Below are 56,740 nucleotides of genomic sequence, written 5' to 3' on the forward strand. Positions count from 1 at the left end.
TGCGGCACCACGAAGGCGCCGCCCTTGTCGACATAGGCCGCGCCTACGTGCAGCGGCTGCACCACGTCGCCCGCCAGGTGCGTGAGGATCAGCAGCGCCTGGCGCGGCGTGAAGTTGTGCGGGTTGTTGATCTTGTCGCCCCGGCCCTGCAAGGTGGCGATGCACTGCTTGAGCGTCTGCACGATATCGTCGTCGGCGGTGCCGGCATCGTGGTCGTGGTAGCGCGCGTTCTGGAACGGCACGTCGGTGTAGTGATAGATGCTGTGCTGCGGGTTGGCGGCGACGTAGGCCGTCATCTCTTCGCTCAGCGGGCCGCAATACGTGCCCTTGACGCAGTCTGCCCAAGTGGAGATTTTTTCCAGGCTCTCGCCAGGCAGCAGCAAAGCCTTCACACGCTGCTCGGCATTGCTGCCCTGGATCAGCTGGTCGGCGATGGCGCCGACGGCACGGTGGCCGTCATTGCCCCATGCGTGGGCGTTGAACGAGACGAAGGCGCCGCTCAGCGCCATGGTTAAAACGAGCTTCTTCATTCCGGGCTGCCTTTGGCGGGTTTGGCGTACTTTTTATTGATGTCCAGCGGCTGCGCATACGGCGAGCTCCAGGTCTGCTCGTGCAACGCGGCCAGGCGCTGCGCCATTTTCTCGTTGCGCATCACCACCTCCAGATTGCGCGACAGGTCCATGTAGCCGCCGCTCCAGTTGCTGGTGCCTACCCACGCCACCTGGTTGTCGATCACCATGGTCTTGCTGTGGATGACGCGCGCGAACGGAATGAAGCCGCTGCTGGCCACCGGCAGCGTGACCACGCGGATCTCCACGTTGGGCAGCACGGCCAGGCTTTTCAGATAGACCAGCGGCAGTTCCTCCAGGTTCCAGTTCGAGACCATCAGCTTGATCTTCACGCCGCGGTTGGCGGCGGCGCGCACCGCGTTGTCGATGACGGCGTAGTAAGGCCGCGTGCCTTTCGGGCCGTAGCTCAGCGGCGCATAGTCCAGCAGTTGCACGCGCACTTCGGTCTTGGCTTCCGCCAGCAGCGCCGGCAGGCCCGCTTCGGAATCGCCGACGCCGGCCGGATTGAACTGGTTGGGACTGGACAGCAGGAAGGTGCTCTGATGGATATCCGGCGTGCTCGCCTTGACGTTCAGCGCCGGCGCCACCTGGCCCTGTGCGGTGATCGCCTGCGCGCGCCAGTCCTGGTTAAACACCGCCTGCACCTGGCCGACGATCTTCGCATCGGTGATGCGCAGGCCCGTCTCGTGGATATGCTCGAACGAGCGCCAGTCGAAGTTCTGGCTGCCGATATAGGCGGCCGCGCCGTCGACCACCATGTACTTGGCGTGCAGGATGCCGTTGCCGGTCAACTTGTTGAAATCGATGATGCGCAGTTCCAGGTTAGGTATCGCCTTGAGCTGCTCGATGGTGCCCTTGTCCGACAGGCCGACGCCCTTCTGGTCCAGCAGGAAGCGGATCTTGACGCCACGCTTGCCCGCCGCCGCCAGATGCTCCACCACTTTGTTGAAGACGCTGCCCTCATGGCCCACCACGTAGAACTGGCCGATCGCGATCTCGCTTTTGGCGCCGTCGAACAATTCGCTCCACACGGTGGCCGGGTCGCGCAGGTCTGTGCTGTGCAGCGGGGTTTCCACCGGCGCGGTCTGCACCAGTTCAAAGCCGGGGATCGAAAACTCGGCGCGCGCAGGCAGGGCCGACGCCAGCAGCGCTGGCAGCAAAACGGAAAGTAAAACGCGACGCATGGTGACTCCTAAGGTTGTTGCAGGCGCTTGATGCGGCCCTGGGTTTCGCTGCGGCCGGCCGGCTTGCCGTACTGTTCGCGCTGCGTCAGATAATCGGTCAGGGCGTCGATGTCGCGGATGTTGGTCATCGCGCGGTTGCTGCCCTGCGTGAAGGCTGGGAAGGCGTCGCCGCCTTCGGCCAGGAAGTTGTTGACCACCACGCGGTAGACGGTGCCGTTCTCGATCGGCACGCCGTTCAGCGTCAAGCTGTCGGCCACCACTTTGCTGCCTTCGCCGCGCCTTGGGTCCCAGCTGTATTTGAAGCCGTCCGACACTTGCAGCAGACCGCGCGTGATATCGCGGCCGCCGCTCCATTGCTGCTCCAGCAGCTCGCGGATCTGCGCGCCGCGCAGGTTCATCACCACCAGAGAATTCGTGTACGGCAGCGCCGCCAGCAGCTGGCCGACGTTGACGCGGTTGCCGGCGCTGGTGTCGAGGTCATGCCGCAACGAGCCGTTGTTGACGAAGGCGATCTGCGCGCCGTATGGGCGGCCCGCCGCCAGCGTGGCGTCGGTGACCAGGTCGCCCAGCGCAGATTCGCCGTCGTCCTGCTTTTCGCGCGGCACGCTCGGCACGGCCAGCGCCGCCACCGGACGCGCCAGCGCGGCGGCGCTGCGGTCGCGGACTTTTTTCATGTACGCGTCCAGCGCCGGATCGGCGGGCCACGTACCGGGGATCATCACCTCCTGTTTGGCGCTGACGTCGCGCAGCGTGTTGGCGGCGGTATCGACGGTGAGCGTGATGCGCGACATGACATGGCCGCCCATGTCCGACTGCGTGACCAGGCGCCCGTCCACGCGGCACAGGTAGCCGCGGTGCGAGTGGCCGCTGATCACCAGCCGGATCGCCGGATCGAGGCGCTTGACCACGTCGACTATCGGGCCGCCCAGATGGCTGCATTCCTGCTGGTCGAATTTGTCGGTGGTGCGGCCGCCCTGGTGGATCAGCACCACGAACACGCCCACGCCCTGCTTGCGCAGTTCAGGCAATTGGCGGTTGATGGCGTCCGCCTCGTCGACGAAATCCAGGCCGGCGATGCCGGAGGCCGGCGCCTTCTCGGTGGCCTCGCGCAGCACCGCGCCGATGAAGCCGATCTTGACGCCGTGCGCCTGTTCGATCTTGTAGGCCGGCAGCAGCGGCTTCTTGGTCACCATGTCGATGACGTTGGCGGCCAGGTACTGGAACTTGGCGCCGCTGTAGGGGTTCTCGAATTTGCAGGCCTTGTCGGCGCGCGGTGACTTGCAGCCGCCTTTTTGCTGGCGCAGCAGCTCCACCCGGCCAGCGTCGAATTCATGGTTGCCGACCGAGCTGGCGCGCAGGCCCAGCAGGTCCATCGCGCCTATGGTCGGCTCGTCGGCCCACATCGAGGAGATCGCGGGACTGGCGCCGATCAAGTCGCCGGCGCCCACCAGCAGCAGCTCGGGATCGGCCTTGCGCCACGCTTGCAGCGCCGCGCCCAGCGTGTCGATGCCGCCGGCGACGACGGTGCGTTCGCCGGAGGCGTAGGCGCTGTCGAGCACATATTTGCTCGCTTCGAGATTGCCGTGGAAATCGTTCAGCGTGACCAGTTCGACTTGCGCCACGCCGGGCGGCAGCGCCGGCTTGAACCACGCGCAGGAAGACAGGAACAGCGCCACGCCGCACGTCAGCGCGGGCCGCAGCGCGCGCGCCGGCAGGGAAAACTTGATCATCAAAGGTCACTCCGAATTCGGCGGCCGCCCTGATGGCGGCGGCCATATGCGAACGTCGCGCGCGGCGCTCGCATATGGCCGGATCAACAACAACCCGGCCCGAAAACGACGACAGGCCCGAAGGCCTGTCCGATTCCGATCATTGCGAATCCGGTGGAGGCCTTGCGGGCAGCCACCGGATACGAAACAATTAGAAGTCTACACGCAGCGTAGCCGACATCATACGCGGTGCGCCCAGGTAGTAGAACACATTGCCCGGTTTGATGGCGCCGTAAGCCAGGGCGTTGGATGCCAGGCCGGTAGGATTGCGGAACTGACGGTTGGTCAGGTTCGACACGTTCAGGCTCAGCTTAGGAGTCTTGAACGCGCCCCAGCTTGGGAACTGGTAAGCAGCGTCCAGGCCCACCAGGGTGTAGCCTGGGACTTCTTCGTCGTTCATCAGCGTGGCTTGTTGACGGGCGGTGTATTTGCCGGTCATGCGAACGTACCATGCATCGGTCTCATACGAAGCGCTCAGGCCAGCTTTCCACTTTGGAGCAAGCGGGAATTCCTTGCCGGTGGTCGGCAGGTAAATGATGGACTTGCTCGCATTGTCAAAACCGGCGGCCAGGTTGTTCTGGATTTCGGTTTTCAGATAACCCAGCGAGCCATAAACGGAGAAGCCGTTGATCGGGGTGTTACCCAGTTCAAGCTCGAAACCCTTGTTTTTGACATTGCCGACGTTGGTGTACGTGCTGGTCTGGGTGTTCGGATCGGTTGCATTGGCCTGACGGTTTTTGTAATCGATGTAGAACACGGTAGCCGACGTGGTAATCGCGGAGGTCTGGTGACGGTAGCCGACATCCAGGTTCCACGACGTTTCAGGCTTCACCGCGCTGGCCAGGAAGGCCTGGCCGGCTGGGCTGATTACCACGTTGTTGCCGGTGGTCGCGAACACGAAGTTAGGCGGCGCGCGGAAGTTCTTCGCATAGCTGGCGAAGATCTGGTCGTCGTTGGTGATGCGGTAGCGCACGCCGAACTGCGGCAGGTAAGCTTTGTAGGTCGGGTTCAGCGTATAGGCGGTCGACGAGTTGAAGCCTTCGTTAGGGTAGTTGGTAAAGTCGCGCTTGACGTGCGGGGTGCGTACGCCAACGTTGACCAGTACCTTGTCGCCCAGCGAGATCGTGTCCTGCGCGAAGGCCTGGTACGCGGTGCTGATGGTTTTCCAATCGCGCGATTCGTACGGCGAACCGTCTGGGCGGTTGATCAGGTCATCACGCAACCAAGCGTCGCCTGGATTGCCGTTGGCGTCGATCTTGGTCATCGGGCCGGTCTGACGGTGGTTGGCGCGCTCGTACCAGAAGCCAGCCAGAAGCTGGTGGTCGCCAAGGTTTTCGATCACGGTCGTGGTGATACCTGGGCGCTTGGTGCGGGTGATGCTGCCGCTGTACATCAGCACTTTATCCAGGGTGTCGCCGTCGCCGTTCAGGTCGACGCCGGCATTCAGCTTGCCGGTGGCAGGATTCAGGAAGCCCGATTCGCTGATCAGCTTTTCCTGCACGCCGCCGGTGCCGTAGCCGTACCAGAAGTAAGGCACGACCTTGATGTCGGTGCTGTCGTTCAGACGGAACTTGCCGGTTGCCGATGCAATCACGTTCTCGAACGGATTCAGCGCCAGTTTGTAGTACGAGTCAGCATTCGCTGGCAGGGTGTCGTTGCCGGCCTTGCCTGGGCTTGGCGCCGCGCGGCCGGTGAAGGTCGTCGCGTAGTCGTAGTAGTAGCCGTTCTTTTTCAGGTCAGCCAGGTTGAAGGTGCTGATGTTGTTGTTGATCGCGCGGTTGTACAGAACCGTACCGTGGATATAGTTGAAGCGGTCCCAGTCGTAGTTGAAGCCGACGTCGACGTGGTCACGCAGCGCCTTGCCCAAACCCTTCCATTTTTTGGCCTCGGCATGCGACACGGAGACAAAGACCTTGGCCTTGTCGTTGGCAAATTTACCGGAGTCGAAACGCACATACGATTTCCACATGCTCAGCTGGCCGCCGGTCTGCATGATGCGGAAGCGCTGCTTGTCTTCAGGATCGCAGGTGGTGATGCCGAAGTTACCGCCGGTGGCGCCAACTTGCGGGGAGTCGACGTCGGTCGAACCCTGGGTCACGAAGGTGGTGCAGGTGTTTTCCTGGTCGACGAATTCCTGTGGGAACACGGCGAAGTTACCCGAATCGTTCACTGGAACGCCGTTAATGGTCGCACCGATCTGATCGCTATTGAAGCCGCGCAGGGTCAGGCCGCCGCCGAACAGGCCGGTACCGTCGTAGCTGTAGGTGTTCACAGCAGGCATCAGCGCCAGGGCGTCGTAGGCGTTGCCGGTCGGACGCTGCTTCGCCAGTTCCTCGGCGGTAACGGTCGAGCGTGCTTTTGGCACGTCTTCCTGCACCATCAGGCCCATACCGACTTTACGGCCGGTGATGGTCACGGTTTCGGTGGCTGGCTTGGCGGCAGGGGCGGCGTCGGACTGCGCGTACGCGGCACCCATGCAGACCATCTGGCAGGCCAGAGCGACCAGGCTCAGACGCAGCGTCGGATTGTGTTTAACGGCGGATTGCATTAAGGGAACTCCCAGTTTATGTAAAAAAATTTATTGTGTTCTAAGATGCCTTGGACCGGGCGGGCTTATGACCCGCGGTCACATTCTTGACACAAAGTGCCCATGACATCACAAAATTGTAACCAGTAAATATTTCATCAACATGACAAGAAGTCAGTTGATCAGACCGTCACAGACTTGCCTGACTGACATTTGCATGCAACACCCTCGAAACGCCAACAAAGTTGGCAGTTTGGAAGCATCTCAAACAACTATGCATCAGCAAAAAATGCGTGACAAATACGATTTACTTTAGGGATTTATACGAAAGCGATATAAATGGGGCGCTGAACCGCGCAGGTTTCGCTCTGTAAGCGAGGCGCATCTTTAAGGGGAGCATTATAGTAGACCGCGCGCCACTTGAATAAATTTCATTCAGAAAACGCACTGTCCTGGTGCGGGCAAGCCTGCATATGTCGCAATGTTGCCACACTTCAGTGGAAATATGACAAAGATGACAAGCCGCGCGGAAGGCGGCTTGAGGGGAATTAGACCTGTAACACTAATCCGTCCGTCGCGGCAGCGCAACATTCGGGGCCGGCGGCGCCGCCCCCGAAGCAAACTCAGCGGCGCTTGGCGGCCGGCGCGCCGGCGATGGCGGCCTCGAATTTGGCGAACTTGCCGTCCAATGCCTTCAGTAAGCGTTGTTTATCGGCGTCAGCCAGGAAGGAATAGCGGATGCTGTCGTAGGACAGTTTCTTGATCTCGGCGTAGTCCGGCTTGTAGCGGGCCGCGTACAACACGTATTCGCCGGACAGGTTGTTGCGCGAGACGCCGGCATCGTCGGTCGACAGCACGAACGGCACGCCGTATTTACGGTACAGGGTGACGGGATGGGCCTCGCCCTTCACACCCAGGATGAACTGGTTGCTGGTCAGGTTGACCTCCACCGGGACCTGCTGGTCGCGCATTTTTTTCATGATCGCCAGCGCGTCGGTCTCATGCGCGATGTCGATGCCGTGGCCGATGCGGCTGGCGCCGGCGACGTCGATGGCGTCCTTGATGTGGAAGGTCAGGCCTTCCGGCGGCACCACGCCCAGCGCCAATTCGCCCGCATGCAGCGCCAGTTTCACGCCCGGCTGCCTGGTTTTCAGGAATTTGAACATCCGCATGTGCAGCGCGTAGTCGTGCATCGAGACGTTGACGCTCTCCTGGCCGACAATGTTGACGCCGACGATTTTCGGGTTGGAGGTGGCCAGCTTGAAGCTCGACACCATCTGCGAAAACACCTGCGACGGCGTCAGGAAACGCAGCGCAAACGGCTGGTAGCGCAGCGTGAAGTTGGCGTCGTCGATGCCGGCGCCGGCGGTGTCCACGTTTTTCAGGTAGGAGGCGATCCAGCCCTGGAAGTCGCCATTGGTCTCCAGCTTGGCGGCGTAGGCGGCCAGGTCGGCGTCGGTGATGCCGCCGGCGGCGGCCTTGCGGTCGAAATCGGCGTCCTGCGCCATCGGCGCGATCTCGTAGATGGTTTCGATGTAGCCCAGGTTTTCCTGGATGGCGCGCTGCTTCAGGCGTTGCAGGCCGTCGGCCGCGTTGGTCGAGGAGACCGGGCCAAAGAAGCCGAAGGTGTCGAAGAACTGGCGATCCGGCGGCGATTGCAGCGCGCCGTGGTTGTAGAAGTCCTTGTCCGCCCAGCGCTGCAGCAGGTTGGCCAGCACGGTGTTATTGTTCATCACGTCCTGGCCGGACAGGCAGACGCGGTCGGCCGCAGGCTTGGCCTGTTCGGCGGCGGTATCGGCCTTGTTGGTGTCGATCAGGTAGGTGTTCTTGTTGACGCAGTAGCCTTCCTTGTCCACCCACTCCAGATACTGCTCGGCGTAGATCGCGCCCGAGTAGTGGTGATGCAGGTCGCCGCCCTTGGGCATCATGGTCAGGAACATCGTCAGCTCGGCCGTCTTGGGCTCCGGGCCCGCGACCAGCGCCGCGAACTGGCGCTTGGTGATCTCCTCGTTGCTGGCCGCTTGCGCGCCGTGCGGCAAGGCGCAGAACAGGGCGGCGGCGATGGCGGCGGCCTTCAGGCTGGCGATATTTTTTTGCATGAGTCTTCCAATGTGGTTTAAGTCATTACGCGGGCGTGCACCTGGCGGCCGGCCGAATAGGTGGCCGCCACGGCACGGTCGTCGCCCTGCAGGGCCAGCGCGAACAGCAGTTCTTCCAGGCTCTCGCCGCGCGCGGTACGGCGCTGCAGCAGCGGCGTGGCTTGCGGATCGAGTACGATGAAATCCGCCTCGGCGCCGGCGGCGAAATTGCCGATCGTGCCTTCCAGCTGCATGCTGCGCGCCGCGCCCAGCGTGGCCAGGTAAAACATCCGCAGGGCCGGCAGGTAACTACCCTTCAGTCGCGCTACTTTATAGGCTTCATTCATCGTTTGCAACATCGAGAACGACGTGCCGCCGCCCACATCGGTCGCCAGCGACAGCAGCACGCCTGCCTGGTCGGCGCGCTCGAAGTCGAACAGGCCGCTGCCGAGGAACAGGTTGGAGGTCGGGCAGATGGCGGCGGCCGACTGCGTTTGCGCCATCCGCACGCGGTCCTGTTCATTGAGCCAGATGCAGTGGCCGTACATGGCGCGCGGCCGCAGCATGCCGTAGCTGTCGTAGACGTCGATGTAGCTGCGCGAGTTGGGGAACAGCTCGCGCACCCACGCGCATTCGGCTTCGTTTTCGGAGACGTGGGTCTGGATGTAGGTATCCGGATAGGAGCACGCCAGTTCGCCCGCCAGCTGCAGCTGCGCTTCCGTGGACGTGGGCGCGAAGCGCGGCGTGATCGCATACAGCGCGCGGCCGCGCTTGTGCCAGCGCTGGATCAGCGCCTCGGTGTCGCGGGCGCTGGATTCGGCGGTGTCGCGCAGGAAGTCGGGGCAGTTCCGGTCCATCATCACCTTCCCCGCCACCATGCGCAGGCCGCGCTGTTCGCTGGCCGCGAAGAAGGCGTCCACCGATTGCGGATGCACGGTGCAGTAGACCATGGCGGTGGTGGTGCCGCAGCGTAGCAGCTCGTCGAGGAAGAAGTCGGCCACGCCGGCGGCGTGGGACGGGTCTTCGAACTGGCGCTCGGTCGGGAAGGTGTAGGTCTCCAGCCAGGGCAGCAGCCCTTCCGACGGCGAGGCGATCATGTCGGTCTGCGGATAGTGGACGTGGGTGTCGATGAAGCCGGGCATCAGCAGCTTGCCGCTGTAGTCGTGCAGCTCGGCGCCGGGCGGCAGCGTGGCATGCAGTGTGGCGTAGTCGCCGGCCGCCTGCACTTTTCCGTCGGCGACGATCAGCAGGCCGTCTTCATGCCATGCGTGCGACTGCGCGCTGAACGCAGGATCGGCGACGAAATGCAGCAAGCTGCCGCGGTAGGCTTGCAAGTTGTTAGGCATGGCGATGTCCCGAAGAGGAATGCTGATTCTAGCGCGATGCGGCCAGGCGCACCGGTGCGGCCTGCGTTTCGAGTGCGGCGGTTTGCTGCGCTTCCCACACCGTCAGCAACTGCGCGCAGACGGAGGCGGCGATTGCGGCCGGCAGTTTGTTGGTGATGCCGGCGATGCCGATCGGGCAGACCATGGCGGCGATGCGCTCTTCCGGCAGGCCGCGCGCGGCCATGCGGCGTTCGAATTGCACCCGCTTGGTCTTGGAGCCGATCAGGCCGAACCAACCGACGTCGGGACGGGCAAGGATCGCTTCGCTGAGGCGCTGATCCAGCGCGTGGCTGTGGGTCATCACCAGATAGCTTGCGCCGGCGGGGGCGCTGTCCACCAGGGATTCCGGCGCGGCGGTGGCTTCGACGGTGACGTTGGCCGGTATCGTAGGCGGGAACATGTCCTCGCGTTCGTCGATCCAGGTGACAGTGCAAGGCAGCTCGCCCAGCATGCGGACGATGGCCGCGCCCACGTGGCCGGCACCGAACAGCAGCAAGTGCGCACGCGGAGCCAGGCAGGGATCGGCAAGCCAGCGGCGGCCGGCTGTGTCGCGCAGGATGTGGGTGCCGCGCTGATGGTCGATACTGGGGAATGCGGATTCGCCTGGCGTGCCGGCGACGACCGCGCTTTCGGCATCCAGCAGCAGGGAGACTGGCGCGCCGTCGATGGCGCTGAGGCGCCAGCTGTCCTCGCGCCAGCGTTTGCGCAGACTGGCCATCACCTCGGCCATCGACGCATCGATCAATTCAAACGCAAGATGGACCACGCCGCCGCAGCACTGGCCCAGCGTCGGCCCGAGGGCATAACGCTCAAGTCGCGCCGGCACGCCCTCGCCGGTCCTGGCAGCGTTCTTCAACATGCTGCGGCCGACATCGACCGCGCACATCTCCAGATGGCCGCCGCCGATGGTGTCCACCTGGCCGTCCGCCGTGACCAGCATGCGGGCGCCGGGTTCGCGCGGGCCGGAGCCCTCCACGATCGCCACCGTCACCAGCACCGCCGGTTCCGCCATCACAGTTGTCAGCCACTCGTTCATGCCGATATCCTCAAGCCGACATTTCCACGATGGCCACGGCGCGCAGGATTTCCTCGCTGGTCGCCGGAGCGTTCAGCGGCGGATTCACGCGGTGCCCGCCGACGGCGGAAATCGCATCGCGGATCGCGAAGAACACCGAGAACGGCAGCAGCAACGGCGGCTCGCCCACGGCCTTGGAGCGGTGGATGCTGTCCTCGACGTTGCCGTTGTCGAACAGCCGCACGCGGAAGTCCTCCGGGCAGTCGGACACGCCGGGAATCTTGTACGTCGACGGAGCATGCGTCATCAGCTTGCCGGCCGGGTTCCACCACAGCTGCTCGGTGGTCAGCCAGCCCATGCCCTGTATGAACGCGCCCTCCACCTGCCCCAGGTCGATGGCCGGGTTGAGCGAGCGGCCCGCATCGTACAGCGCGTCCGCGCGCAGCAGCTTCCATTCCCCGGTCAGCGTATCGACCACCACTTCGGAGACCGCCGCGCCGTAGGCGTAGTACGAGAACGGATGGCCGTTCATCGTCTTCGGATCCCAGTGCAGGCCGGGCGTGGCGTAGAAGCCGTCGGACCACAGCTGCACGCGGGCCAGGTAGGCGCGCTGCACCAGCTCCGCGAACGGCACCACATGGCCGTTCACGTGTATGGCGTTGTTGAAGAACTGAACCGGCACGCCATCCTCGTCGCCATACAGCTTGACGGCGAAGGCGGCCAGGCGTTCGCGGATCTGGCGCGCCGCGTCCTGCGCGGCCTTGCCGTTCAAATCCGCGCCGGTGGAGGCGGCCGTGGCCGAGGTGTTGGCGACCTTGCTGGTGTCGGTGGCCGTAGCGCGCACGTGATCCAGGTCGAGGCCCAGTTCATGCGCCACCACCTGCATCACCTTGGTGTTGATGCCCTGCCCCATCTCCGTGCCGCCGTGATTGACCAGCACCGACCCGTCCACATACACATGCACCAGCGCGCCCGCCTGGTTCAGGTGCGTGACGTTGAAGGCGATGCCGAATTTCAGCGGCGTCATCGCCAGACCCTTTTTCAGCACGGGACTGGTGGTGTTGTAGGCCTCGATGGCGGCGCGGCGTGCGCGGTATTCGCTGGTCTGTTCCAGCTCCGCCGTCAACGCTTCGATCACGTTGTCGACAATCTCCTGGCCGTACGGCGTGACGTTGCGTTCGATCTTGCCGTAGAAGTTGAGGCGGCGGATATCCAGCGCGTCGCGCCCCAGGTTGCGGGCGATTTCGTCGACGATGTACTCGATGGCGATCGCGCCCTGCGGGCCGCCGAAGCCGCGGAAGGCGGTATTCGATTGGGTGTTGGTCTTGCCGCAGCCGGCGCGGATATCCACGTCCGACAGGTAGTAGGTGTTATCGAAGTGGCAGACCGCGCGCGTGGCCACAGGGCCGGACAAATCCGCCGAGAAGCCGGCGCGCAAGGTCATGTCGACCTTGGCGGCGAGGATCTTGCCGCTGTCGTCGTAGCCGACTTCGTATTCGTAGAAGAAGCAATGGCGCTTGCCGGTAACGAGCATGTCGTCGTCACGGTCGGCGCGCAGCTTGACCGGGCGGCGCAGCTTGGCCGCCGCGATGCTGGCCGAAGCCGCCCACAGCGCCGATTGCGATTCCTTGCCGCCGAAGCCACCGCCCATGCGGCGGCACTCCACCTGCACCTTATGCGAATGCACGCCCAGCGCGTGCGCCACCACGTGCTGCATCTCGCTCGGGTGCTGCGTCGAGCATTGCACCAGCATGCCGTGGTCTTCCTTCGGAATTGCGTAGGCGATCTGGCCTTCCAGGTAAAACTGCTCCTGGCCGCCAACAAACAACTGGCCCTTGACCACATTGGGCGCCTGCTCGAACGCGGCCTGGAAATCGCCGCGCTTGAGATGCATCGGCGGCAGCACGTAGGACTGCGCGGCCTTGGCTTCCTGCGGCGTGAAGATGGCCGGCAGCTCATCGTAGCCGATCACGGCGCGGCGCGCGGCCCGGCGGGCGTTGTCGTGCGTGTCGGCGATGACGATGAAGATCGGCTGGCCGACATACATCACCTCACCGGCGCTGAGGATAGGATCGTCGTGGATGATCGGGCCGCAGTCGTTGGTGCCGACTATATCCTCGGCGGTGTAGACCGCCACCACGCCGGGCGAACTGCGCACCGGCGACAGGTCCATCGCGTTGATGCGCGCGCGCGCCTTGGACGACAGACCCAGCGCCGCATGCAGCGTGCCTTGCAGCTCAGGGATGTCGTCGGTGTAGGTGGCCTGGCCAAGCACGTGCAGCTCGGCCGATTCGTGCGGACGGGCGACGCCGACCGCCTTCCACGCCTGCGCGGCAAGCAGCGAGGGAGCAACTGGTTGATTCATGATGGCTCCTTTCAAGCGCGGCAGGCGAAGGCGTTGACGGCATCGGCCGCCAGCGGCGCGTCGGCGCGGGTTTCGAACCAGAAGCGGCGCAGCAGATTCTGCGCCGTCTGCATGCGGTAGGTGCTGGAGGCGCGCATGTCCGACAGTGGCGCAAAGTCCTGCGCCAGCATGTCCATCGCAACGCGCAGATTGGCTTCGTTCCAGCGCAAGCCGTTCAGCGAGGCCTCGGCGCGGGCGGCGCGGCGCGGGGTGGCGGCCATGCCGCCGAAAGCGATGCGGGCGTCGACGATCTGATCGCCATCGAGCTTGAACGCGAACGCGGCGCAGACGGCCGAGATATCCTGGTCGAAGCGCTTGGCCAGCTTGTAGGTGCGGAACTGCACACCCTCGCGCGGCAGCGGCACGCGCACGGCGGCCACGAATTCGTCGGGCCGCATGTCCTTTTTCTGATAGTCGAGATAGAAGGCTTCCAGCGGCATCACGCGCTCGCCGGCCGGGCCGCGCAGCACCACCTCGCTGCCGACGGCTATCATCCAAGGCATCGAATCGCCGATCGGCGAGCCGTTGGCTACGTTGCCGCCCAGAGTGCCGGCGTTACGGATCGGCAGCGACGCGAAGCGCTGCCACATCTCGCCCAGCTGCGACGGATACAGGCGGCACAAGGCCTCGTACGCGTCGTTGAGCGATACGCCGGCGCCGATGTGCAGCATGCCATCCGCCTCGCCGACGGTTTGCAGCGCGCTGACATGGCCGAGATAAATGATGTCGCCAAGTTCGCGCATCTGCTTGGTGACCCACAGGCCGACGTCGGTGGAACCCGACAGCAGCGTGGCTTTCGGATGCGCGGCGCGCAGCGCCACCAGTTCGTCCAAAGTGCGCGGCGCGTGGAAGGTCTGGCCGTGCGCGCTGTAGCTGGCACCGGCGTCGCGCTGCAGGGCACGCAGTTGTTCGGCCAGCGCGGCGCGGTCGAAGCCGACCTTCGGCAACTCGGTCATGCGGTGCGCGGCGTCGATGATGGGACGGTAGCCGGTGCAGCGGCACAGGTTACCGGACAGGCAGTCGTCGATTTCCTTGCGCTGCGCGGGCTGGTCGTCCTTGTCGAGGTACATCCCCCACAGGGACATGACGAAGCCCGGCGTGCAGAAGCCGCACTGCGAGCCGTGGCATTCCACCATCGCCTGCTGCACCGGATGCAGCGCGCCGTCCGGCTGCTGCAGGTCTTCGACGGTGAACAGCGCCTTGCCGTCGAGCGTGGGCGCGAACTGGATGCAGGAGTTCACGGCCTTCATCTCCAGCTGGCCGGCGGCGTTCAGGCTGCCCACCACCACGGTGCAGGCGCCGCAATCGCCTTCGGCGCAGCCTTCCTTGGTGCCGGTGCAATGCAGATCCTCACGCAGGTGCTGCAGCACGGTGCGGGTGGGCGCGGCGCCGGAGATTTCCTGCACTGCGCCACGGTAGTAAAAACGAATCGGTTCGGACATCTTGACCTCAACCTGCGAAGGGATGGGTTTTGCGCCAGTGCTCGGCGATATCGATACGGCGGGTGATCCACACCTTATCGTGCTTTTGCACGTAGTCGAGGAAGCGCGCCAGCGCCGCCGCGCGCGCCGGCCGGCCCACGATGCGGCAGTGCAGGCCGATCGACAGCATCTTCGGCTGGTTCAGGCCTGCCGGGTCGCCTTCCGCGTACAGCACATCGAAGGCGTCCTTCAGGTAGTCGAAGAACTGCGTGCCGGAGTTGAAGCCCTGCGCGGCAGCGAAGCGCATGTCGTTGGTGTCGAGCGTGTACGGCACGATCAGCTGCGGCGCCACAGCGGCCTTGCCCTCTGCATCAGTGTAGTCCACCTTTTGCCAGAATGGCAGGTCGTCGCTGTAGTTGTCGGCGTCGTAGCGGAAGCCGCCGTGCTCCACCACCAGGCGCTTGGTCTGCGGCGAATCGCGGCCGGTGTACCAGCCCTGCGGCGCGCTGCCGGTCAGCTCGCGGATGATCTGCACCGCTTCCTTCATGTGGGCGCGCTCGGTGGCTTCGTCCATATTCTGGTAGGTGATCCAGCGCAGGCCGTGGCAGGCGATTTCGTGGCCCAGCTCCTGGAACGCGGCCACCGCCTCCGGATTGCGCTTGAGCGCCATCGAGACGCCGAAGATCGTCAGCGGCAGCTTGCGCTCCTCGAACATGCGCAGCAGCCGCCACAAGCCGGCGCGCGAGCCGTACTCGTAGATCGATTCCATGCTCATGTGGCGGTTGCTGAACGAGGCCGCGCCGATGATCTCGGACAGGAAGGTCTCGGAGCCGGCGTCGCCGTGCAGCACGTTGTTCTCGCCGCCCTCTTCGTAATTGAGGACGAATTGCAGGGCCACGCGGGCCCGGTCGGGCCACTGGGCGTGCGGCGGCTTCGGGCCGTAGCCGATCAAGTCGCGCGGATAGTTGTCGTAGTTGGTCATGGCGCTGGCTAGTCTATGAGGAATATATCTGCAATCATATATGCGTAGAACGGCATCGGTATATGATTTGTCCAATAGATACTCATCACCTACCGATATAGGACTTACCATGGGCAAGCTTAGTACACACGTTCTCGATATCACCGTCGGCAAGCCGGGCGCCGGCGTCAAGGTGGCCTTGTACGCCGTCACGGCGCAGGGCCGCGAGTTGATCAAGACCGACGTCACCAACGCCGACGGCCGCTGCGCCGTGCCGCTGCTGGAGGGCGCGACCATGAAGCCGGGCAAGTATGAGCTGGTGTTCGGCGCCGGCGCCTACTTCGCCGCGCAGGGCGTGGACCTGCCGGAGCCGCGCTTCATCGACGAGGTGACGCTGGCCTTCGGCATCGCCAGCGCCGACCAGAATTACCACGTGCCGCTGGTCGTCTCGCCGTGGGCGTATTCGACCTATCGCGGCAGCTGATTACTTGGCTTTGCCGAGGTATTTGCCGAAGAAGTTCTCCATCCGCTGATAGACCTCGGTCTTGTTGGCGGTGTCGTAGAAGCCGTGGCCTTCGTAATCGACGTAGTACCATTCAGGCGGGTGCCCGGCCTTTTCCAGCGCCTCCTTCATCCGGAAGGCGTTTTCCTTCAGCGCGCGCTCGTCCTTGCCGCCGTGGATCAGCAGCACCCCGGCCTTGATGCTGGCTGCCTGCCGCGCCGGCGAGATGCGCGCCAGCTCGGCGGGATCGTCGCCGACATAGCGTTTATACGCATTGCTCACCCGCGCCTCGGTGATCGACACATCGCGCTTGTAAAGCAGGGGCAGGTCGTAGACGCCTGCGTAGCCGACCGCGCACTTGAACAGGTCCGGCTCGCGCGCGGCCAGCATCATCGCCGCGTAGCCGCCAAAGCTGGCGCCGTAGACGCACATGCGCGTGCCATCCACCTTGCCTTGCGCGACCGCCCACTGCACGCCATCGACCAGGTCGTCCAAGATCTTGCCGCCCCACTGGCGATGGCCGGCGTATTCGAAGCCTTTGCCGCGCCCGCCCGAGCCGCGATAGTTCACCTGCAGCACCGCGTAGCCGCGGCTGGCCAGGAACTGCGCGTCGGTATCGAAGTACCAGGTATCGAAGGGGCCATGCGGGCCGCCGTGCGGAATCAGGATCAGCGGCGGCTTGCCCTCGCCTTTGGCCAGCGGCATCGTCAGATAGCCGTCGATGCGCAGGCCGTCGCGTGCCGTGTAGCTGATCGGCTGGCGCGGCGCCATCGCGTCCGGATCGATCGCGGCCATGTAGGTCAGCAGCAGGTCGGCCTTGTTGGTCTTGCGGTCGTACAGATAGACCACGCCGGGATCGCGATCGCTGTTCACCAGCGCCAGCACGGTGTTGCCGTCGGCGGTGGCGCTGTGCAGCGTGACGCTGGCGTCCGGGAACTGCGCGCTCAAGTCGCGGTGCAGGACCGCGTCGGGATGCGATGGATCAATGTAGATCGCGCGCGGGCGGCCCGAATTGGTGAACGCGCCGATCGGTTGGGTGCCGGTGGTGGCGTACATCAGATTGCCCATGCCGCCATGCGCGTCTTCGGCGACGGTCTTGCGCTGGCCGGTGGCGATGTTCTGCCGTATCAGCTTGCTCGGGCCGCCGTTCTCCGCATGCCAGGCGAACAATTCCTTCTCGTCGGCGCTGAAGGCGACGGGCACCAGCTGGCTGCCCTTGGGCTGCTCCTCGATGCTCCATTTTTCGCTCGCCTGGTCAAAGCGCCACAGCTGGTAAAAGCCCTGCTTGTCGGTGGATGAGGCGTAGCCGGGCTTGTCGTTGTGGCGCAGGATGAAATGCGCGTTCGGCGCCGGCAGCTCGGTCATCAGTTTGCGTATCGCGTTACGGCTGTCGAAGTCGTAGAGCGCGCTGTACTCGTGCTCCCACGGGTAGCTGGCGAGATAGACATGGCTGTTGCGCACCTCGGGCAGGTCGACCACCGTGGCATAGGCATAGTCGTTGCCATACCGCGCATTCTGCTTGGACAGCATCAGCATCTGGTAGCCGTGCATATAGACTTGATGCGTGCCGTCGTAGTCCATCGCCACCACCTCGCCGGTGCGCTGCGGCGCCTCGCGCGAACCGACCTCTTTGGCCTGCTCGACGACCACGCGGGTGTTGCTGGTCCAATCGTAGCTGGCGGGGACGGTGAACAAAGGCATGCGCACTGTGCTTTCCAGCTTCATGTCGGGCAGGCTGAAGAAGGACAACATCGGCACCGTGCGCGCGCCTTGCGGAACGCGCACGGTCACGGCCAGGTGTTTACCGTCGGGCGATATCTGCGGGTTGCTGTACTGGTCTTCCTCGACGAAGGCCTGGATCGGTATCGGCGCGGGCTGCGCGCCCTGGGCCAACAACGGCAATACGGCGCATAGCGCGCTGGACAGCATTTTTTTCATTTATAGCCCCAATTACTTTTTGATTTTCAAAAATACTACCATGCTTAACAAGCTTATCAAAAGATACAAACGGAGAGATTTCAGCCGCGCCGGTCGGGCTTCGGCTAAGATGCGCACACTATGAACGGAACCCATTCGGCGCTGATCGCGTCCTTTCTGCAACAAGCCGTCGAACTGCACCAGCAGGGGCGGCTGGAACCGGCGCAGGCACTGTACCGCCAGGCGCTGGAGCTCGACCCGCGCCAGTTCGACGCGCTGCATCTGCTGGGCGTGATCGCGCGCCAGCAGGGCGATGCGCAGACGGCCATCGCGTTGATCTCGCAAGCGATCGCGGTCGATGGCGCGCAGGCCAAGGCCCACTGCAATCTCGGCGTGGCGCTGCTCGACGCCGGCCGCGCCGACGAGGCGCTGGCCAGCCACGAGCGCGCCCTCGCCCTGCTGCCCGACTACGCCATGGCCTGGAGCAATCGCGGCAACGCCTTGCGCCGGCTGGCTCGGCTCGACGAGGCGCTGCTCAGTTATCAGCGCGCGCTGGCGATCCAGCCTTCGTACGCCGAGGCGCACTGCAACCGTGCCATCGTGCTGCAGGACCAGGGCCGCTACCTCGATGCGCTGGGCGCGGCGGAGGAAGCGCTCAAGCTGCAGAGCCGCAACGCCGACGCCTGGTTCGCGCGCGGCAACGCGCTGCACTGCCTGCGCATGCTGCCGGAAGCGGTGGAGAGCTTCGACCGCGCCATCCATCTGCGTCCGCGCTGGGCGGAGGCCTACAATGGCCAGGGCGCGGCCATGCGGCGGCTGGGCATCTTCGACGCCGCGCTGGACAGCTACGACCAGGCGCTGGCGCTCAAGCCGGACTATGCGCTGGCCCACTACGCGCGCGGCAACACGCTGCGTTCGATGGGGCGCAACGACGAGGCCATCGCCGCCTACCGCGCCGCGCTGGCGCATGGCGACAATCCCGAAACCATCGCCTTCGCGCTGGCCTCGGTGGGCGCGGGCGAGACGCCGGCCGTGCTGCCGGCCGAGTACGTCCGCTCGCTGTTCGACCAATACGCCAACCACTTCGACCAGCATCTGGTGGAGGTGTTGGACTACCGGACGCCGGCCTATCTGGACGGGCTGATCCGCCGCACCCTCGGCCCCGGCGCGTACGACACGCTGGACCTGGGCTGCGGCACCGGCCTGTGCGGCCCCTACCTCAAGGCCTACGCGGGCAGGCTGGCGGGCGTGGACCTGTCGCAGCAGATGCTGGACAAGGCGGCCGAGCGCGGGCTGTACGACACCCTCGCCTGCGGCGACCTGACCACCTATCTGGACGGGCAACAAGGCGCCTGGGATCTGGCGGTGGCGGCCGACGTCTTCGTCTACATCGGCGACCTGGCGCCGGTCTTCGCCGGCGTGCACCGCGCGCTGCGTGCCGGCGGCCATTTCTGCTTCACGGTCGAAGCGGGCGAAGGCGCCGACTACGCGCTGCGGCCATCGAACCGCTACGCCCACACGCTGGCCTACATCGAACGCCTGGCCGCCGCGACCGGCTTCCACATCAAGGCCGCCGAAGCGCTGACCGCCCGCCAGGAAAACGGCGCCCCCACCGCCGCGCTGGCTTTAATGCTGGCCAAACACGGGGGTCAAGTCTGACATTCGGACACGAGCTCTACTGTAGCGGGGCGCTACAGTAGAGCTCGTGTCCGAATGTCAGACTTGACCCCAACTTGCATGGAAGCCAAGCTTGCCTTAGAATTCGAAGCTCTTGGCCGCGGTGCGGGGCCATGCCGTCTGGGCCGGCGCAGTGATCAGGCCGACCAGTTTCCCACGCAAGATTCTTTACGGTGACCCTTGGATACCGTGCCGTTTTGGGCGCAACTTCTGGCGCTCGCCCTCCTGATACTGTGCTCGGCCTTCTTCGCCATGGCCGAAACCGCCCTGATGGCGGCCAACCGCTATCGCCTGCGCCATATGGCCAAACGCGGCAGCCGCCGCGCCATCACCACCCTCTGGCTGCTCGACCGCACCGATAAGCTGCTGTCGCTGGTGCTGATCGCCAATACGCTGATCAACGCCATGGCCACCGCCCTGGTCACCGCCATCGCCATCGAATCCTTCGGCCACGACGACAACGTCATCACCATCTCCACCGGCGTGGTGGCCTTCCTGCTGATCGTGTTCGCGGAAATCTCGCCCAAGGTGATCGGCGCCACCTTCCCGGAACGCATCGCCCTGCCCACCAGCATGGTGCTGCGCCCGCTGATGACGCTGGCCAAGCCGGTGATCTGGTTCGTCAACCTGTTCGTCACGGTGGTGCTCAAGCTGTTCCGCATCAAGGCCGGCGCCCACGCCCACGAGGCCCGCCTGTCGCCCGAGGAGCTGCGTTCGATCGTGCTGGAGGGCGGCAACTTCATTCCGCAAAAGCACAAGAGCATCCTGCTCAACCTGTTCGACCTGGAGACCATCTCGGTCGAGGACATCATGACGCCCCGCTCGCAGATCGAGGCGCTGAACCTGGAGCTGACGGTCGACGAGATCAAGCGCGAGCTGACCACCTGTTACCACAACAAGCTGCCCGTCTACGAAGGCGAGATCAACCGCATCATCGGCATCCTGCACGTGCGCAAGGCGGTGGCGCTGCTGAACCAGGAGGACGAGCTGACCGTCGAGCATTTCCGCGAGCTGCTGACCACGCCCTACTTCATCCCGCAGGACACCGGCGTCTTCACCCAGCTGCAGTACTTCCAGGAGAACAAGGAGCGCCTGGGCATCATCGTCGACGAGTACGGCGAGGTGCAGGGCCTGGTCACCCTGGACGATATCATCGAGGAAATGATCGGTGAGTTTACGACATCGATGCCGGGCGCGGCCCGCGCCGACAGCTTCGGCTGGACCGAGCAGGGCGAGTGCCTGCTGGAGGGCTCGACCGCGCTGCGCGACATCAACAAGCGCCTCGGCCTGGGCTTCCCGCTGGACGGCCCCAAGACCCTGAACGGCTTGCTGCTGGAACTGTTGCAAGAAATTCCAGACGCGCCCATCAGCATCAAGGTCGCCAACTGCATCATCGAGGTGGTGCAAGTGCACGACCAGGCGATCAAAGTCGTCAAATTGATACGCCCGGGCAGTCGCCGTACGCACTAATCCGGCTGGATATACAACATTGGGGAGTACAATCGTTTCCGAGGAACGACAAACGGCTTTACAAATATGATGCTCTAGAGCATCATTTTACGACGCCCCCCATCCAGCAGACGCATCTATGGCAGCAGTCCTACCGAACGCCGCGCCAGGCGCCCCGATGCCGGGGCTGGCACGGGCATTGATGCAAGCCGGCCGCCTTTCCGCGGCCCAGGCCGACATGCTGCAAAAAAAATCCGTGGCCGACAAGCTGGCCTTCATCGACGTGCTGCTGGCCAGCGGCGCCATCGACGCCCGCGCGCTGGCCATGTTCTGCGCCGAAACCTTCGCCTATCCGCTGATGGATGTGCAGGCGCTCAACGTCGAGGCGCTGCCGGCCAAGATCATCGACAACAAGCTGATGCAGGCGCAGCGGGTCATCGCGCTGGCCAAGCGCGGCAACAAGATGTCGGTGGCCATTTCCGATCCGACCAACATCCAGGCGCTGGACCAGATCAAGTTCCAGACCGAATCGACGGTCGAGCCGGTCATCGTGGCCCACGACGCGCTGCTGCAATTGCTGGCGCGCCTGAACAAAAGCAGCGAGCAAGCCCTCAGCGACCTGGGCGGCGACGAGTCGGACATCCAGTTCGCCGAGGAGGAGGACGCCTCGGCCGCCGCCAACGCCGCGGCCGCCGAGGCCGGCGCCAACGAGGTCGAGGACGCCCCGGTGGTGCGCTTCCTCAACAAGATGCTGATGGACGCGGTCAACATGGGCGCCTCGGACTTGCACTTCGAACCGTTCGAAAAATTCTACCGCGTGCGCTTCCGCGTCGACGGCGTGCTGATGGAACACGCCCAGCCGCCGATCTCGATCAAGGAGAAGCTGGTCTCGCGCATCAAGGTGCTGGCCAAGCTGGACATCTCGGAAAAGCGCATCCCGCAGGACGGCCGCATGCGCCTGATCGTCTCGCCCACCAAGACCATCGACCTGCGCATCTCCACCCTGCCGACCCTGTTCGGCGAGAAGACCGTGATGCGCATCCTCGACGCCACCCAGGCGCAGATGGGCATCGACGCGCTCGGCTACGACCCGGACCAGAAGGCGCTGCTGCTCGACGCCATCCAGCGCCCCTACGGCATGGTGCTGGTGACCGGGCCGACCGGCTCGGGCAAGACGGTGTCGCTGTACACCTGCCTGAACGTGATCAACAAGCCCGGCATCAACATCTCCACCGCCGAGGACCCGGCCGAGATCAACCTGCCGGGCGTGAACCAGGTCAACGTCAACGACAAGGCCGGCCTGACCTTCCCGGTGGCGCTCAAGTCCTTCCTGCGCCAGGACCCGGACATCATCATGGTCGGCGAGATCCGCGACCTGGAGACGGCCGACATCGCCATCAAGGCGGCGCAGACCGGCCACATGGTGTTCTCCACGCTGCACACCAACGATGCGCCGTCCACGCTGACGCGCCTGATGAACATGGGCGTGGCGCCGTTCAACATCGCCTCGTCGGTGATCCTGATCACCGCGCAGCGGCTGGCGCGCCGGCTGTGCACCTGCAAGCAGCCGGTGGAGATCTCGCACGAGCTGCTGCTCAAGGCCGGCTTCAAGGAGCATGAGCTGGACGGCAGCTGGAAGCCCTACGGCCCGGTCGGCTGCGAGCGCTGCAACGGCGGCGGCTACAAGGGCCGGGTCGGCATCTACCAGATCATGCCGATCTCGCCCGCCATCGAAAGCATCATCCTGGCGCACGGCAATTCCATGGAAATCGCCGCCAAGTCGGAAGAGGAAGGCGTGAAGTCGCTGCGCCAGTCCGGGCTGGTGAAGGTCAGGAACGGCCTGACCAGTCTTGAAGAAGTGCTCGGCTGTACCAACGAATAGGAAGCAACTCCATGGCGACTACGGGCAACGCGGGCAACCAGGTCAAGGAATCGATCTTCGCCTGGGAAGGCAAGGACAAGAGCGGCAAGACGGTGCGCGGCGAGCTGCGCGCCGGCGGCGAGGCCGTGGTCAACGTCACCCTGCGCCGCCAGGGCATCATGGTCACCAAGGTCAAGAAGAAGGCCTACCGCAGCGGCAAGAAGATCACCGACAAGGATATCTCGCTGTTCACCCGCCAGCTGGCCACCATGATGAAGGCCGGCGTGCCGCTGCTGCAATCGTTCGACATCGTCGGCAAGGGCCACGCCAATCCGTCGGTGTCCAAGCTGGTGATGGACCTGCGCGCCGATATCGAGACCGGCACCAGCCTGAACCAGGCGTTCCGCAAGTTCCCGCTGTACTTCGATCCGCTGTTCTGCAACCTGGTGGGCGCCGGCGAGCAGGCCGGCATCCTGGAGGACCTGCTGACCCGGCTGGCGATCTACAAGGAAAAGACGCTGGCCATGAAGGCCAAGATCAAGTCCGCGCTGATGTATCCGGTGTCGATCCTGGCGGTGGCCTTCATCGTCACGGCGGTGATCATGATCTGGGTGGTGCCGGCGTTCAAGGAAGTGTTCAAGAGCTTCGGCGCCAACCTGCCGGCGCCCACGCTGTTCGTGATGGCGCTGTCGGAATTCTTCGTGGCCTGGTGGTACCTGATCTTCGGCGGCCTGTTCGCCGCGATCTACTTCTTCTTCCGCGCCTGGCAGCGCTCCTTGCAGATGCAGCGCTTCATGGACCGGTTGCTGCTGCGCCTGCCGGTGTTCGGCGACGTGATCCGCAAGGCCACCATCGCCCGCTGGACCCGCACCTTGGCCACCATGTTCGCGGCCGGCGTGCCGCTGGTGGAGTCGCTCGATTCGGTGGGCGGCGCGGCCGGCAACGCGGTCTACCTGGACGCCACCCGCAAGATCCAGAACGAGGTCAGCACCGGCACCAGCCTGACCGTGGCGATGCAGAACGCCGACGTGTTCCCCAATATGGTGACGCAGATGGTGGCCATCGGCGAGGAGTCCGGTTCGCTCGACGCCATGCTGGGCAAGGTGGCCGACTTCTACGAGGAAGAGGTGGACGAGGCCGTGGCCTCGCTGTCGAGCCTGATGGAGCCGGCCATCATGGTCATCCTGGGCGTGCTGATCGGCGGCCTGGTGGTGGCCATGTACCTGCCGATCTTCAAGCTCGGCTCGGTGGTCTAGGGCGAGCGGCCGTCGTCCGCGGCGCGCAGCGCCTGCATGCGCTCGCGCGCCTCGGCCAGCACCTCGTCGGCCTGGTCGAGGATGGCTTCGATGGTGGCGCGCTCGGCGCTGTCGGCCGGCAGGCGGTGGCTCACGCCCTGGAAGCGCAGGATCAGGCCCTGCACGTTTTGCAGCAGCGTGTCCTGCATGGCCAGCGCGGCGCGTTCGCGCTCGGCCCGCCGCGCCAGTTGCCGGCGGCGGCGGCCGACCCGGCGCAGGCAGGCCAACAGGTGCAGCAATACGGTCTTGGCTAGGGAGGACAAAAATGGACTCCGCGACACGGGTGGCAGGTTCTCCACCTTGCCAGAAATCCAACTTCGTTCCCATATCCCCAAGGAGGGACTCGATGCCGGCGACGCCGTCTGAAAAACCATCCCGCAATGTTGCTGTAATGCTTTAATATGGGCCTCTGTGACTATCTATGCGGCCCGACCTCCCATGCCTGAACCGACCCTGTTGTTTGCGCCCGCCGGCCAACTCGCCGTCAGCCTGATCGCCGGCCTGTTCGGCCTGCTGTTCGGCAGCTTCCTGAACGTGGTGATCCACCGCCTGCCGAAGATGATGCAGCGCGAATCGGACAATTATTGCGCCGTCGAAGCCGGCAAGGATGAGCCGCACACCGACCGCTACAACCTGATGGTGCCGCGCTCGGCCTGCCCGCACTGCCAGCACCAGATCACCGCGCTGGAGAACATCCCGGTGCTCAGCTACCTGGTCCTGCGCGGCAAATGCAGCAACTGCAAGGCGCCGATCTCGGCCCGCTACCCGGCCATCGAAGTGCTGGCCGGCGCGCTGTCGGCGGTGGTGGTGTGGCACTTCGGCAGCGGCTGGGCCGGGCTGTCCGGCCTGCTGTTCCTGTACCTGCTGATCGCCATGACCTTCATCGACTTCGACACCCAGATGCTGCCGGACGATCTGACCTACCCGCTGATCTGGGCCGGCCTGCTCATGAACATCGACGCCACCTTCGCCCCGCTGCGCGACGCCGTCATCGGCGCGGCGGCCGGCTACCTGGCGCTGTGGTCCGTCAACTGGGCGTATAAACTGGTACGCCACCGCGACGGCATGGGCTACGGCGACTTCAAGCTGCTGGCCGCGCTGGGCGCCTGGATGGGCTGGGCGATGTTGCCGGCCATCGTGCTGATGTCCTCGCTGGTGGGCTCGGTGATCGGCATCGCGCTGATGATCGCCAACCGCCGCGGCTTCGACTACCAGATCCCGTTCGGCCCCTACCTGGCGGCGGCCGGCCTGATCGTCTTCCTGTACCGCGACCCGATCATGGCCTTCACCCGCAACTTCTACCCCTACCTGTAAGCACCGATGAGCACACTGCCCTTCTCCATCGGCCTGACCGGCGGCATCGGCAGCGGCAAGAGCACGGTGGCCGAGCTGTTCGCCGCGCGCGGCGCCAGCATCGTCGACACCGACCAGATCGCCCACAGCCTGACGGCGCCCGGCGGCGCCGCGATGCCGGCCATCGTCGCCGGGTTCGGCCCCGAGTTCGCCGACGCCGCCGGCGCGCTCGACCGCGCCCGCATGCGCGCCCTGGTGTTCGCCGACGCCGGCGCCAAGGCCCGCCTCGAAGCCATCCTGCACCCGCGCATCCGCGACGCCGCGCTGGCCGCCGCCGCCGCGGCCACCGGCAGCTACGTCATCTTCGCCGTGCCGCTGCTGGTGGAATCGGGCACTTGGCGTGCGCGGGTCACACGCGTACTCGCGGTAGACTGCCCGGAAGAAGTGCAAATCGCCCGCGTCATGGCGCGTAACAATCTGCCGGAAAGCCAGGTCCGCGCCATCATGGCGGCGCAGGCCAGCCGCCAGCAGCGCCTGGACGCGGCGGACGACATTATCGAAAACGGCAACGGAATCGAGGCTTTGGCGCCCCAAATCGACCGTCTGCACGATTTATATCTGGCATTTTCGAAAAGAACGGCAACAATACCTTCGCAACGTTTGTAATTTTGCTTGGCTTGCTTCAAAATCACGGGAATTAATCGCAAGTCCACCTACAGAGGGATGTTATTTTGATTGTCTACGAATATCCTTTCAACGAGCGCATACGCACGTTGTTGCGATTAGAGGATCTGTACGAGAAATTCAAGTTCTTTGTGCACCAAGAACATCCTATGCAGCACCACGTCGCGTTGGCGACCATCTTTGACATGCTGGAGGTGGCCGGCCGCGCCGACCTGAAATCCGACCTGTTGCAGGAACTGGAGCGCCAGCGCCAATCGCTGCTGGGCTACCGCATGAATCCCAACGTCCAGGCGGAAACGCTGGACGCCATCCTGTCCGAGCTCGACGGCGTGAGCAGCGCGCTGGTCGCGGCCCAGGGCAAGACCGGCCAGAACGTGCGCGACAACGAATGGCTGATGAGCATACGCGGCCGCACCATCATCCCCGGCGGCGCCTGCGAATTCGACCTGCCGTCCTACTACGCATGGCAGAAGCGTCCGGCCGAGCAGCGTTTCAACGACATCGCCGCCTGGTTCGCGCCGCTGGCGCCGCTGTTCGACGCGCTGGGCCTGGTGCTGCGCCTGCTGCGCGACTCCGGCGGCCCGGTCAAGATGATCGCCGTGGCCGGCAGCTACCAGCAGATGTTGCAGGGCAAGGTCTACCAGATGCTGCGGCTGACGCTGGACGAATCGCTGGGTGCGATCCCGGAAATCTCGGCCAACAAGTACATGCTGTGGGTGCGCTTCACCTCGCAGGGCGGCGACTTGAAACCCAAACCGCTGGAAGATGATGTACCATTCGAGCTCACCCTCTGTAACTTTTAAAGATAGCTCATGGCCACCGTAGTTGACTGCCCTACCTGCTCCGCCAAAGTGGAGTGGAAGGAAGAGAATAAGTATCGCCCGTTCTGCTCGGAACGCTGCAAACAAATCGATCTCGGCGCCTGGGCCGAGGAAAAGTACGCCATTCCCGCCGCCCCGCCCAAAGATCCGCTCGACGAAGAGTAAGCGCCGCCTGGCTCACAGGCTGATGAAGAAAGCGATCGTGGCAAACGCATAGAGAGACTTCAATTCCAGATACACCAGCCCGGCCCAGCGGACCATCAGCACAGGCCAACTGCCGCCATACATGCGGCGCAGCGCGAGAAACGAATACAGCGCCAACACGAGCAGGCTCACCGTAGCCATGTGGGGAACCACCGGCTCAAGCTGTATCCAGGCCTGGAATAACAGCAGCAAAAAAGCGTGCAGGTGGATCGAAAATACCAGGTGTTCGCCGTAGCGCCAGCCAGTCCCCGCATTGAGCAACTTAAGGAACAGCGCGACCAGCGGTATCAGGCACAATATCATCGTCGACCCGAACTTCTGCGCGTCTTTCCAGAAAACTTCTGCTCTTTGGGCAGGAGGCAGCGCATCAAACGCGGCGAGTTTTTCCTTGAACGTTGGGCTGGCCCACTCAAATGCGCCGGCTATCATTTGCGTCATCCGTGACCGGGCCTGGCGCGCCTCCGCTTGTGGCGCGCTGATACTGGCTGGCTCTTTCGCGGTGCTTTCCATGACAAAGGTCTGCAACTTCAACATCGCGAACACCAGCACCGACATTGTCAACAACAGACGCAGCGGATCGATGTGGCGGGTGCGGCGGCCGCGTATGAAATCGACCGTCAATTGCCCGGGACGCAGCAACAGGTCGCCCAATGTGCGCCACAGCTTGCTCTCCGCCGCGATAAAGTGACCGATGAAGTGATGAATGAATTCGCCGGCCGAGGCCACGTGCACGTGGCTGCTCTGGCCACATTCGCTGCAATACTTGCCGCTGACTGGCGCGGCGCAATCGTGGCAGGAACCGCTAGACTTGGGGCGCACATCGTGAGCCCGTGGGCCGAGGCTGACAAATTTCATGGGCAAGGAAAATCCGGGAAACGGGCAGCCATCATATGCAGAGTTGAAAACTTAGTCAAACAGCAATGACCCTGGATGCAACACTCCTGCGCTCAACGCGGCTTGACCGCCTGTCCGCTATACAGTACCGGCCCGGTCGGCGTGGCCGAGCCGCTCTGCGGTTCCAGCGTAATCTCGAATACTGGCTCCGCCTGCAGCGGCGGCAGCTGATCCAATGGCAGCTTCAGCTGGCGGTCCTGCTCCAGCAAACCCAGCGACACCGGCGCGGCCCAGCCCGGTGCGGATATCCATAATTGCAACGCCTTGCGGTTGGCGACGACGGTATCGTGCAGCGGCGTCAGCGTCAGTTGGCGGTCCACGCTCACCAGCGCCACCCAGGCTGCGCTATTGTCCTGCGGCGCGGACAACACCGCGACCCAGGCCGGCCCCGGCGGTTCGGGGCGCAGCACCAGCAGCGCGCCCAACGCCACGCAAGCCGCCAGCGCGGCGCCTGCCAGCCCACGCCACACGCCCAGCTGGTTCCACCAGCGCGTCATCGGTCGCCGTAGCGAACCATGTCCAGCCACTCCAGCAGCGGAATGGTGGCCGGCAGCAACGGCTCGACGCCCACCGCGCCCTGCCAGGCGAAGGCCTGGCCTTCCAGCCCTTGCGGCTCGCCGCTCCAGTCGCGGCTGATGAAGAAGTGCAGCCGCACGTGCGCGTGCTCGTACACGTGCTCGATGCCGCACCATTCCTCGGCGCTGTTGATGACCAGGCCCAGCTCCTCGACAAACTCGCGCTTCAACGCTTGCAGCACGGTCTCGCCCGGATCGACTTTACCGCCGGGGAATTCCCAATACCCTTCGTACGGCTTGCCGGCCGGACGCTGGCCCAGCAGCACGTCGCCGTTGGGCTTCATCAGGATGCCGACCGCCACGTCCACAGGCCGGGCGCCGCTCATGCCTGCTTCCCTGCGAAATCCTTGGCGAACTGCCAGGCCACGCGGCCCGAGCGCGAACCGCGCTGCAAGGCCCAGCGCAGAGCGTCGGCGCGCGAGGCTTCGATCTGCGCCTCGCTGCAGCCCAGCGACGACAGCCAGTGGCCGACGATGGCCAGGTAGTCGTCCTGCTTGAACGGATAGAACGTCAGCCACAGGCCGAAGCGTTCGGACAGCGAGATCTTCTCCTCCACCGTCTCGCCCGGATGCAGGTCGCCGTCCTCGTCGTGCGTGTAGCTCATGTTGTCGGACATACGCTCCGGCATCAGGTGGCGGCGATTGGACGTCGCGTAGATCAGCACATTGTCCGACTGCGCCGAGATGCTGCCGTCCAGCGCCACCTTCAGCGCCTTGTAGCCGCTCTCGCCCTCCTCGAACGACAGGTCGTCGCAGAAGATGATGAAGCGCTCCGGCCGCCCCGCCACGATGTCGACGATGTCGGGCAGCTCGGCCAGGTCGGCCTTGTCCACCTCGATCAGGCGCAGGCCGTCCTTGCCGAACTGGTTCAAGCAAGCCTTGATCAGCGAGGACTTGCCGGTGCCGCGCGCGCCGGTCAGCAGCACGTTGTTGGCCGGCCGGCCCTGCACGAACTGGCGCGTGTTCTGCTCGATCTGCTCTTTCTGTGGGCCGATGTGCTGCAGGTCGTCCAGCGCGATCGGCGACACGTGGGCCACCGCCTGCAGATAGCTGGCGCCGCCGCCGTTGCGCTTGCGCCAGCGGAAAGCGAAGCCCAGCTTCCAGTCCGGCTCGCGCGGCGCCTGCGGCAGCACCGCCTCCACGCGCGCCAGCAAGGCCTCGGCGCGCACCAGGAATTGTTCGAGAGGCGTCGCCATCTTAGGAACGGTAGTCGGCGTTGATGCTCACGTAGTCGTGCGACAGGTCGCAGGTGTAGACCGTGGCCGCAGCCGTGCCGCGCGCCAGCTTGACGCGCACCAGAATCTCGCTCTGCTTCATCACGCGCTGGCCATCTTCCTCCTTGTAGTCCGGATTGCGGCCGCCGTTCTTGGCCACCCACACGTCGTCCAGGTACAGATTGAGCTGGCTGACATCGAGGTCGTCGACGCCAGCGTAGCCGATGGCGGCCAGGATGCGGCCCAGGTTGGGATCGGACGCGAAGAACGCGGTCTTGACCAGCGGCGAGTGGCCGATCGAGTAGGCGATCTTGCGGCACTCCTCGACGCTGGCGCCGTCTTCCACGGTGATGGTGATGAACTTGGTCGCGCCCTCGCCGTCGCGCACGATGGCCTGCGCCAGGAACAGCGATAGCTCGGTCACGGCGGCGGCCAGCTCGGCGTATTCCGGCGAGTCCACCGAGTTGATTTCCAGCGCGCCGGCGCCGGTGGCGATCAGCATGAAGGAATCATTGGTCGAGGTGTCGCCGTCGATGGTGATGCAGTTGAACGACTGGTCGGCCACTTGCTTGACCAGCACGTCCAGCACCGGCTGCGCGACCTTGGCGTCGAACGCCAGGTAGCCCAGCATGGTGGCCATGTTCGGCTTGATCATGCCGGCGCCCTTGCTGATGCCGCTCATGGTGACGGTGTGGCCGCCGATGGTGACGGTGCGCGAGCCGGCCTTCGGCTGCGTGTCGGTGGTCATGATGGCTTCGGCCGCGTTGTACCAGTTGTCGGCCTTCAGGCCGGCCACCGCCTGCGGCAGGCCGGCAATCACCTTGGCGGCCGGCAGCGGCTCCAGGATCACGCCGGTGGAAAACGGCAGGATCTGCGACGCCTCGCAACCGAGCTGCGCGGCCAGCGCGGCGCAGGTCTCGTTGGCCAGCGACAGGCCCAGCTCGCCGGTGCCGGCGTTGGCGTTGCCGGTGTTGATCAGCAGCGCGGCAATCGGCTTGCCGCTTTCCTTGGCGGCCGCCAGGTGGGCCTTGGCGATCTGCACCGGCGCGGCGCAGAAGCGGTTCAGCGTGAACACGCCCGACACGGTGGCGGTCGGCGCCACCTTCATCACCAGCACGTCCTTGCGGTTCGGCTTCTTGATGCCGGCTTCGGCAAAGCCGATTTCGATGCCGGCTACAGGCTTCAGTGCGGAGGCGACGGGCAGAGGGGAATTGACGGCCATATGAGTGTTCTCGTGAGTGGAAAGTGGGAGCCGCTATTGTAATACCTGACGGCTGAATTGGCGCATCGCATCAATGTGACTAACGGTCACCATCCAGGCGCATTTCCACAAAGCATGTTTTATCCGCAAATTTGCTGAAAAAGCACTAGAGAGATATCGTACAACCCCATGAATTCATTGAGGAAAACGTTATCTTGAACTGAAAAGCCACAAGATTTTAGTACGTACGTTCTAATTTTGAAAAAACCATTTCATGCCGTACGGAAATTAGTTTAGGGTGAAGCCCGAATGCCCCACCCCCGCATGTCACGAGACAAACAAGGCGACATGATCGCCGAATGCAGTAAACAACTGACAACAAATCATAGGATATCGACCACATGAAAAAGCAACTTTTAGTAGCTGCCGTCTTTGCCGCCACCGCCGCCATGCAAGCGCAGGCCGCCACGCTGGGCGACGAGAACCTGAGCATCAGCGGCTTCGGCACGCTCGGCGTCGCCAAGAGCAATACCGACCAGGCGCAGTTTGCCCGCTACAACCAGGCCGAAGGCGTGGGCGACAAGGCCAAGATCGGCCTCGACACCAACCTGGGCCTGCAGGCGACCTACAAGATCAACGACTGGCTGTCCGGCACCGCGCAGATCCTGACCCGCAAGAACACCAGCCCGACCTTCACCACCGACCTGACCTGGGCCTTCCTGAAAGCCCGCGTCAACGACGAGGTGAGCGTGCGCGTCGGCCGCGTCGTGCTGCCGACCTTCCTGATCTCGGACTACCAGAACGTCGGCTACGCCAACACCATGATGCGTCCGCCGATTGAAATGTACGGCCAGGCGCCGATCGAGAACGTGGACGGCGTGGACGTTAACTTCCAGCGCGCCTTCGGCGACTTCAACTTCACCACCCAGGCCTTCGTCGGCGTCAGCCGCGGCAAGCTGTTCGTGCCGACCGGCGACGGCTCGGTGGCCACCTACCGCGCGCCGGCCGCCGGCATCAGCTTCACCGGCGAATACGGCCCCTTCCTGGTGCGCGTCGGCCACGCCCGCGCCGACCTGAAGATCAACGACCTGGCCCCGATCAACCTTCTGACCGCGTCGCTGAGCCAGTTCGGCTTCAAGCAGCTGGCCAACGACCTCGGCCTGAGCGACGGCAAGAAGATCGCCTTCACCTCGATCGGCGCCACCATGGACTGGCACAACATCGTGGTCCAGACCGAATACGCGCAGCGCCGCGCCAAGGAAGCGGTCTACATCCCCGACACCAACGCCTGGTACACCATGGTCGGCTACCGCGTCGGCAAGGTGCTGCCTTACTACGCGCACGCTTCCTACCGCGACGCCGGCAGCTCGGTGACCCCGCCTGCCAACCTGCCGAAGACCCATCCGCTGGGCGCGGCCGTGTACGGCCTGCTGCCGTCGCCGGAACAGACGTCCGACCTGATCGGCGTGCGCTGGGACTTCGCCAAGTCGGTGGCGCTGAAGGTTCAGGTCGACCGCGTCAAGCCTAAGACCAAGTCCGGTTCTCTGATCTTCGTCAAGCCTGGCTTCAGCGGCAACGTCACCGTCGTCGCCGCGGCGCTCGATTTCGTCTTCTAATCAGGAGTCCACAACATGAAAAAAATGATCATCGCCGCGCTGTTGTCGTCGCTGGCCGCGGCCGGCGCCTCGGCCGAAACCGTCGTCATCGTCAGCCAGAAGAATCCGGCCACCCGCATGTTCTCGGAACAGGCGTCGCAATTCTTCCTCGGTAAATCCAACCTGTTCACGCCGGTCGACCAGGCCGAAGGCTCGCACATCCGTGCCGAGTTTTACCAGAAGGTGGCGGACAAGGACCCTGCTCAGGTCAAGGCCCTGTGGTCCAAGCTGGTCTTCACCGGCAAGGCCACGCCGCCGAAGGAGTACCCGAACAACGCCGAGGTGAAGAAAGCAGTTGCTGCCGATCCCAAGGCGATCGGTTATATTGACAAGTCGGCAGTGGACGACACCGTCAAAGTGATCCTGACCCTGCCTTAACCTCCAGGTAGCCCTGCCCCCTGCCGTCCCGCGTGGACGGCAGGCGCGTGCGCTCCTGGCATCGCCACAAGGAGTGTACGTTTTGAGTCTATCGCTGCGCGCGAAATTTCTGCTGCTGAGCGCCGTCATCCAGGCGCTGGTGGTTGGCCTGCTGATCTGGAACAGCCTGCGCCTGATGAACCACGCCGTCAGCACCAACGCCGAACGCGTCGCCCAGGAATACGCGGTCACGCTCAACCTCTCCCTCAGCCCCTACGCCACGCGCGGCCGCCTGCCCGAACTGACCAACTATCTGGCCGAAATGCTGTCCGATCCCGACGACAGTTTTCTGCGCTACCTCGTCATCCTCGACGAAAGCGACCGCGCCATCCTCGAAGTGGGCAAGCGCAAGATGCCGCTACCGGCGATCCTGCGACAAGGCGGCGGCACCAGTTTCAAAGGCGTGCGCACCCTACTCGACGACACCATGCTGCACGCGCGCTCGCCGCTGCTGCTGCGCGACGGCCGCATCGGCTCCATCAATTTCGGCCTCACCACCAAGGACCTGAAGCAGGCGCGCGACGAGGTGCTGCTGCAAGGCGGCGTGATCTCGCTGGCCGGATTCGCCACCGGCCTGCTGCTGTTCTACGCCTTCACCCACGGCATCGGGCGCCGCCTGAACGCGCTCACCGGCCAGTCGAAGCAGATGGCGCTGGGCGACTACAGCAAGGCGCTGCCGGTCGAAGGCGGCGACGAGATCGCCGTCTTCACGCGCGCCATGAACGCCATGAGCGCGGCGCTGCGCGAACGCATCGCGCAGCTGGAACAATCGCAGCAACGGCTGTCGGAGTCGGAGGCGCGCTTCAAGACGCTGTTCGACATGGCGCCGCTGCCGCTCACCGTGTCGGATCGCGACGGCCGCATCGTCGCCGCCAACCGCGCGGTCACCCACACCTTCGGCGCGGGAGCGGCTAAGCTGATCGGCAAGCGCAGCGACGAGGTGCCGTTCTGGGCCAGCACGCTGGAACGCGACCGCATCTGGAACATCTACAAGACCGAAGGCGCGGTGCACGGCGCCATCGCCGGCGTGCTGCTGCCCGACGGCAGCGTGGGCAGCGTGGCGATCTGGTCGTCCTCGCTGACCCTGGACGGCAACGACTCCATCATCTGGGCGCTGCTGGACCTGACCGAGGAGCTGAACGCCAAGCGCGAACTGAAGGACCTGAACGTCTCGCTGGAGACGCGCGTGCGCGACCGCTCGGCGGCGCTGGAGCGCGCCAACGCGGACCTGAGCGCGGCGCTGGAGACCTTGCAGCACACGCAGCACGAACTGCTGGCGGCCGAGAAGATGGCGTCGCTCGGATCGCTGGTGGCGGGCATCGCGCACGAACTCAATACGCCGATCGGCAACAGCCTGCTGGCATCGACCGCGCTGCGCGACCGCGTGACGGAGTTCGACCGCCACGTGGCGGCCGGCGCGCTGCGGCGTTCGGAACTGACCGCGCATCTGGAGGAAGTGCGGCTGGCCAGCCAGCTGATATCCGGTTCGCTGCACAAGGCGGCGGAGCTGATCTCCTCGTTCAAGCAGATCGCCGTGGACCAGACCAACGACCAGCGGCGCCGCTTCGACCTGCTGTCGGCGGTGCACGATACCATGGCCACCTATATGCCGCGCCTGCGCCGCGCCGGCTGCGAGGTGGTGATGCAGATCCCGGAAGGACTGACCTTCGACTCCTATCCCGGCGCCTTGTACCAGGTCTTGAACAATCTGGTGAACAACGCGCTCATTCACGCCTTCGAACAAGGCAAGGGCGGCACCATCACCGTGCGCGCGGAAGCGGTGGACGACGACACCGTGGAACTGATGTTCAGCGACGACGGCGCCGGCATGCCCGAAGACGTGCTGCGGCGCGTGTTCGATCCCTTCTTCACCACCAAGATGGGCCAGGGCGGGACCGGGCTGGGAATGAACATCGTCTACAACATCGTGACCGGAGTGCTGGGCGGGCGCATCACCATCGACTCGGCGCCCGGCGTCGGCACGGCGGTGCGCATGCTGCTGCCCTACTCCGCGCCGCAGCGCGATGCCGCCCGCTAGTCTTCCCGCTAAGCCGCCGCGAGACGGGCGCGCGCGGCTTCCACATATCGCTCGCTGACGGCGACCGTGCCGCCGCGGCGCAGGGTAAGCAGGTAGCTGCCGTCGCCGATCACGGCCAGCGCCGCGAACTGCCCCGCGCCGACGATGGCGCGGCGGTGCACGCGGACGAAACGCGCCGGGTCCAGGTGCTCCTCCAGCCGGCTGAGCGGCATGCGATACAGCACGCAGCGTTTTTCCAGGTGCAGCTTGACGTAGTTGCCGTCCGCCTCCAGCCAGTGGACATCCTCCAGCCGTATGCACTCGATGCGACCGACCGAGCGCACGCTGACCTGCTGCCAGTAGCCCGCCGGCGCGCTCTCCGGCTGCGCGGCGACGTAGGCGCGCAGAGCCGGCGCGAAGCCGGCCAGCTGGCGCTGCGCCAGCATCGCGGCGGCGCGTTCAAGCGTTTGCGCCAGGCGCGCGTCGTCGAAGGGCTTGAGCAGGTAGTCCAGCGCATGCACCTCGAAGGCCTCGATCGCGTAGGCGTTGAACGCGGTGACGAACACGATCAGCGGCGGCTCCGCCATCGCGCTCAGGCCACGCGCCAGGTCGATGCCGGACTCCTTCGGCATCCGCACGTCCAGGAACACCAGGTCCACCTCCTGCCGCGCCAACAGCTCGCGCGCGGCGGCGGCGCTGGCGCACTCGCCCACCACCCGCCACTGCGGATGCCGCGCCAGCGCGTAGCGCAGGTTGATGCGCCCAGGCTCTTCATCGTCGACCAGCAAGACACGCATCGCCGTCACTCCTGTGCATGCAAAGGCATGAGTATCTCCGCCTCGAAGCGGCCGTCGCGCAACGCGCTGTCCAGCGACGCCGCGCCGCGATAGGCCAGTTGCAGGCGCGCCCGCGTGTTGGCCAGTCCGAGCCCCAGGCCGGGATTCGGCGAAGCGTCCGCCACCACGGGATTGCTGATACGGATACGCAGCCGCCCGCCTTCGCGCCGCATGACGATGCGGATATCGCTCTGCCCTTCGTGGCAATCCAGATCGTGGCGCAAGGCGTTTTCGATCAGCGGTTGCAGCAGCAGCGGCGGACACTCGCCGCCGTGGACGTCCCCGATGTCCATTTGCACCTGCAAGCGCGCCCGGTAACGCAGGCGCTGCAAGGCCAGATAGTCGCCGACGAAGGCCAGCTCCTCGCCGACGCTGACCCAATCGCGGCCGCTGGCCGTCAGCGCATAGCGCAGCAGATCGCTCAGTCGATTGATGCCGTTCAGCGCCAGGTCGCCGTCGCTGGTGCGCACCAGCGCGCTGATCGCGTTCAGGGCGTTGAAGATGAAGTGCGGCTCCAGCTGCGCGCGCAGGGCCAGCATGCGCTGGCGTTCCAGTTCCAGGTTGAGGTGCAGGTTGTCGGTCAAGGCCCGCTGCCACGCCTTGTCCCGCGCCTGGCTGCCGCGCCAGATGCAGATCGCGGTGACCGCCGTGAACGTGCCGGTCGACCAGGCGAATTCGAGGAACACGTTAAAGCCATGCGGCGACAGGAACTGGCTCCATACGTGCGCCACGTCGAGCATGCCGTCGATGCGCGCCGCATCCAACCCCGCCATGTAAAGCAACTGCAGCGGCAGGAAGATGAACACCACCATCGCGTAGCACCGCCCGATGGCGCGGGCGCTGGCGACCAGCTCCGGCCAGCGGCGAAAGGCCAGGTACAGGCCGAAGCTGAGGGACATCATCAGCGCGTGGTTCAGATCCCAGTTCAGCATCACGCGGCCATAACTGCGGCCGGCGCCTCCTTCGCGCAGCACGTCGCTGTAGACGCTGGCCGCGCCGACCGCGCACAGCAAGCCCCACACCAGCAGATTGACCAGCAGGGTATTGCGCACTTCGCGCCATGTGAGGGAGGGATGATCCATGACGACGAGTATATCAGCCGCATGCGCGGCCAAAATGCGCGACGGGCGGGCGTCGTCACCGCAATCCGGGCGCTCGTCACAAAGGAGTCCCGCGGCGGCCGATCGGGCGCGATACTCTGCGCCGACCTAACTCTTACATCGCCATGAAACCTCTCTTACTACTCTGCCTCGCAGCGAGCGCACACGCACAGGAATCCGCCGACATGCAGCGCGTCGAAATCAGCGGCTCTGCCACGCAGGCCCTGCGCCGCAACGACACGGCGGCAAAAATCGTCGTCGGTCGCGCGGACATCGAACAGTATGGCGACACCACCCTCTCCGCGCTGCTCAAGCGCCAGCCCGGCATCTCCGTGGCCGGCGGCGAGGTGCGCATGCGCGGGCTGGGCGCCGGCTACACGCAGCTGCTGATCAACGGCGAACCCGCGCCCCAGGGCATGTCCATCGACGTCATCTCGCCCGAGCTGATCGAGCGCATCGAGATACTGCGCACCGCATCGGCCGAATACAGCGCGCAGGCCATGGCGGGCAGCATCAACGTCATCCTGCGCAAAGGCAGCCGTGCGCAGCGCGACGTCAAACTGGCGGTCGAGAACCTGCAAGGCGTGACCGGGCCGTCCGCCACGATGCAGATCGCCGACCGCGACGGCGCACTGTCCTACGGCCTGGCCGGCACGCTGAGCGACACAGGCTTCCGCAACCCTTCGACGACCACCGAACGCCTGGAAGGCCCGGCGACGCTGCGCACCTTCGCGGACCTGAACACATCGCACCAGGCCAAGCTGAATCTGGCCCCGCGCCTGAACTGGACGCTGGCAAACGGCGACACGCTGGCATGGCAAAACCTGCTGGACCTGTACCGCACCAATGGCCATGGAGACTCGCATGAGACCAGCATCTACGGCGCATCGACCACCTACCCTGTCAACGACTGGCGCGCGCAGTCGCATACGGCCTTCCTGCGCAGCGGCGTGACGTGGACACACGCGGTCGGCGCCGACGGCAAGTTGAGCGTCAAGCTGGGCTACGACTACAACCACCGCAACACCGACTATGCCTTCCATGGCGCCGGCGCGGACGGCACGGCGCAGTTCACGCGCGCGGTCACGTCCAGCGCCGACGACGACAGCATCACCACCAGCGGCAAGTACCTGACCCGCCTGCACGAAGCCCACAACCTCGCCATCGGCTGGGACGGCGCCGACACGCGCCGCGGCGAGATGCGCCGCCAGGACGACAGCTCGGCCAGCGGTGCGGCGCTGGACCAGCTGCTGCAGGAGTATGAGGCGCGCGTGCGCCGCATCGCCCTGTTCGCGCAGGACGAGTGGGATGTGACGCCGCGCCTGCAAGCCTATCTCGGCCTGCGCTGGGAAGGCCTGGACACCCGCACCGACGGCGCGATGCTGGCGGCGGTGAGAAACCGCTCCGGCGTTTTCAGTCCGGTGATGCAGATGATGTGGCGGCTGCCGAACCAGGAGCGCGACCAGGTGCGCCTGGCCCTTGCTCGCACCTACAAAGCCCCGCCGACACGCGACCTGCTGCCGCGCCGCTACACCATCAACAACGACAACGGCCCGACCAATCCGGACGTGCAGGGCAATCCCGATCTGAGGCCGGAACTGGCGTGGGGATTGGATGCGGCGTACGAATCGTACTTCGGCAAGGAAGGCTCGATGAGCGTCTCCGCCTACGCGCGGCGCATCCGCGACGTGACGGTGCAGCACTTGTTCGAGCAAAATGGATCGTGGGTGACGACGCCCTTCAACGGCGGCAAGGCCAAGGTGGCCGGCATCGAATTCGACGCCAGATTCCCGCTGCGCGCATGGCCTGTCGACGTACGAACCAACGCCGCGCGCAACTGGTCGCGGCTGGACGCTGTGCCCGGCCCCGACAACCGCCTTGGCGCGCAGATCCCCTTCAGCGTCAACGTGGGACTGGACTACCGCCACTCCGGCGCGCTGACGCTGGGCATCAACGCCGGCATGCAGACCGGCGGCATGGTCAGGATCAGCGGCAACCTGGCCGGCTACACCGGCGTCACGCGCACGCTGGACGGCTACGCGCTATGGAAGTTCGACGGCAAATCGCGGCTGCGCGTGTCGGTGCTGAACGTCCTGCACCAGGACCAACTGCAGGGCAGCTTCTACGCCGACGACCGCTCCAGCACCACGCGCACAGTCAACACGCCCACCCGCGCCGGCATCCGCGCCATCTACGAGCAGCAGCTTTGAGTGCGCTGTCTGTCCGTCCCCACAATTGACAAGTTAGCTAATCCGGTTAAGCATCGATATACCACGCATCCCTTGTAGCGTCATTAAGTTGGCTAGTACTAGGGTTACTTGATCCGCATTTATAGGGACGCTGTGAGGGGCAATGTGATCGTATGATTTTGATGTCGAATGATAAGCGCGCGGGCAATCAAATTGATACCGTCAACATAAAAAAACCGGAGACCAGCTCCGGTTTTTTGTTTATGCCAGCTTGCCGTGGCAAGCCTTGTACTTCTTGCCGCTGCCGCATGGGCATGGGTCGTTGCGTCCGACCTTCAGGCCCATCTCCATCAGCTGCTCGCCGCTCAGGCCTTTCAGCTCCGGTGGCAGGCCGCCGAGCGCCGTTGGCGCCAGCAGTTCTTCCGGCGCCGCGTTCGGGTTGAAGTCGGCGTGCTGGTAGCTCACGTTCTCAACGTGCGACTGCTGCATCGCCGCTTCGGCCGCGTCGATCTCTTCGCGCGACTGGATGCGAACGGTCATGATCAGCTTGACCACTTCGTTCTTGATCATGTCCAGCATCTGGCCAAACAGCTCGAACGCTTCGCGCTTGTATTCCTGCTTCGGGTTCTTCTGCGCATAGCCGCGCAGGTGGATACCCTGGCGCAGGTGATCCAGCGCCGCCAGGTGTTCGCGCCAGTGGCTGTCCACGCTCTGCAGCATCACGTTGCGTTCGAAACCGCCGAACGATTCCTTGCCGACGATGTCGATCTTCGACTGGTACAGCGCATCGGCCGCGGCCAGCACGCGTTCCAGGATGTCGTCGTCGTTCAGGTTCTGTTCTTTTTCCAGCATGGCGCGCAGCGGCAGGTCGATCTGCCATTCGCCCGCCAATGCCGCTTCCAGGCCCTTGATGTTCCACTGCTCTTCCACCGACTCCGCCGGCACGTATTCGCGCACCAGGTCGGTGAAGGCGCCGTGGCGCAGGGACTCGATCAGCTCCGAGATATCGGTCGCTTCCAGCAGCTCGTTGCGCTGCTGGTAGATTACCTTGCGCTGGTCGTTGGCGACGTCGTCGTATTCCAGCAACTGCTTACGGATATCGAAGTTGCGTGCCTCGACCTTGCGCTGCGCCGACTCGATCGAACGCGAGACGATGCCCGCTTCGATAGGTTCGCCTTCCGGCATCTTCAGGCGGTCCATGATGGCGCGCACGCGGTCGCCCGCGAAGATGCGCAGCAGCTGGTCGTCCAGCGACAGGAAGAAGCGCGACATGCCAGGGTCACCCTGGCGCGCGGCGCGGCCGCGCAGCTGGTTGTCCACGCGGCGCGATTCATGACGCTCGGTGCCGACGATATGCAGGCCGCCGGCGGCAACCACCTGCTCGTGCAAGGCTTGCCAACCATCGCGCAGCGCCTTCGATTGCGCGGCCTTGTCGGCGTCGCTCAGGTCGGGATTGGCTTCGATGAACTGGATCTGCTTCTCGACGTTGCCGCCCAGGACGATGTCGGTACCACGGCCGGCCATGTTGGTGGCGATGGTGATCGCTTTCGGGCTGCCCGCCTGGGCGATGATTTCCGCTTCACGGGCGTGCTGTTTCGCGTTCAGGACGTTGTGCGGCAGGCCGCCTTTGGTCAGGATGCCCGACAGCAGTTCCGAGTTTTCGATCGAGGTGGTACCCACCAGCACCGGTTGGCCGCGGTCGTAGCATTCGCGGATCTCCAGCATCATGGCGTTGTACTTCTCGGCCGACGATTTGTAGACCTGGTCCTGACGGTCCTTGCGCTGCGAAGGACGGTTAGGCGGAATCACCACGGTTTCGAGGCCGTAGATTTCCTGGAATTCGTATGCTTCGGTATCGGCGGTACCGGTCATGCCGGCCAGCTTCGAATACATGCGGAAGTAGTTCTGGAAGGTGATCGAGGCCAGGGTCTGGTTCTCGTTCTGGATCTTCACGCCCTCTTTCGCTTCGACCGCCTGGTGCAGGCCGTCGGACCAGCGGCGGCCGGTCATCAGGCGGCCGGTGAATTCGTCGACGATCACCACTTCATTGTTCTGCACCACGTAGTGCTGATCCTTGAAGTACAGCGCGTGCGCGCGCAGCGCGGCGTACAGGTGGTGCACCAGCGTGATGTTGGCCGAGTCGTACAGCGAGGCGCCTTCCGGCAGCAGACCCATCTTGGTGAGGATCGCCTCGGCCTTTTCGTGGCCGGCTTCGGTCAGCAGCACCTGGTGGGCTTTTTCGTCCTTGGTGTAGTCGCCCGGGACTTCAACCTTGCCCTTGCCGTCCGGGGTTTCCTCGCCGATCTGCATGGTCAGCAGGCGCGGCACTTCGTTGATCTTGTAGTACAGGTCGGTGTGGTTCTCGGCCTGGCCGGAGATGATCAGCGGGGTGCGGGCTTCGTCGATCAGGATCGAGTCGACTTCATCGACGATGCCGAAGTTGAGCACGCGCTGCACGCGGTCGCGGGCTTCGAACACCATGTTGTCGCGCAGGTAGTCGAAACCGAACTCGTTGTTGGTGCCGTAGGTGATGTCGGACGCGTAGGCCGCCTGCTTGGTGGCGTGCTCCATCTGCGACAGGTTGATGCCGGTCGACAGGCCCAGCCAGCCGTACAGCTTGGCCATGGTTTCCGCGTCGCGCTGCGCCAGGTAATCGTTGACGGTGACGATGTGCACGCCCTTGCCCGACAGCGCGTTCAGATAGGCCGGCAGGGTCGCGGTCAGGGTCTTGCCCTCGCCGGTGCCCATTTCGGCGATCTTGCCGTAGTGCAGAACCATGCCGCCGATCAGCTGCACATCGAAATGGCGCATCTTGAAGACGCGCTTGCTCGCTTCGCGGCAGACGGCAAACGCCTCGGGCAGGATCGCGTCCAGCGATTCGCCATTGGCGATGCGTTCCTTGAATGCAGGCGTCTTCGCTTGCAACTCGGCGTCGGACAGTTTTTCCATCGCCGGCTCGAGCGCATTGATCTCGCGTACCGTTTTTTGGTATTGCTTGAGCAGCCGCTGGTTGCGGCTACCGAAAATCTGGGTCAGTAATGACATGCTTGAATTCTTGAAAAAACGCCGTTAAAAAAAGCTCTGTAGGGGAAAAACGCCTTACCGCACGGAGTTCGACTATGGCAAAAGACGGTGATTTTATCATGCGTCCGCGCCTACATTGGGTTATTGACCTGTTTAACAATAGCCCAAGAGTGAACAATGACACAAAATTAAGCTATTTTAACCGGTGGTGACGTATTTTTGCCGCTGTGATATGTTGCTGCACATGCGATTCAACTCCTCCAACATTTCGATCAAGCGCCGCGCCCCGGTCGGGGCCACCGATTTCCTGCGCCGCGACGACAAGATGGCGGCCCTGCTGCCGGCCATCGAGCGCATGGCCGCGCTGCAAAAAGACTGCGCGGCGGCCTTGCCGGCCATGTTCAAGTACTGCGAGATCATCGCTTTCGAGGCGGGACAATTGACCTTGTCGCTGCCGAACGCCTCGCTGGCGGCCAAATTGAAGCAGCAACTGCCCAAGCTGCAGGACACGCTGGCGCGGCGCGGCTGGAAGGTGGATGGCGTGAAACTGAAGGTGCAGATGACCAAGCCGGCCGAGATCAAGGAGCAGATGCGCTCGCTGTCGCTGACGGAAGCGGCCGTGACCGCCTTCGACGAGCTCGGGCACACGCTGGAGGACACCCCGCAGAACGCCACGCTGATCGCGGCCTTGAAGGCGATGGTGGCCAAGCGGCGCACCACCTGAACCCCGCACGGCGCGACGCCCGGGGTCAGACCCCGTACGGGGTCTGACCCCTGCTGTTCCGGGTTTAGGTGAGCGCCCACTCGCGCGCCATCTGGCGCAGATACGACGGCGGCGCGGCCTCATTCGTCTCGAACGAGACGATTTCATAGGCGTCCGGATGCTTGAGCAGCTCCAGCAGCAGCTGGTTGTTCAGCGCGTGGCCGGACTTGTGCGCCTCGTAGCTGGCCAGCAGCGGATGGCCGACCAGGTACAGGTCGCCGATGGCGTCCAGGATCTTGTGGCGCACGAACTCGTCGTCGTAGCGCAGGCCGTCCGAGTTGAGGATGCGGTACTCGTCCATCACGATGGCGTTCTCCAGCGAGCCGCCGCGCGCCAGGCCTATGCCGCGCAACATCTCCACGTCCTGCATGAAGCCGAAGGTGCGGGCGCGCGCCACGTCGTGCACGTAGGAGACGTCGCCGAAATCCACGCGGGCGCGCTGCTGGGTGCCGTCCACGGCCGGATGGTTGAACTCGATGAAGAAGTCCAGCTTGAAGCCGTTGTGCGGGCTCAGGCGGGCCCATTTTTCCTTGTCGCCCGTGCCCTCGCGGATCTCCACCGTCTTGAGCACGCGGATGAACTTCTTCGCGGCCGGCTGTTCCTGCACGCCTGCCTGTTGCAACAAATACACGAAAGACGAGGCCGAACCGTCCATGATGGGGATTTCCTCGGCGCTCACCTCGACGTACAGATTGTCCAGGCCGAGGCCGGCGCAGGCCGACATCAGGTGCTCGACGGTCGACACGCGGGCGCCATCCTTGACCAGCACCGACGCCATGCGGGTGTCGCCCACGGCCATCGCGCTGGAGGGGAACTCCACCACCGGCGTCAGGTCGACCCGGCGGAACACGATGCCGGTGTCCGGCGCGGCCGGGCGCAGGGTCAGCTCGACCTTGGTGCCGGAGTGCAGCCCGACACCTGTGGTGCGGACCAGTTCTTTGATGGTGCGTTGTTTTAACATCCGACGATTATAGCGAAGTTGGGTCCGCCGCGTTGCCGGCGGGCTTTCCCGACGTCAAGGATGTTCGGCCTCGGCGTGGACCGATTCGCGCCGCACCAGGTAGATGCCGCTGGCGATGATGATGCCGGCCCCGAGCAAGGTGTAGCCGTCGGGCAGCGTGTGCCACAGCAGCCAGTCGATCGCCACGCCCCAGGCCAGCGCCGAGTATTCGAACGGCGCCACCACCGAGGCCTTGCCCGAGCTGAACGCGCGCGTGATCGCCAGTTGGCCGAGGAAGCCGCTCAACGCCAGTGCCAGCAGCACCCAGCCGTCCTCGGCGCGCACCGGCACCCAGTGGCTGAGCGACATCGCCAGGCCGCCGCCGGCCATCATCAGCAGATACCAGAACATCATCGACTCGTTGCTGTCGGTGCGGGCCAGCACGCGGCTGGCGATGGCGGCCATCGCGTAGCACGCGGCCGAGCCCAGCAGCGCCAGCCCGCCCAAGGTCAGGAAGCCCGTGCCCTCGGGGCGCAGCACCACCAGCACGCCGAGCAGGCCGACCACGATGGCGACCCACTGGCCGGCGCCGACCTTTTCCTTGAGCACGAACACCGACAGCGCCGTGATCAGCGACGGTGCGATGAAGAAGATCGAATACGCCTCGGCCAGCGACAGCGCCTTGAGGCCGTAGGCGAACGAGGTCAGCATGGCGATGCCGAGCAGGCTGCGGAAGATGTGCATGCCCCAGCGCACCTTGAAGATGCCGCGGAAGGCGCCACGGTACAGCATGTAGCCGCACAGCAGCGGCAGCGAACTAAGCGCGCGCATGGCGGTCACCTGGGTGGCGGGATAGTGGGAGGACAGCACCTTCATGGTGGTGTCCATGAACGAGAACATGGCGACTGCGGCCAGCATCGCGTAGATGCTGCGCAGGTTTTCAGAGCGGGTGGCGGTGGACAGAAGAAGCTCCTTGCGTCAGGTCCGTGCGGACCACTGGGAACGTCATCATGGCGACGTCCGGAGCCAGGACCGGCTAAGCGCGGTCGGGGCGATTATAGCAAAGCGGCTCAGCGTATGCCGGCGGTGGTGCCGTCCTTGAAGAGCCCGTAGGCTTCCGGCATGTAGATCGACTGCACCAGCCAGCCGGCCTTCTGGTCGTAGGTGAAGTTGTAGTCGTAGACGCGCACCGGCCACTTGAGGCGGCAAGCCTTGTCGTCGAAATCGATCCTGCCGAAGTATTCGCCGCCACTGGCGTTCTTCAAGTTCTGGCGGAACTCCATGTTCGGGCCGAACAGCTCGGCGTAGTGGTCGTTGAAGGCTGCCCTGCTCACGCGCAGCGGCCGGTCGCCCTGGTAGGCTGACAGCATCTGCAAGGGAAATCGATACAGCCGCACCGAGGCGCCCGGCTCGTCCAGCAACGCCGCCGCGCGCACGGCGCCCCAGGCCGCGCGCAGGCTGTCCGGTGTGGGTGCCTGGCAGGCCAACGTCGAAGTCGACCAAGCCGTCAGCAGTAAAGCGATAAGTGTTTTCATCATCATGAAATGTTAAGGCGCCACAGGCGCTGCGCGTTTCGGCTCCCAGAGTTCGATCTTGTTCCCTTCCGGATCGAGTATCCAGGCGAAGCGGCCATTCGGGTCGTCATCGGTACGCTTCAGGATGGCGACGTCTTTCGCCTTCAGCCGCACGAGGAAGGCGTCCATGTCGTCGACCGCGTAGTTGATCATGAATTCGCTGGTCGATGGCGCGAAGTATTTGGTCGTGGCCGGGAAGGCGCTCCAGATCAGCGCTGGCGGATGCTGGGGGGCGTCATAACGCAGCTTGGCGCCGCCCCACACTTCCAGCGGCATGCCCAGCACGTCGCGATACCAGGCCGCCAGCGCCTTCGGGTCCTTGGCCTTGAAGAACACGCCGCCGACGCCGGTGATATGTCCGGCCGGCTCGGCAGCGGCAGCGGCACCCGGCCCGGCCATCATCAGCGCTCCCACGCACAGCATCGCTATTGTTCGCATCCCTGCTCCTTGGTAGTTGGTTCCGGTGACTTTATCCGATCTGGCGGCGCTTGTCGCGCTACAGCAGCATCACCAGCTTCAGGTCGTGCCGCTTGGCCAAGTGCAGCGTCACCTGGTTGAAATCCAGATCGCCCTGTAGCGGATGACGGAAACGGCGCAGCCCGCCCTCGCGGCCGACCACGTCCTGCAAGGTCCACAGTTCGGCGAAGGTGGCGCTGGCCCCGGACAGTTCGGCGATCAGGCCGGCCAGCGGCTGCTCGCCGGCGTGCCGGCCGATGTCGGCACGGAACTCGGCCACCAGCCGCCGGGCGCGCTCCGGCCAGTCGACGATCAGTTCGCGCGCCGCCGCGTCGGCGAACATGTAGCGCAACAGGTTGGGCCGGGACTGCGGCTGCGGCGTCAGCCAGCCTGCGAACAGCCGCGCCGCCTGCGGATTCCACGCCACCGCGTCCCACTGCCGGTCGAGGATGTAGGCCGGCGCGACTATGGCCGCGACGACCGCGTCCAGCGCCTCGGCCGTATCGCCGCCGTCGTCGTCGTGATGCGGATCGAGCCGGTCGGCCAGGCCGAACAGATAGGCGCGCTCGGCAGCCGACAGGTGCAGCACTTCCGCCAGCCGCGCCAGCATCTTGCTGGACGCCTGCACCTCCCTGCCCTGCTCCAGCCAGGTCAGCCAGGTCGGGCTGACGTCGCACAATTGCGCCAGCTCCTCGCGCCGCAGGCCGGGCGTGCGGCGGCGCCCGCCACCGGGCAGGCCGACACTGTCGGGCCGAGTGCGTTCGCGATGGGCGCGGATGAATTCGCCGAGTTTGTTGTGCATGGTAGTTCTTATACCAGGATAAGTACTTGTCTTGTTACAGGATAAAAACACGCCTATTCTGCCCTGACTCGTCCCTTCCTGGAGAAAAACATGAAACAGCAAGCCGTCGTCGCCCAGCAGTTCGGCAATACCGCCAGCGCCTACCTGACCAGCTCCGTCCACGCGCAAGGCGCCGACCTGGCCGCGCTGCGCGAGATCGCCAGCGTGCTGGGTCCGCATCCGACCATCCTCGACCTGGGCTGCGGCGCCGGCCACGCCAGCTTCGCCGTGGCGCCGGTGGCCAAGTCGGTGACGGCGTTCGACCTGTCGGCGGAGATGCTGGCGGTGGTGGCCGGCGCCGCCCGCGAGCGGGGCCTGGACAACGTGCTCACGCAGCAGGGCAACGTGGCCAGCCTGCCGTTCGCCGACGCCTCGTTCTGCATGGTGGTCACGCGCTTCTCGGCGCACCACTGGCTGGACGTGCCGGCCGCGCTGCGCGAAGTGAAGCGGGTGTTGAAGAAGGGCGGCGTGCTGATCGTCATCGACATCACCGCGCCGGAAAGCCCGCTGCACGACACCACGCTGCAGGCGGTCGAACTGCTGCGCGACGGCTCGCACGTGCGCGACTACCGGCCGTCCGAATGGCGGACGATGCTCGAAGGCGCGGGCTTCAGCTGCGAGCGCGTCAGCGACTGGAAGCTGGAGATGAAGTTCGACGAATGGACCGCGCGCATGCGCACGCCGGCCGAGCGGGTGACGGCGATCCGCAGCCTGTTCGCCACGGCACCGGAGGAGACGCTGCAGTACTTCGCGGTGCAGGCCGACTGCTCGTTCTCGATCGACTCGACCCTGTTCAAGGCCAAGCACGATTTCGGCGACATCTACTGACGCTGGCGGCGGCGCAGCAGCGCGACGATCGCCGGGATCATCAGCCAGAACCCGGAGGCCGGCATCAGCGAAACGCCAAGCACGGTCAACAGCAACAGGCCGACGCCTATCGCGGCGGGGATGGGCGCCGGCTGTTTTTCCAGCGCGGCCACCAACATGCCCACGATGAACAGCAGGAAGCCAAACAGCATGAACCAGACTGCAAGGCCGACCTTCTCGGTACGTACCGTGTTGAAGAATCCTTGCGCCAGCACTTCACGGTAGCCGTTGGAAAAGAGCGCGAAGGCCACTGCGGTGTGCCCCAGCGCCACGAACATCGTCCACTTGCCGATCCAGTTTTTCATATCTTATCCAATAATTAAGATTGGCAGCACGATACACGTGAAGATTGAATGCTGCAAGCAGGCCATCGCGTGAACGCGGCTATACTTAAGGCTTGCCATCCAGGGAGCATGCGATGCCGCGCGATGTGCCATCGGAACCGCGCAGCTGGCTGTTGGAGCGCCGCTGCACACTGACCGAACGCCAACTGGTGCTGGTGTTCGCGTCGCTGTGCGTGCCGTCGGCGCTGGTGGCGCTGGCCTTCCTGTGGCAGGGGTATTGGTATGTGCTGGCCTACGCCGCGCTGGAGCAGGCGGCGCTGGCGGCTTGCCTGCGCCACTGCGCGCGCCATCGCGGCGACTACGACCGTATCGACATCTCGCCCGCCGCCATCGTGGTGGAGCAGCGCCGGGGCCGCCAATGCCGCGCACGGCGGCTGCACCGGCTCACCACCCGCTTGCTGCCGCCACGGCGCGACAGCGATCCGATACAACTGGAGGACCGCGGCGAGCAGATCGAGGTCGGCCGCTTCATCGGCGCGGCCCAGCGGCGCAGGCTGGCCGTTGAACTGGCGCGCTGCCTGGGTTACTGATCCGCCTTCAAGGCCAGCAGGGCCGCCCGCAGCATGCCGCAGATCTGCGGATCGGCGCGCATCGCCTCCTCGCTCAGGTTGGCGCCCAGCAGCGGCAAGGTGATCGACGCGGCCTCCACCACGCGGGCCGACATCACGGTAATGGTTTCGCGCAGCGAGGCGTAGGCATGGGTGGCGCGCGGCGAGGCGTTCAGCAAGGCCACCGGCTTGTCGATGAAGGATTCGTTGCCGACCATCCAATCGAGGCCGTTCTTGATCGCGCCGGTCACGCCGTGCGCGTATTCCGGGCTGGCGATCACCACCGCGTCGGCGGGCAGCAAGATGTCGCGCAGCGCGGCCACCACCGGCGGCGACTCGGCGATATCCGGGTTAAACAACGGCAGCTGTCCCAGGCCCTGGTACAGCTGCACCTCGATACCGGGCGGCGCCACATCGGCCATCACGCGCAGCAGCATCGAGTTGAGGGAGGCAGCGCGCAGGCTGCCGGAAATCGCAATGACCTTCACGGGTATCTTCTTCCGGTATGTATCACATTCAACAAGGTGACTGTGGTCAGGCCATCAATGAATACAACCACATAATGCTTATGCACCACCAATTCAAATGTGTCTCTCACACGTCCTCTTCGTCGAGGAAAATTCAAATCGGCCAATTGATCAACCTGGCTGTCGATATAATCACACAGCCGTGCGGCGGCCCCTGGGTTGTCACGTGCGATATATCGCTCGATATCGTCCAGATCGGCGAGGTAGGTCGCGGTCCGAACAACCTGTTTCATGGCGCACCGCGACTCACTTTTTTCGCGGCTCGAATTGCAGCCCACTCGCCGGCTGAAAAAACGCGATTGGAACCATCTCTCAAGCCTGCCATCGCCGCATTTATCTTGGCTTTTGCCCAATCCGCGTGATCCGCTTCGCTAGCGGCTGCCTGCCAGCCGCTTACGTCCACGGCGACGCGCCAAATGCCTATTTTGCGTAACAGCGACAAAGCTTCGTGTACATCACTGTATTCCAAACGCGTTTTATCGCCGTCCGCCAAGATGGACGCCCCCCCAGTGGTTGCCAGGCGGACCTCAAAAACGTCCCCCACAGCAAACAACGTAACGGACGTTATTTCACCCAAGGCATGGCGCTGCGCCAAACTCTCCCAACTCAGAAAACTCATCACTTCCTCCATCGAACGCTGGTTCTTTGGAAATCATACATCCATTTTTTATGGCCGCATTGAAGCCAGGCTTCAATATTCTTCTCGATCCGAAATGAAGAACACTCACTGCCTGAAGGAGATCAAAATGGGCGATTACAACGCAGCCCGGACTTCGCCATCGGTGGACATACCATAAATCTGGCGCATCCGTTTCGATTTGATCGAGCTGGCGGACGGCCCCGGCCTGCCAAGAAAAAGGGAACTGACCAGGGGTGAACGCCTGCGGACGCAGTTCAATGTGTGGCATTCTTGAAATCGTCTTGCACGACAACGCCTAGTGGTAAAGACAAACGGCGCCGCAGCGCCGTTTGCTCACTGCATCCAGCCAGTCCGGCGCTTACGCCTGGGCCAGCAGGGTCTCGGCGTTCGACACTTCGAACTTGCCGCCCTGTTCGATGTTCAGTTGGGTCACGACGCCGTTCTCGACCAGCATCGAGTAGCGCTGCGAGCGGGTGCCCATGCCGAACTTGCTGAAGTCGGCGTCCAGGCCCAGGGCCTTGGAGTAGGCGGCATTGCCGTCGGCCATCATGCGGACGGTGCCGGTGGCTTTCTGGTCGCGGCCCCACGCGCCCATGACGAAGGCGTCATTGACCGAGATGCACCAGATTTCGTCGACGCCCTTGGCTTTCAGGTCGGCGGCATGCTTGACGTAGCCTGGCACGTGCTGTGCCGAGCAGGTCGGGGTGTAGGCGCCCGGCAGGCCGAAGATGGCGATCTTCTTGCCCTTGACCAGGTCTTGTACGTTGAACGTGTTCGGGCCCAGCGAGCAGCCTTCGGTTTCGGTTTCGATGAATTCGGACAGGGTGCCTTCCGGCAGGGTGTCGCCAATCTTGATGGTCATGGATGACTCCTTTTATAAAATGTTGAACGTAAAAAAGCCGCGCCAAGGCGCGGCTCTCACCGGCTTAGAGCCAGCAGTATGCCTTAATCCGCCTGCTTGCGCAGGAAGGCAGGAATGTCATAGGTTTCCATGCCATTCTTTTCCATCGCGCGCACCTGCTCGGAAGCCGATTCGCGGCGCCACACGGCCGGCGCCTTCATGCCGTCGAAGGCCGGCGACGCGCCGCCGCCCATGCCGCTGGTGGCGCCCATCGACACCGACGACGAAGCCGCGCCACCCAGGGCGGCCGATGGCATCATCGGGCTGTTGTGGGTGCCGGTGCGCAGCATCTGCTGCGGAACCAGCTGCACGTGCTTCTTGGTCTTGCCCAGACCGGTGGCGACCACGGTGACGCGGATGTCGTCGCCCATGTTGTCGTCGTAGGCGATGCCCTGGGCGATCGACGCGTCCGGCGCGGCGAAGGCGCGCACGGCGGCCATGACTTCCTTGATCTCCTTACCCTTCAGGCCACGCGACGCGGTCACGTTCACCAGCACGCCACGCGCGCCCGACAGGTCGACGCCGTCCAGCAGCGGCGAGGCCACTGCCTGCTCGGCGGCGATGCGCGCGCGGTCGACGCCGGACGCGGTCGCGGTGCCCATCATGGCCTTGCCCTGCTCGCCCATGATGGTCTTGACGTCGTTGAAGTCGACGTTGATGTGGCCCGGCACGTTGATGATCTCGGCGATACCGGCGACGGCGTTGTTGAGCACATCGTCGGCGTGCTGCAGCCATTCGATCAGCGATTCGTCTTCGTAGATCTCTTCGAGCTTCTCGTTGAGGATCACGATCAGCGAGTCGACGTTGGCCGACAGCTGCTCCAGGCCTTCGTCGGCGATGTCCATGCACTTCTGGCCTTCGTGCGAGAACGGCTTGGACACCACGGCCACGGTCAGCGCGCCGAGCGACTTGGCGATTTCCGCCACGATCGGTGCGGCGCCGGTGCCGGTGCCGCCGCCCATGCCGGCGGCGATGAACACCATGTGCGCGCCGCGCAGCGAGTCTTCGATGCGCTGGCGCGATTCCTCGGCCAGCTTGCGGCCGACATCAGGCTTCATACCGGCGCCCAGGCCGGTCTCGCCGATCTGGATGACGTTGTCGGCCTTGGAGGTCGACAGCGCTTGCGCATCGGTATTCGCGGCGATGAACTCGACGCCGACCATACCTTTGTTGATCATGTGTTGAACTGCATTGCCACCTGCTCCGCCGACTCCGACGACCTTGATGACGGTGCCCAAAGCTGCGTTATCGACCATATCAAACTCCATGATGTGACTCCCTATCAGAATGCGGTTTTCAAGCGCCAGTCCTCATATCGTTAGAAGAACTGGGGATTGAAAACTGCGGTTTTAATATAAATAGTTTATAAAAATAAGCTTAGAAATTACCCAAGAACCATTCTTTCATGCGCTGCCATACTGCCTTCACCGAACCATCCTGCCGCGTGACGATGTGGCCACGCAGGTACTGCTTTTTCGCTTCCAACAACAGGCCAAGCACGGTCGCGTAGCGCGGGCTGCGCACCACGTCGGCCAGCTGGCCGCGGTAGTCCGGCGTGCCAAGGCGCGCCGGCTTGAGGAATATGTCTTCCGCCATCTCGACCATGCCCGGCATGATCGCAGTGCCGCCGGTGAGCACGATGCCCGACGACAGCACGCCCTCGTAGCCGGATTCGCGCACCACCTGGTGCACCATGGCGAACAGCTCTTCAACGCGCGGCTCGATCACAGCGGCCAGCGCCTGGCGCGACAGGTTGCGCGGGCCGCGGTCGCCCAGGCCAGGCACTTCCAGCGTTTCACCCGGATCGGCCAGCACCTGCTTGGCCACGCCGTAGCGGATCTTGATCTCTTCCGCTTCCGAGGTCGGCGTGCGCAGGGCCATCGCGATGTCGTTGGTGATTTGGTCGCCGGCGATCGGGATCACGGCGGTGTGGCGGATCGCGCCGTCCGAGAACACGGCGACGTCGGTGGTGCCGCCGCCGATGTCGATCAACACCACGCCCAATTCTTTTTCGTCCGGCGTGAGCACGGCGTCGGCCGATGCCATCGGCTGCAAGATCAGGTCCGACACTTCCAGGCCGCAGCGGCGCACGCACTTAACGATGTTCTGCACCGCCGACACGGCGCCGGTGACGATGTGGACCTTCACTTCAAGCCGGATGCCGCTCATGCCGATCGGCTCGCGCACGTCTTCCTGGCTGTCGACGATGAACTCCTGCGGTACCGTATGCAGCAGCTGCTGGTCGGTCGGGATGTTGACCGCCTTGGCCGTTTCGATCACGCGCGCCACGTCGGTGGCCGTCACTTCCTTGTCCTTGATGGCCACCATGCCGCTCGAATTGAAGCTGCGGATATGGCTGCCCGCGATGCCGGCGTAGACATTGCGGATCTTGCAGTCGGCCATCAGCTCCGCCTCTTCCAGCGCGCGCTGGATCGATTCGACGGTCGCTTCGATGTTGACCACCACGCCCTTCTTCAGGCCTTTCGATTCGTGCTGGCCCAGCCCGATCACCTCGTGGCGTCCATCGCCCATCACCTCGGCCACCACGGCCACCACTTTCGAGGTGCCGATATCGAGGCCGACGATCAGGTTTTTCGCGTCTTTAGTCATGTCTTTTAGCCTACTCTCTCGCCTGCTGTTACTGCTTAATGTTGTGGTTTAACGTTGTTCTTTTTAACTGCCGCTTTCGGCTTGGCTCCCTCGGCCGGAATCTTCAATCCCGCCGCGCTCAAGGCCAGCCCGTTCTGGTACCGCATATCGATGGTCTCGATGTTCTGCAAGTGCTCCACCAGCTGCGGATAAATTCCCATCAGGCGGTCCACCCTTTCCTTCAACGTGGTGCTGGTCTGTTCGCGACCCAGCGCCACGCTCATGCCGTTGTTCAGCTTCACTGTCCATGCGTAGCGCCCCGACAGCGACAGCGCCTCCGGCACCAGCTTGAGCGGCGCGAACCAGGTGCGCAGCTCGTCGTAACGCGACAGCACTTCCTTCTCGCTGCCGTCCGGTCCATCGAACTCCGGCAGCGTGTGATCCTCTTCCGCCTCGGCCAGGTTGGCGGTGAACACGTCGCCCTTGGTCGACAGCAGCTTGCCGTCCTCGCCCCACGTGCCCAGCGCCTCATGCTCCTCCAGCGCCACGATCAGCTGGTCCGGCCACTCGCGGCGCACCGTTGCGCGGCGCACCCAGGGCACCGATTCAAACGCCTGGCGCACCGCATCCAGATTCGTCGTGAAGAAGTTGCCCTTGATGCGGCCCAACGCGTTGCTGCGCAGCGTCAGGTGATTCACATGCTTTAACTCGTCCTGCCCGATCGTCTCGATCCGGATCGTGCGCAGCGTGAACATCGGCCGCTGCGCCACCCACCACACGCCTGCCGCGATGCATGCCAACAGCGTCAGGACGAAAATGCCGCTGGCGGTCGCATTCAAGGCTTTAGCGTCTTGCCACATCGTGCTGCTTAACCCTTCATTTTCAAACGCGCCGTGCGCAGGATTTCCACGCACAGGTCTTCATAGCTGATGCCTTCCGCGCGCGCCGCCATCGGCACCAGCGAGTGGCCCGTCATGCCGGGCGAGGTGTTCACCTCCAGCAGGAAGGGTTTCTGATCGCTCTCGCGCAGCAGGAAGTCGACCCGTCCCCAGCCCTCGCAGCCGATGGCGCGGTAGGCCAGCACCGCCAGGCGCTGCATCTCCTGCGTCAGCGCCTCCGGCAGCACGGCCGGGCAGAAATACTTGGTGTCGTCGGTGAAGTACTTGTTCTGGTAATCGTAGTTGCCTTGCGGGGCCACGATCTCCACCACCGGCAGCGGACGCGCATTGGCGCCGGAACCCAGCATGGCGACCGTGAATTCGCGGCCGGTGACGAATTCCTCGGCCAGCACCGAGTCGTCCAGCGCGGCGGCGATGTCGAAGGCGGCCTTGAACTCGCCGGCGGCGCTGACCTTGGTGATGCCGATGGTCGACCCCTCATGCGGCGGCTTGACGATCAGTGGCAGTCCCAGGTCGGCGCAGACGGCGTCCAGGTCGGAGCCGGCGTTCAACACCGCGTAGCGCGGCGTCGGCAGGCCGGCAGCCAGCCAGACGATCTTGGTGGTGATCTTGTCCATGCCCACCGAGCTGGCCATCACGCCGCTGCCGGTGTACGGAATGCCCAGCAGTTCCAGCGCGCCCTGCAGGCTGCCGTCCTCGCCGAAGCGGCCGTGCAGCGCGATGAACACGCGGTCGAATTTTTCGGCGGCCAGTTCGGCCAGCGTGCGCATGCCGGTGTCGAACAAGTGGGCGTCGATGCCCTTGCTTTGCAGGGCCGCCAGCACGCCGTTGCCGGACATGATGGACACTTCGCGCTCGGCGGAGCGGCCGCCGTACAACACGCCGACCTTGCCGAAGGCTTTTGCGTCAACAGGAGTAAGGTGATTCACTTTCAGACCTTTGGATAGTTAGTCAGTTTGGCAGGGACGCCGCTGATCGAGCCTGCGCCCATGGTCATGACGACGTCGCCGTCGCGCGCCACGCCCATGATGGTTTCCGGCATATCGCCGATCGCCTCCACAAAAATCGGTTCGGTCTTGCCGCGTGCGCGCAATGCGTGCGCCAGCGCGCGGCCGTCGGCGGCCACGATGGGCGCTTCGCCGGCGGCGTAGACTTCGGCCAGCACCAGCACGTCCACAGTCCCCAGCACCTTGACGAAATCCTCGAACAGGTCGCGCGTGCGGCTGTAGCGGTGCGGCTGGAAGGCCAGCACCAGGCGGCGGCCGGGATAGGCGGCGCGCGCGGCGGCGGTGGTCACTTCCATTTCCAGCGGATGGTGGCCGAAGTCGTCCACCAGCGTGAACGTGCCACCGCCGGGGATGGCGACATCGCCGTATTTGGTGAAGCGGCGGCCCACGCCCGCGAAGGCGGCCAGGCCGGCCTGGGTGTCCTTGTCCTCGATGCCGATCTCGCGCGCGATGGCGACGGCGGAGCAGGCGTTCTGCACGTTGTGCAGGCCGGGCTGGTTCAGCACCACGTCCAGGTCCGGATAGCCTTCCTGGATCACGGTGAAGTGCATCTCGACGCCGACCGCGCGGGCGTTCACGGCGCGCACTTCGGCGTCCTCGTGGAAGCCGTAGGTGGTCACGGGCTTGGTCACCTGCGGCAGGATGGCGCGCACGTGCTGGTCGTCGATGCACAGCATGGCGCGGCCGTAGAACGGCAGGCGGTGCGTGAAGCTGACGAAGGCCTGCTTGAGCTTTTCGAAATCGTGCTCGTAGGTTTCCATGTGGTCGGCGTCGATGTTGGTGATCACTTCGATCATCGGCGTCAGGTTCAGGAACGATGCATCCGATTCGTCGGCTTCGGCCACCAGGTAGTCGCCGGTGCCCAGCTTGGCGTTGGCGCCGGCGGCAGTCAGGCGACCGCCGATGACGAAGGTCGGATCCAGGCCGCCTTGCGCCAGCACCGATGCGACCAGGCTGGTGGTGGTGGTCTTGCCGTGCGTGCCGGCGATGGCGATGCCGCGCTTGAGGCGCATCAACTCGCCCAGCATCACGGCGCGTGGCACGATGGGGATCTTGCGGGCGCGCGCGGCCACCACTTCCGGGTTGTCCTGCTGGACGGCGGTCGAGGTGACGACGGCGTCGGCGTCGCCGATGTTGCCTGCGGCGTGGCCCTGATAAACGGTGGCGCCCATGTCGGCCAGGCGCTGGGTGACGGCGTTGCTGCCCAGGTCCGAGCCGGACACGGTGTAGCCAAGCGTGAGCAGCACTTCGGCGATGCCGCTCATGCCGCTGCCGCCGATGCCGACGAAGTGAATATTCTGTACTTTATGCTTCATGCTAGTTGTTCCAATACTTGTGCGATAGCGTCGTTCGAATCGCGCTTGCCGACGCCGCGCGCCGCCATCGCCATGGTCTGGCAGGCGCCGCGGGTCAGCGTTTCCAACAGCGTCGCCACACTCTGCGCGCTCATTTCCGATTGCGGCATGTGGATCGCCGCGTTCTGTTTCGCCATCCATTGCGCGTTGTCGCGCTGGTGGCTGGTGGTCGACGCAACCAGCGGCACCAGCACGCTGGCCACGCCGGCGGCGGTCAGCTCCGACACGGTGATCGCGCCGGCGCGGCAGATCACCACGTCGGCCTGACTGTAGGCCGCCGCCATGTCGTCGATGAAGTCGACCACGTTCGCTTCCACGCCGGCCTGTGCGTAAGCGGCGCGCAGCGCGTCGA

The 56,740-nt window shown here is 64.4% G+C and carries 52 protein-coding genes (2 of these 52 cut by a window edge); 16 read left to right on the plus strand and 36 right to left on the minus strand.

The window, feature by feature from the left end; genetic code table 11:
• The 10 genes from AC07WS_RS16805 to puuE all read right to left on the minus strand — a co-directional run.
• Window positions 1–530 carry the start of a S1/P1 nuclease gene (locus AC07WS_RS16805; RefSeq protein ID WP_494730189.1) on the minus strand. It extends 550 nt beyond the left edge of the window, so only the first 530 of its 1,080 coding nucleotides appear in the window; the start codon lies at window positions 528–530; the stop codon falls past the left edge of the window.
• Window positions 527–1,753 carry a phospholipase D-like domain-containing protein gene (locus tag AC07WS_RS16810; RefSeq protein WP_494730190.1) on the minus strand — a complete coding sequence of 409 codons (1,227 nt, stop codon included), beginning with the start codon at window positions 1,751–1,753 and terminating at the stop codon, window positions 527–529. The genes AC07WS_RS16805 and AC07WS_RS16810 overlap by 4 nt, the downstream gene beginning before the upstream one ends.
• Before the next feature lie 8 nt (window positions 1,754–1,761).
• On the minus strand, window positions 1,762–3,483 hold the full coding sequence (locus tag AC07WS_RS16815; RefSeq protein ID WP_494730191.1) for a bifunctional metallophosphatase/5'-nucleotidase: 1,722 nt from the start codon (window positions 3,481–3,483) through the stop codon (window positions 1,762–1,764).
• Window positions 3,484–3,673: 190 nt separating this feature from the next.
• Window positions 3,674–6,070, minus strand: coding sequence for a TonB-dependent receptor (locus tag AC07WS_RS16820; protein ID WP_494730192.1), 2,397 nt, complete (start codon window positions 6,068–6,070; stop codon window positions 3,674–3,676).
• Window positions 6,071–6,672: 602 nt separating this feature from the next.
• The gene (locus AC07WS_RS16825; protein WP_494730193.1) at window positions 6,673–8,148 is read right to left on the minus strand and encodes an adenosine deaminase family protein; all 1,476 of its coding nucleotides are present in this window, start codon (window positions 8,146–8,148) and stop codon (window positions 6,673–6,675) included.
• Between the two features lie 17 nt (window positions 8,149–8,165).
• Complete coding sequence (guaD, locus tag AC07WS_RS16830) at window positions 8,166–9,473, minus strand: guanine deaminase (RefSeq protein ID WP_494730194.1); 1,308 nt, start codon at window positions 9,471–9,473, stop codon at window positions 8,166–8,168.
• A 28-nt stretch (window positions 9,474–9,501) separates the two neighbouring features.
• On the minus strand, window positions 9,502–10,548 hold the full coding sequence (xdhC, locus tag AC07WS_RS16835) for a xanthine dehydrogenase accessory protein XdhC (RefSeq protein ID WP_494730195.1): 1,047 nt from the start codon (window positions 10,546–10,548) through the stop codon (window positions 9,502–9,504).
• A gap of 10 nt (window positions 10,549–10,558) precedes the next feature.
• A complete protein-coding gene (gene xdhB / locus AC07WS_RS16840; RefSeq protein ID WP_494730196.1) occupies window positions 10,559–12,892 on the minus strand; it encodes a xanthine dehydrogenase molybdopterin binding subunit in 2,334 nt (777 codons plus the stop codon).
• An 11-nt stretch (window positions 12,893–12,903) separates the two neighbouring features.
• A complete protein-coding gene (xdhA, locus tag AC07WS_RS16845; RefSeq protein ID WP_494730197.1) occupies window positions 12,904–14,373 on the minus strand; it encodes a xanthine dehydrogenase small subunit in 1,470 nt (489 codons plus the stop codon).
• A 7-nt stretch (window positions 14,374–14,380) separates the two neighbouring features.
• Complete coding sequence (gene puuE, locus AC07WS_RS16850) at window positions 14,381–15,334, minus strand: allantoinase PuuE (protein WP_494730198.1); 954 nt, start codon at window positions 15,332–15,334, stop codon at window positions 14,381–14,383.
• Window positions 15,335–15,443: 109 nt separating this feature from the next.
• On the opposite strand from puuE, the gene uraH reads away from it, so the two are divergent.
• Window positions 15,444–15,797: a hydroxyisourate hydrolase gene (gene uraH, locus AC07WS_RS16855; RefSeq protein ID WP_494730199.1), complete on the plus strand. Its 354-nt coding sequence runs from the start codon at window positions 15,444–15,446 to the stop codon at window positions 15,795–15,797.
• On the opposite strand, the gene AC07WS_RS16860 is transcribed toward uraH, so the two are convergent.
• Entirely contained in the window at window positions 15,798–17,753 is a 1,956-nt protein-coding gene (locus AC07WS_RS16860; RefSeq protein ID WP_494730200.1) for an alpha/beta hydrolase family protein, read from the minus strand.
• Between the two features lie 120 nt (window positions 17,754–17,873).
• On the opposite strand from AC07WS_RS16860, the gene AC07WS_RS16865 reads away from it, so the two are divergent.
• The 4 genes from AC07WS_RS16865 to AC07WS_RS16880 all read left to right on the plus strand — a co-directional run bounded on the left by AC07WS_RS16865 (window position 17,874) and on the right by AC07WS_RS16880 (window position 23,975).
• Complete coding sequence (locus AC07WS_RS16865; protein WP_494730201.1) at window positions 17,874–19,391, plus strand: tetratricopeptide repeat protein; 1,518 nt, start codon at window positions 17,874–17,876, stop codon at window positions 19,389–19,391.
• A gap of 198 nt (window positions 19,392–19,589) precedes the next feature.
• On the plus strand, window positions 19,590–20,879 hold the full coding sequence (locus AC07WS_RS16870) for an HlyC/CorC family transporter (protein ID WP_494730202.1): 1,290 nt from the start codon (window positions 19,590–19,592) through the stop codon (window positions 20,877–20,879).
• A 118-nt stretch (window positions 20,880–20,997) separates the two neighbouring features.
• Window positions 20,998–22,740: a type IV-A pilus assembly ATPase PilB gene (pilB, locus tag AC07WS_RS16875; RefSeq protein ID WP_494730203.1), complete on the plus strand. Its 1,743-nt coding sequence runs from the start codon at window positions 20,998–21,000 to the stop codon at window positions 22,738–22,740.
• A gap of 11 nt (window positions 22,741–22,751) precedes the next feature.
• Window positions 22,752–23,975 (plus strand): type II secretion system F family protein, encoded by a 1,224-nt coding sequence (locus tag AC07WS_RS16880; RefSeq protein WP_494730204.1) that lies wholly within the window; start codon window positions 22,752–22,754, stop codon window positions 23,973–23,975.
• Here AC07WS_RS16880 and AC07WS_RS16885 read toward each other — a convergent pair.
• A complete protein-coding gene (locus AC07WS_RS16885; RefSeq protein WP_494730205.1) occupies window positions 23,972–24,277 on the minus strand; it encodes a hypothetical protein in 306 nt (101 codons plus the stop codon). The genes AC07WS_RS16880 and AC07WS_RS16885 overlap by 4 nt on opposite strands.
• 175 nt (window positions 24,278–24,452) lie before the next feature.
• Between AC07WS_RS16885 and AC07WS_RS16890 the strand changes: the two genes are divergently transcribed.
• From AC07WS_RS16890 to yacG, 4 genes are all read left to right on the plus strand, one after another.
• Window positions 24,453–25,328, plus strand: a complete 876-nt coding sequence (locus AC07WS_RS16890; RefSeq protein WP_494730206.1) for a prepilin peptidase — start codon at window positions 24,453–24,455, stop codon at window positions 25,326–25,328.
• Window positions 25,329–25,334: 6 nt separating this feature from the next.
• Window positions 25,335–25,973, plus strand: a complete 639-nt coding sequence (gene coaE, locus AC07WS_RS16895) for a dephospho-CoA kinase (protein ID WP_494730207.1) — start codon at window positions 25,335–25,337, stop codon at window positions 25,971–25,973.
• 65 nt (window positions 25,974–26,038) lie between these two features.
• A complete protein-coding gene (gene zapD, locus AC07WS_RS16900) occupies window positions 26,039–26,794 on the plus strand; it encodes a cell division protein ZapD (RefSeq protein ID WP_494730208.1) in 756 nt (251 codons plus the stop codon).
• Window positions 26,795–26,803: 9 nt separating this feature from the next.
• Window positions 26,804–26,977: a DNA gyrase inhibitor YacG gene (yacG, locus tag AC07WS_RS16905; protein WP_494730209.1), complete on the plus strand. Its 174-nt coding sequence runs from the start codon at window positions 26,804–26,806 to the stop codon at window positions 26,975–26,977.
• Between the two features lie 12 nt (window positions 26,978–26,989).
• Here the strand turns inward: yacG and AC07WS_RS16910 are convergent, their stop codons facing one another.
• From AC07WS_RS16910 to argJ, 5 genes are all read right to left on the minus strand, one after another.
• Complete coding sequence (locus tag AC07WS_RS16910; protein ID WP_494730210.1) at window positions 26,990–27,871, minus strand: DUF3667 domain-containing protein; 882 nt, start codon at window positions 27,869–27,871, stop codon at window positions 26,990–26,992.
• A gap of 92 nt (window positions 27,872–27,963) precedes the next feature.
• Window positions 27,964–28,407 (minus strand): anti-sigma factor domain-containing protein, encoded by a 444-nt coding sequence (locus AC07WS_RS16915; protein ID WP_494730211.1) that lies wholly within the window; start codon window positions 28,405–28,407, stop codon window positions 27,964–27,966.
• The gene (locus AC07WS_RS16920; RefSeq protein WP_494730212.1) at window positions 28,404–28,811 is read right to left on the minus strand and encodes an NUDIX domain-containing protein; all 408 of its coding nucleotides are present in this window, start codon (window positions 28,809–28,811) and stop codon (window positions 28,404–28,406) included. The genes AC07WS_RS16915 and AC07WS_RS16920 overlap by 4 nt, the downstream gene beginning before the upstream one ends.
• Window positions 28,808–29,680, minus strand: coding sequence for an ATP-binding protein (locus tag AC07WS_RS16925; RefSeq protein WP_494730213.1), 873 nt, complete (start codon window positions 29,678–29,680; stop codon window positions 28,808–28,810). The genes AC07WS_RS16920 and AC07WS_RS16925 overlap by 4 nt, the downstream gene beginning before the upstream one ends.
• Before the next feature lies 1 nt (window position 29,681).
• A complete protein-coding gene (gene argJ / locus AC07WS_RS16930; RefSeq protein ID WP_494730214.1) occupies window positions 29,682–30,920 on the minus strand; it encodes a bifunctional glutamate N-acetyltransferase/amino-acid acetyltransferase ArgJ in 1,239 nt (412 codons plus the stop codon).
• Between the two features lie 380 nt (window positions 30,921–31,300).
• Here argJ and AC07WS_RS16935 point away from each other — a divergent pair, with 380 nt between their 5' ends.
• From AC07WS_RS16935 to AC07WS_RS16945, 3 genes are all read left to right on the plus strand, one after another.
• Window positions 31,301–32,515: a porin gene (locus tag AC07WS_RS16935; RefSeq protein WP_494730215.1), complete on the plus strand. Its 1,215-nt coding sequence runs from the start codon at window positions 31,301–31,303 to the stop codon at window positions 32,513–32,515.
• 15 nt (window positions 32,516–32,530) lie between these two features.
• A complete protein-coding gene (locus AC07WS_RS16940) occupies window positions 32,531–32,932 on the plus strand; it encodes a type 2 periplasmic-binding domain-containing protein (protein WP_494730216.1) in 402 nt (133 codons plus the stop codon).
• A gap of 73 nt (window positions 32,933–33,005) precedes the next feature.
• The gene (locus tag AC07WS_RS16945) at window positions 33,006–35,009 is read left to right on the plus strand and encodes an ATP-binding protein (protein ID WP_494730217.1); all 2,004 of its coding nucleotides are present in this window, start codon (window positions 33,006–33,008) and stop codon (window positions 35,007–35,009) included.
• A gap of 8 nt (window positions 35,010–35,017) precedes the next feature.
• On the opposite strand, the gene AC07WS_RS16950 is transcribed toward AC07WS_RS16945, so the two are convergent.
• Both AC07WS_RS16950 and AC07WS_RS16955 read right to left on the minus strand, forming a co-directional pair.
• Complete coding sequence (locus AC07WS_RS16950) at window positions 35,018–35,785, minus strand: LytR/AlgR family response regulator transcription factor (RefSeq protein WP_494730218.1); 768 nt, start codon at window positions 35,783–35,785, stop codon at window positions 35,018–35,020.
• 5 nt (window positions 35,786–35,790) lie between these two features.
• Window positions 35,791–36,906, minus strand: coding sequence for a sensor histidine kinase (locus AC07WS_RS16955; protein WP_494730219.1), 1,116 nt, complete (start codon window positions 36,904–36,906; stop codon window positions 35,791–35,793).
• A 203-nt stretch (window positions 36,907–37,109) separates the two neighbouring features.
• Between AC07WS_RS16955 and AC07WS_RS16960 the strand changes: the two genes are divergently transcribed.
• A complete protein-coding gene (locus tag AC07WS_RS16960) occupies window positions 37,110–39,134 on the plus strand; it encodes a TonB-dependent receptor plug domain-containing protein (protein ID WP_494730220.1) in 2,025 nt (674 codons plus the stop codon).
• Window positions 39,135–39,374: 240 nt separating this feature from the next.
• On the opposite strand, the gene secA is transcribed toward AC07WS_RS16960, so the two are convergent.
• Window positions 39,375–42,158 carry a preprotein translocase subunit SecA gene (gene secA, locus AC07WS_RS16965; RefSeq protein ID WP_494730221.1) on the minus strand — a complete coding sequence of 928 codons (2,784 nt, stop codon included), beginning with the start codon at window positions 42,156–42,158 and terminating at the stop codon, window positions 39,375–39,377.
• A 223-nt stretch (window positions 42,159–42,381) separates the two neighbouring features.
• Here secA and AC07WS_RS16970 point away from each other — a divergent pair, with 223 nt between their 5' ends.
• Entirely contained in the window at window positions 42,382–42,861 is a 480-nt protein-coding gene (locus tag AC07WS_RS16970; RefSeq protein ID WP_494730222.1) for a hypothetical protein, read from the plus strand.
• A 64-nt stretch (window positions 42,862–42,925) separates the two neighbouring features.
• Here the strand turns inward: AC07WS_RS16970 and lpxC are convergent, their stop codons facing one another.
• The 5 genes from lpxC to AC07WS_RS16995 form a co-directional block, all read right to left on the minus strand.
• Entirely contained in the window at window positions 42,926–43,861 is a 936-nt protein-coding gene (gene lpxC / locus AC07WS_RS16975; protein WP_494730223.1) for a UDP-3-O-acyl-N-acetylglucosamine deacetylase, read from the minus strand.
• 54 nt (window positions 43,862–43,915) lie between these two features.
• Window positions 43,916–44,758, minus strand: a complete 843-nt coding sequence (locus AC07WS_RS16980; protein WP_494730224.1) for a DMT family transporter — start codon at window positions 44,756–44,758, stop codon at window positions 43,916–43,918.
• 152 nt (window positions 44,759–44,910) lie between these two features.
• On the minus strand, window positions 44,911–45,378 hold the full coding sequence (locus tag AC07WS_RS16985) for a hypothetical protein (protein WP_494730225.1): 468 nt from the start codon (window positions 45,376–45,378) through the stop codon (window positions 44,911–44,913).
• Between the two features lie 9 nt (window positions 45,379–45,387).
• Window positions 45,388–45,852 carry a VOC family protein gene (locus AC07WS_RS16990; protein ID WP_494730226.1) on the minus strand — a complete coding sequence of 155 codons (465 nt, stop codon included), beginning with the start codon at window positions 45,850–45,852 and terminating at the stop codon, window positions 45,388–45,390.
• Window positions 45,853–45,910: 58 nt separating this feature from the next.
• Window positions 45,911–46,672, minus strand: a complete 762-nt coding sequence (locus AC07WS_RS16995; RefSeq protein WP_494730227.1) for a helix-turn-helix transcriptional regulator — start codon at window positions 46,670–46,672, stop codon at window positions 45,911–45,913.
• 90 nt (window positions 46,673–46,762) lie between these two features.
• Between AC07WS_RS16995 and AC07WS_RS17000 the strand changes: the two genes are divergently transcribed.
• Window positions 46,763–47,539: a class I SAM-dependent methyltransferase gene (locus AC07WS_RS17000; protein WP_494730228.1), complete on the plus strand. Its 777-nt coding sequence runs from the start codon at window positions 46,763–46,765 to the stop codon at window positions 47,537–47,539.
• On the opposite strand, the gene AC07WS_RS17005 is transcribed toward AC07WS_RS17000, so the two are convergent.
• Entirely contained in the window at window positions 47,533–47,883 is a 351-nt protein-coding gene (locus AC07WS_RS17005; protein ID WP_494730229.1) for a DUF6463 family protein, read from the minus strand. The genes AC07WS_RS17000 and AC07WS_RS17005 overlap by 7 nt on opposite strands.
• Window positions 47,884–47,996: 113 nt before the next feature.
• Here AC07WS_RS17005 and AC07WS_RS17010 point away from each other — a divergent pair, with 113 nt between their 5' ends.
• Window positions 47,997–48,452, plus strand: a complete 456-nt coding sequence (locus tag AC07WS_RS17010; protein ID WP_494730230.1) for a DUF2244 domain-containing protein — start codon at window positions 47,997–47,999, stop codon at window positions 48,450–48,452.
• Here AC07WS_RS17010 and AC07WS_RS17015 read toward each other — a convergent pair.
• The 10 genes from AC07WS_RS17015 to murG form a co-directional block, all read right to left on the minus strand.
• Window positions 48,446–48,907: an NADPH-dependent FMN reductase gene (locus AC07WS_RS17015; RefSeq protein WP_494730339.1), complete on the minus strand. Its 462-nt coding sequence runs from the start codon at window positions 48,905–48,907 to the stop codon at window positions 48,446–48,448. The genes AC07WS_RS17010 and AC07WS_RS17015 overlap by 7 nt on opposite strands.
• Window positions 48,908–48,954: 47 nt before the next feature.
• A complete protein-coding gene (locus tag AC07WS_RS17020; RefSeq protein WP_494730231.1) occupies window positions 48,955–49,230 on the minus strand; it encodes a type II toxin-antitoxin system RelE/ParE family toxin in 276 nt (91 codons plus the stop codon).
• A complete protein-coding gene (locus tag AC07WS_RS17025; protein WP_494730232.1) occupies window positions 49,227–49,616 on the minus strand; it encodes a hypothetical protein in 390 nt (129 codons plus the stop codon). Before AC07WS_RS17025 ends, AC07WS_RS17020 begins: the two co-directional genes overlap by 4 nt.
• A gap of 379 nt (window positions 49,617–49,995) precedes the next feature.
• On the minus strand, window positions 49,996–50,499 hold the full coding sequence (locus AC07WS_RS17030) for a peroxiredoxin (RefSeq protein ID WP_117013038.1): 504 nt from the start codon (window positions 50,497–50,499) through the stop codon (window positions 49,996–49,998).
• Window positions 50,500–50,582: 83 nt separating this feature from the next.
• Window positions 50,583–51,806, minus strand: a complete 1,224-nt coding sequence (gene ftsZ, locus AC07WS_RS17035; RefSeq protein ID WP_494730233.1) for a cell division protein FtsZ — start codon at window positions 51,804–51,806, stop codon at window positions 50,583–50,585.
• Window positions 51,807–51,915: 109 nt separating this feature from the next.
• Window positions 51,916–53,148, minus strand: a complete 1,233-nt coding sequence (ftsA, locus tag AC07WS_RS17040) for a cell division protein FtsA (RefSeq protein WP_008445439.1) — start codon at window positions 53,146–53,148, stop codon at window positions 51,916–51,918.
• A 35-nt stretch (window positions 53,149–53,183) separates the two neighbouring features.
• Window positions 53,184–53,987, minus strand: a complete 804-nt coding sequence (locus AC07WS_RS17045) for a cell division protein FtsQ/DivIB (protein WP_117013036.1) — start codon at window positions 53,985–53,987, stop codon at window positions 53,184–53,186.
• A gap of 8 nt (window positions 53,988–53,995) precedes the next feature.
• Window positions 53,996–54,955 (minus strand): D-alanine--D-alanine ligase, encoded by a 960-nt coding sequence (locus tag AC07WS_RS17050; protein WP_494730234.1) that lies wholly within the window; start codon window positions 54,953–54,955, stop codon window positions 53,996–53,998.
• 2 nt (window positions 54,956–54,957) lie between these two features.
• Window positions 54,958–56,349: a UDP-N-acetylmuramate--L-alanine ligase gene (gene murC / locus AC07WS_RS17055; RefSeq protein ID WP_494730235.1), complete on the minus strand. Its 1,392-nt coding sequence runs from the start codon at window positions 56,347–56,349 to the stop codon at window positions 54,958–54,960.
• Window positions 56,346–56,740, minus strand: partial view of an undecaprenyldiphospho-muramoylpentapeptide beta-N-acetylglucosaminyltransferase gene (gene murG, locus AC07WS_RS17060; protein ID WP_494730236.1) — the 3' portion only. Its footprint extends 673 nt past the window's final position; 395 of the gene's 1,068 nt are visible here — the last part of the coding sequence; its start codon lies beyond the right edge, outside the window; it ends in the stop codon at window positions 56,346–56,348. Before murG ends, murC begins: the two co-directional genes overlap by 4 nt.

This window comes from Duganella sp. GW821-FHT01E12 (assembly GCF_059422325.1).

Excerpts from the sequence above, each read along its gene's own strand:
- AC07WS_RS17020 (WP_494730231.1), bottom strand. The coding sequence starts at position 49,230 with ATGAAACAGGTTGTTCGGACCGCGACCTACCTCGCCGATCTGGACGAT.
- AC07WS_RS16910 (WP_494730210.1), bottom strand. The coding sequence starts at position 27,871 with ATGAAATTTGTCAGCCTCGGCCCACGGGCTCACGATGTGCGCCCCAAG.
- yacG (WP_494730209.1), top strand. The coding sequence starts at position 26,804 with ATGGCCACCGTAGTTGACTGCCCTACCTGCTCCGCCAAAGTGGAGTGG.
- AC07WS_RS16950 (WP_494730218.1), bottom strand. The coding sequence starts at position 35,785 with ATGCGTGTCTTGCTGGTCGACGATGAAGAGCCTGGGCGCATCAACCTG.
- AC07WS_RS16935 (WP_494730215.1), top strand. The coding sequence starts at position 31,301 with ATGAAAAAGCAACTTTTAGTAGCTGCCGTCTTTGCCGCCACCGCCGCC.
- lpxC (WP_494730223.1), bottom strand. The coding sequence starts at position 43,861 with ATGTTAAAACAACGCACCATCAAAGAACTGGTCCGCACCACAGGTGTC.
- uraH (WP_494730199.1), top strand. The coding sequence starts at position 15,444 with ATGGGCAAGCTTAGTACACACGTTCTCGATATCACCGTCGGCAAGCCG.
- AC07WS_RS16985 (WP_494730225.1), bottom strand. The coding sequence starts at position 45,378 with ATGATGAAAACACTTATCGCTTTACTGCTGACGGCTTGGTCGACTTCG.
- xdhA (WP_494730197.1), bottom strand. The coding sequence starts at position 14,373 with ATGTCCGAACCGATTCGTTTTTACTACCGTGGCGCAGTGCAGGAAATC.
- AC07WS_RS16865 (WP_494730201.1), top strand. The coding sequence starts at position 17,874 with ATGAACGGAACCCATTCGGCGCTGATCGCGTCCTTTCTGCAACAAGCC.
- AC07WS_RS16980 (WP_494730224.1), bottom strand. The coding sequence starts at position 44,758 with ATGCTGGCCGCAGTCGCCATGTTCTCGTTCATGGACACCACCATGAAG.
- ftsA (WP_008445439.1), bottom strand. The coding sequence starts at position 53,148 with ATGACTAAAGACGCGAAAAACCTGATCGTCGGCCTCGATATCGGCACC.
- AC07WS_RS16825 (WP_494730193.1), bottom strand. The coding sequence starts at position 8,148 with ATGCAAAAAAATATCGCCAGCCTGAAGGCCGCCGCCATCGCCGCCGCC.
- argJ (WP_494730214.1), bottom strand. The coding sequence starts at position 30,920 with ATGGCCGTCAATTCCCCTCTGCCCGTCGCCTCCGCACTGAAGCCTGTA.
- secA (WP_494730221.1), bottom strand. The coding sequence starts at position 42,158 with ATGTCATTACTGACCCAGATTTTCGGTAGCCGCAACCAGCGGCTGCTC.
- ftsZ (WP_494730233.1), bottom strand. The coding sequence starts at position 51,806 with ATGGAGTTTGATATGGTCGATAACGCAGCTTTGGGCACCGTCATCAAG.
- AC07WS_RS17025 (WP_494730232.1), bottom strand. The coding sequence starts at position 49,616 with ATGAGTTTTCTGAGTTGGGAGAGTTTGGCGCAGCGCCATGCCTTGGGT.
- xdhC (WP_494730195.1), bottom strand. The coding sequence starts at position 10,548 with ATGAACGAGTGGCTGACAACTGTGATGGCGGAACCGGCGGTGCTGGTG.
- AC07WS_RS17010 (WP_494730230.1), top strand. The coding sequence starts at position 47,997 with ATGCCGCGCGATGTGCCATCGGAACCGCGCAGCTGGCTGTTGGAGCGC.
- AC07WS_RS17005 (WP_494730229.1), bottom strand. The coding sequence starts at position 47,883 with ATGAAAAACTGGATCGGCAAGTGGACGATGTTCGTGGCGCTGGGGCAC.
- AC07WS_RS17045 (WP_117013036.1), bottom strand. The coding sequence starts at position 53,987 with ATGTGGCAAGACGCTAAAGCCTTGAATGCGACCGCCAGCGGCATTTTC.
- pilB (WP_494730203.1), top strand. The coding sequence starts at position 20,998 with ATGGCAGCAGTCCTACCGAACGCCGCGCCAGGCGCCCCGATGCCGGGG.
- AC07WS_RS16820 (WP_494730192.1), bottom strand. The coding sequence starts at position 6,070 with ATGCAATCCGCCGTTAAACACAATCCGACGCTGCGTCTGAGCCTGGTC.
- AC07WS_RS16920 (WP_494730212.1), bottom strand. The coding sequence starts at position 28,811 with ATGAGCGGCGCCCGGCCTGTGGACGTGGCGGTCGGCATCCTGATGAAG.
- puuE (WP_494730198.1), bottom strand. The coding sequence starts at position 15,334 with ATGACCAACTACGACAACTATCCGCGCGACTTGATCGGCTACGGCCCG.
- AC07WS_RS16915 (WP_494730211.1), bottom strand. The coding sequence starts at position 28,407 with ATGACGCGCTGGTGGAACCAGCTGGGCGTGTGGCGTGGGCTGGCAGGC.
- guaD (WP_494730194.1), bottom strand. The coding sequence starts at position 9,473 with ATGCCTAACAACTTGCAAGCCTACCGCGGCAGCTTGCTGCATTTCGTC.
- AC07WS_RS16955 (WP_494730219.1), bottom strand. The coding sequence starts at position 36,906 with ATGGATCATCCCTCCCTCACATGGCGCGAAGTGCGCAATACCCTGCTG.
- AC07WS_RS16970 (WP_494730222.1), top strand. The coding sequence starts at position 42,382 with ATGCGATTCAACTCCTCCAACATTTCGATCAAGCGCCGCGCCCCGGTC.
- AC07WS_RS16995 (WP_494730227.1), bottom strand. The coding sequence starts at position 46,672 with ATGCACAACAAACTCGGCGAATTCATCCGCGCCCATCGCGAACGCACT.
- AC07WS_RS17015 (WP_494730339.1), bottom strand. The coding sequence starts at position 48,907 with ATGCTGCTGCGCGTGATGGCCGATGTGGCGCCGCCCGGTATCGAGGTG.
- xdhB (WP_494730196.1), bottom strand. The coding sequence starts at position 12,892 with ATGAATCAACCAGTTGCTCCCTCGCTGCTTGCCGCGCAGGCGTGGAAG.
- AC07WS_RS16940 (WP_494730216.1), top strand. The coding sequence starts at position 32,531 with ATGAAAAAAATGATCATCGCCGCGCTGTTGTCGTCGCTGGCCGCGGCC.
- AC07WS_RS16890 (WP_494730206.1), top strand. The coding sequence starts at position 24,453 with ATGCCTGAACCGACCCTGTTGTTTGCGCCCGCCGGCCAACTCGCCGTC.
- AC07WS_RS16810 (WP_494730190.1), bottom strand. The coding sequence starts at position 1,753 with ATGCGTCGCGTTTTACTTTCCGTTTTGCTGCCAGCGCTGCTGGCGTCG.
- AC07WS_RS16860 (WP_494730200.1), bottom strand. The coding sequence starts at position 17,753 with ATGAAAAAAATGCTGTCCAGCGCGCTATGCGCCGTATTGCCGTTGTTG.
- AC07WS_RS16990 (WP_494730226.1), bottom strand. The coding sequence starts at position 45,852 with ATGCGAACAATAGCGATGCTGTGCGTGGGAGCGCTGATGATGGCCGGG.
- AC07WS_RS16960 (WP_494730220.1), top strand. The coding sequence starts at position 37,110 with ATGCAGCGCGTCGAAATCAGCGGCTCTGCCACGCAGGCCCTGCGCCGC.
- AC07WS_RS16815 (WP_494730191.1), bottom strand. The coding sequence starts at position 3,483 with ATGATCAAGTTTTCCCTGCCGGCGCGCGCGCTGCGGCCCGCGCTGACG.
- coaE (WP_494730207.1), top strand. The coding sequence starts at position 25,335 with ATGAGCACACTGCCCTTCTCCATCGGCCTGACCGGCGGCATCGGCAGC.
- AC07WS_RS16925 (WP_494730213.1), bottom strand. The coding sequence starts at position 29,680 with ATGGCGACGCCTCTCGAACAATTCCTGGTGCGCGCCGAGGCCTTGCTG.
- AC07WS_RS16880 (WP_494730204.1), top strand. The coding sequence starts at position 22,752 with ATGGCGACTACGGGCAACGCGGGCAACCAGGTCAAGGAATCGATCTTC.
- AC07WS_RS17000 (WP_494730228.1), top strand. The coding sequence starts at position 46,763 with ATGAAACAGCAAGCCGTCGTCGCCCAGCAGTTCGGCAATACCGCCAGC.
- AC07WS_RS17030 (WP_117013038.1), bottom strand. The coding sequence starts at position 50,499 with ATGACCATCAAGATTGGCGACACCCTGCCGGAAGGCACCCTGTCCGAA.
- murC (WP_494730235.1), bottom strand. The coding sequence starts at position 56,349 with ATGAAGCATAAAGTACAGAATATTCACTTCGTCGGCATCGGCGGCAGC.